Origin of the sequence: Seonamhaeicola sp. (assembly GCF_028281565.1) — a bacterium.
Taxonomy (GTDB): domain Bacteria; phylum Bacteroidota; class Bacteroidia; order Flavobacteriales; family Flavobacteriaceae; genus Seonamhaeicola.
Genome location: NZ_JANQJQ010000044.1, coordinates 1 through 57671, shown reverse-complemented (window position 1 = coordinate 57671; position 57671 = coordinate 1). Strand labels below are relative to the sequence as shown.

Sequence of the window (57671 nt, the reverse complement as noted above, 5' to 3'; positions counted from 1 at the left end):
CGAAATTGTAAGCCTAACAAGAAAAAGAAATTCAAATATCTTATCAATGAATGGGGGTCTGATTTACAAAGTGAACACGAACGTTTTCTTGTTGAAAAACACTTTAAGTGTCCGGTAATTCTGTTTGATTATCCGGCTAATATTAAAGCGTTTTACATGCGTTTAAATGACGATGGAAAAACAGTACGTGCAATGGACATCTTATTTCCAGGCATAGGAGAAATTGTTGGTGGTGCCCAACGTGAAGAGCGTTTGGAAGTTTTAAAAGATAGAATGGCCGCTATAAATATTCCTGAAGAAGAGCTTTGGTGGTATTTGGATCTTCGTAAGTTTGGTACCGCCGTACATTCCGGTTTTGGTTTAGGTTTTGAACGTTTGGTCATGTTTGTTACCGGCATGAGTAATATCAGGGATGTTATTCCCTATCCTAGAACCCCTCAAAACGCCGAATTTTAACATAAAAATTGAAATTTCTTTAGTTTGGTATGACTTTGGCAAGCTCATTGCTTTTTTTATCTTTGATTAACAACTAGCAACCAAATCATGCTCAAACAACATTTACAGTTTAAACTATCGCAAAAACTATCGCCGCAGCAGATTCAATTAATGAAATTGATTCAGTTGCCAACACAGGCTTTTGAGCAACGACTGAAGCAAGAACTTGAGGAAAACCCTGCTCTTGAAGGCGGTAAAGAAAATAAAGACGAATTTGATTCGGAGTTTGACAATAATGACGATTATAACGATAATGAATCCATAAATGCCGAAGACATTAATGTTGATGAGTATTTAAGTGATGACGAAATCCCTGATTATCGTACCCAGACCAATAATTACAGTAGTGATGACGAAGAAAAAACCATGCCCTATGCAGCAGGGACTTCGTTTACACAGTATCTTATAAATCAACTGAATACTTATAGACTAAGTGATGAAGAGCGGGATATTGCCGAATTTTTAGTTGGTAGTGTTGATGAAAGCGGGTATATACGCAGATCATTATCAGACATTATGGATGACCTGGCCTTTACTCAAAATGTCTATACCGAAGAGAACAAAATTGAAGACGTACTAAAAATTGTTCATCAGTTAGACCCTGCAGGTGTTGGAGCCAGAAATTTACAAGAATGCCTTAGCATTCAATTGCACAGGAAAGAAAAAACACCTGATACTGAATTAGCCATAGGTATCATTGATAAAGCCTTTGAGCAATTTACCAAGAAACACTATCAGAAGTTAATCCAAAAATTTGATATTTCTGAAATTCAATTAAAAGATGCCATTTCTGAAATTGAACATCTTAATCCAAAACCCGGTGGTTCTTATTCCGGCAATAACAGGATTGTAGAACATATTGTCCCGGACTTTGCTATTAAAATTGTTGATGGTGAATTAGAATTGACCCTTAACGGCCGAAATGCCCCGGAGCTTCATGTCTCTAGAGAGTATAACAATATGCTTAAAGGATATAAAGACTCGAAAGACAAATCGAAATCTCAAAAAGATGCTGTTATATTCATCAAGCAAAAATTAGATGCTGCCAAATGGTTTATTGAGGCTATAAAGCAACGCCAACAAACGCTTTTTGTGACTATGAGTGCTATTATGCATTACCAAAAAGAGTATTTTTTGACCGGTGATGAACGCAACTTAAAACCTATGATCCTTAAAGATATTGCCGATGAAATTTCCATGGATGTATCTACAGTGTCCCGGGTTGCAAACAGCAAGTATGTTGACACCCCTTACGGAACCAAATTGATAAAGGAATTCTTTTCGGAGTCGATGAAAAATGATCAGGGCGAAGATGTATCTACCAGGGAAATCAAGAAAATTTTAGAGACCGTCATTGAAGAAGAGGATAAGAAAAAACCTTTAACAGACGAAACCCTTGCCGGTATTTTAAAAGAAAAAGGGTATCCTATAGCCCGGAGAACTGTTGCCAAATACAGAGAACAGCTAGACATTCCGGTTGCCAGACTACGTAAAAAGATATAATGGATCATATTTTAAGAAGTATCTCATTTATTTTTCATCCGTTATTGATGCCATTATTGGGGGTGATCTTTTACTTTTCAAAATCACCAAGGTACATTCCAAGGGAAATTATTTGGGCAAAACTGGTGTCTCTCTTTATACTTACTGTCGTACTTCCTATCCTGCTCTATTTCCTTTTAAAAACCCTGGGAAAAGTAAAATCTATTTATCTTCAAACCACTTCGGAACGTATATTGCCGCTATTGCTTAACTGTGTAGTTGTTTTAATTGTGATTCAACGCATTTTAACACCTACACAAATCATTGAGTTATATTATTTCTTTATTGGTATTTTAATCTCTACAATGGCTTGTTTAATACTGGCTATTTTTAAATTTAAGGCAAGTATCCATATGATTGCTGTTTCCGGAGTATTTATGTTTTTTATTGCTCTAAGTATTCATTTTAGTATAAATATTAACGGGACTTTAGCTTTAATGGCCATAATAACAGGCGCTGTTGCAACCTCAAGGCTTCATGTAAATGCACATACTTACAAGGAACTGGTAATGGGTGTTTTTGTTGGCGTAATACCTCAAATAATATTGGTTCCCAATTGGTTATAATATGTAAAACACGAGCCCAATTTTTACGGAGTTCATATCTAACTTTTCATTGGCTATAACTACATTTTCATTAAAAATAGGATTCAACCCATAATACAAATATAAATTCCATGTATTATAACCAACACTTAAGGTTAAACCGTATTGAAACTTATTGAAACCTTCAATATCACTGAACTTAACAGTCCCTAAGTCTCCTTTGTACTTAGTGGTGTGCGTAATCATATATCCAACCTTAAATCCGGTATAAATACGCCAAAAACTATATTCTGTTGCTGTAGAAGTACGCCACCTGAATTCAAAAGGGATTTCAACCAAATGACTGGAAAACTTATTCTTACTATAAGTACCCGAATCAGCCAGAATATCATAAGTGATAACATTATTTTCCTTGTTGATCAGTAAATTTTGATTAAACGAATTAGCTGAATACCCAAGCCCTAATCCAATAGCTACATTTCTTCTTTTATTAATAGGCATGTCTTTGATAAAGCCCAAATGAAAACCTAATGAAAACCCACTTTGCGATATGTCGTCTGGCTTATTCCCTAATAAATTATATGTAACCCCGGCATATATTTGATCTTCCTTATAAAGCGAATCTATTTCTTTTATGTTTTGTTCCTGGGCGCTTCCCTCTAAAAACCCTAGCAGAAGACATACAATAATAAATAAATATCTCATGAATCTGTTCTTTAGCTAACTTACTAACACACAATGTTAGTTAAAATTGTTCGGATGTGATAATAAAAAAAGGCGTTTTGAAATGTCAAAACGCCTTTATATAAAATTAAGAGTAAAAAACTAATTTCTTCCAAACACACTACCCTTCTTTGTAGTGTAATTTATCTTAAGCGCATTTACTTTTCGTAATTCTTGCTTAATATCTCCAATTAATCCCATATTAGCGTCGCTATCAACCTTTAAGGCTGTAGTTAAAAACGGAATTAATTCTTCTCTTTTAGAGGCTCTTTCCGCAGCTATAAATGAAGCGATGTCCTTCACATCTGCAAGTTTATCATTTAATTGAATTCTTGCTTCCGTACCATACTGCTTAAAGTTTTGACTTGGTTTTCCTGCATATATGTACATAACCAAATCTTTTTTATCAAGCTTTTCAACCTGATCTGCAAATGGTAAATTATTCTCTATCATCAAGGTATTTTCCCTCATTACTGTGGCTACCATAAAAAAGAATAATAACATGAATACAATATCCGGTAAAGATGCTGTTGATATAGCCGGTAAAGCACCGCTCTTTTTCTTTTTAAATTTAGACATAAATCTTCTATTAATGTTAAATTACTGTACTTCTGAAAGCTTTTGAGGATAGTCTAATTTAATCTGGTCTATCTTCTCCTTTAGCCTGTCCTTGTTCCCGGGCCAATTAACATCCTTATAATTAGCTTGCATTTCTGTGAATGGAACCCCATATTGAGCCATAGATCTCTTATCTCTCAACACATTATAAGCCGCCACTAACTCATTTTGCACAGCTATATACTGCTTATAACTTGTCTCTCTTTCATTTTTTAAAGAAATAATAGCCTTATCCGGATTATCAGATGATTTTGGATCTTTCCTTCCGTTGCAATAACTGCAAGATCCATCACCACCATTATCTAAAAACTCAATGGCTGCTGCTCTTAAATCTTTCAGTTCCATTAATTCGTCCTCTACCAATAACTGGTCTTTACCATTTAATAACACTGTAAAGATGTTTTTTTGCTTAATAACAACGTCTTCCTCAGATTCTTCCATTGGTGGTAACTTACGGTTGATTCCCGAATCTACCTCAATGGTTGTTGTTACTAAGAAAAATATTAATAGTAAGAACGCGATGTCGGCCATGGAGCCCGCATTTACTTCTGGTGCTGCTCTTTTTGCCATAATATTATTTATTAAATATTTTCTTAACTCCTGAGAAAGCCATGGAAGCTATCGCTAAAATTGCTAACACATAAAATGTATATAACCCAGCTCCTACTTTCTTTGATGTTCCTTCTGTTATATCCTGTCCTTTATCTACAAATGGCTGTAAATCCAAATCCGTTCCGGACGACATAGCATACGATATAAATGCAATTGCTAAAAAGATCCCTACCGACATTAATGTTTTTTTAACATTCCCAGAAAACAATCCTTTAATAACAAATAATAACACTATAGCTACTATCAAAAATAGTACCACATATGCTAAATATATAAATGTATTTACAGTTCCATCGGCTTCACCTGCCTTAATGGCCTCATCACCTGCGCTTAATATCATAAACAGAAATATAGTGGATACAGCTCCAATAATTCCCATAATGATAGTTAATATTTTTTGTGAGTTCATAACCTAAATCTTTTTTATAATTACTTCTTACTTCTAATTAATAAGTCCATTAATGTAATAGAAGCATCCTCCATATCATTAACTATACTGTCAATCTTAGCAATAATGTAATTATAAAAAATCTGAAGTATGATAGCCACAATAAGACCAAATACCGTTGTTAAAAGTGCGATCTTAATACCACCGGCTACAAGCGATGGTTGCATGTCTCCGGCCGCTTCAATTTTATCAAATGCATTAATCATACCAATTACCGTACCCATGAATCCTAACATAGGTGCCAATGCGATAAATAATGAAATCCAGGAAACGTTTTTCTCTAACTGACCCATTTGAACACCTCCATAAGCTACAACAGCTTTTTCGGCAGCTTCAATACCTTCGTCAGTTCTGTCTAATCCTTGATAGAAAATGGATGCGATAGGCCCTTTAGTGTTTCTACAAACTTCTTTAGCTGCTTCAACGCCTCCGGATGATAATGCATCTTCTACATTTTGAGTTAATTTTTTAGTATTTGTAGTAGAAAGGTTTAAAAAGATAATTCTCTCAATAGCAATTGCTAAACCTAGAATTAAACATAACAAAACAATTCCCATAAAGCCTGGGCCTCCTTCAATAAATCTCTTTTTCAATTCCTGATGAAATCCAAGTGTTTCTTCAGCAGGTGCTTCTGCTCCATCGTCTTGAATTGTTGTTGCTACAGTAGTTGCCGTAGTTGTGGTTGCAATTGTAGTTGCGTTAGCAGTTCCAAATACCATCATTCCTGTAATGGCAAGGATAGAAAATAATCTTTTCATGTCTCGATCTTAATTTTATTAGTTAAAGTGTTAAAGATAAAAAAAAAAAGCAATTAATTGTAAAAATAACAGCAGAGAGGAAGGGATTCGAACCCTCGATACCCTTTTGAGGTATACACACTTTCCAGGCGTGCGCCTTCGACCACTCGGCCACCTCTCTAGTTTTTATTTCAGTCGTATTAATTACGGGCGATGAAATAACAAAAAAATCTTCAAACCTTAAAATTTTATAGGGTTAAATTTAGGTCATTTCTCCTCTTAAAGGCATTTCGTATGCTGATTTGAACATTTCTTTAGAAATATTCTGACCCAATAAGTACATTAATTTGCTTACTGCTGCTTCGGTAGTAATATCTTTTCCTGAAATGACACCAATCCTTTTTAAGCTGCTACTGGTTTCATATTGCCCCATCATAACACTTCCGCCGGAGCATTGCGTTATATTGATGATGTGTATCCCTTTTGAAATTTTTTCTTCCAGCAGTTCAATAAACCAAGCTTCCGTTGTACAATTACCTGCTCCGTAAGTTTCCAAAATAACGGCTTTTAAACTTGGGTTATTAAAAATGCTTTCAATAACCGTTTTTGTTATTCCGGGAAACAATTTGATAAGCGCAATATTATGGTCCAGGTTTTTATGGACTTTTAACGGTTTATTTGGATCTGGCTTAAACAAATACCTTTTGTTAACCTTTAAATGGACTCCGGACTCTGCTAAATCTGTGTAATTAGGTGATGCAAATGCCTGGAAATGTTCAGCATTGATCTTGGTGGTCCTGTTTCCTCTATACAATTTATACTCAAAATACAGGCACACTTCTTTTATGACCGGTTCCTTGTCTTTTTGTAAGGAAGCCACCTGAATTGAAGTAATTAAGTTTTCTTTGGCATCTGTTCTTAAATCTCCTATGGGTAATTGCGACCCCGTAAACACCACGGGTTTTGCTAAATTCTCCAACATAAAGCTTAAAGCCGACGCAGTATAACTCATGGTATCGCTGCCATGAAGTACAACAAAACCATCGAAATCATCATAACTGGCTTCTATTAATTCAGCTATTTCAACCCAATAATCAGGGTTCATATTGCTCGAATCTATTGGCTTATTAGACACCGTATCTATGTTACAATCCAATAATTGTAATTCCGGTATCTTATCCAGAAGGGTTTTAAAATCAAATGCTTTTAAAGCACCTGTTTTAAAGTCTCTAATCATACCAATGGTTCCGCCGGTATAAATAAGTAATATGCTAGGCTTTGTACGACTCATAACTTAAATACTAAATACATCTTTGGAGTTTTGAGTGGTAATACTCGCAATTTCCTGAATTGATATTCCATAAATTTCCGATAGTTTTTCTAATACCTTCAAAATATAAACACTTTCGTTTCGCTTCCCTCGATATGGAACCGGAGCTAAATATGGTGAATCTGTTTCCAATACTATATGCTTAAGGTCAATCTCATTTAAAAACTTGTCAATTTTACCATTTTTAAAAGTTGCCACACCGCCAATCCCTAATTTCATGTTATAGGATATAGCTTGATGCGCCTGCTCTAAAGTTCCGGTAAAACAATGGAAAATCCCAAATAAATCATCATGTTTAACCGCTTCTAAAACTTCAAAAATTTCGTTAAATGATTCTCTGCAATGAATCACAATGGGCAATTGGTATTGTTTAGCTAACTCTATTTGATATTTAAAGGCTTCTTGCTGAATTCCTAAAGTGGTTTTATCCCAATACAAATCTATACCGATTTCTCCCACCGCATAAAAATGGCGTTTTGCCAACATGTCCTCAACATGCTGAAGTTCATCTTTATAATTATCTTTTACGTGTGTTGGGTGAAGTCCCATCATTAAGAACACATTATCCGGAAAATCTTTTTCTAATTGAAACATAGACTCTGTATAGGTTGAGTCTATGGCCGGTATAAAAAATCTGGATACATTTTGCTGAATAGCCCGCTCTATCATATGGTTCCTGTCATCATCAAAAGCTTCACTATATAGATGTGTATGGGTATCTGTAATAATCAAAAGTTAAGGCCTTAATAATTTTTTGTAAAAGTAATCGTTTTTACATGATTATATTTCCTTTGTAAAAACTAAATTTTATTTTCAAAAAGTTATAAAATTTGGTTTTACTTTGTTAGTTTATAATTTAGTTTCATTCGGTTTTGTGAATTTCCAAATGAAAAAATTAATATACTTTTGTTTAAAATTAAGTTTGATGGAGACGCTTCAAGAATATTTACTGGAAAAAGGTTACACAAAAATAAAATTACACCTTACCAAAACCAATCATTTTGAAATTAAGGCTACCATAAATGGAAAACGGGGATTATTCATTTTAGACACCGGGGCATCAAGCTCCTGTGTTGGTTTTGAAGCGGTTGAAACCTTTAAACTAAAAGCTGAGGATTCTGTTATAAAAGCAGCGGGTGCCGGAGCCATTGATATGGAAACTAAAATGTCTAAAAAAAACAAAGTGAAAATAGGGAAATGGCGTCATGATAAAGTGGTTTTGGTACTGTTTAATTTAACACATGTAAACACCGCTTTGATCAATCATAACTCAAAACCTGTTGACGGTATAATTGGTGCGGACATACTAAAAAAAGGTAAAGCTATTATAGATTATCAAAAGAAATATCTATATTTAAAAATATAAACCAATAGCTAAACTATTCTATCTCCCTAAAATAAATGAATACTTCTATTGTTATTGCCGATGATCATCCATTGATGCTCAGAGGCTTGACTGATTTTTTAACTTCTAAAAATTTCAATATTGTTGGAAGCGCTACAGATGGAAATGCTGCGTACAATCTAATTGTAAAATTAAAGCCTGAGATAGCCATTCTTGATATTAGAATGCCCCACAAAACAGGGTTGGAAATTGCCGAAGAATGCAAAAAAAACAATTTATCTACAAAGATTATCCTCATCACATTTGATAAAGAAGAAGAGTTATTTGAAAAAGCAAAAGCATTCAATGTATTCGGTTACATATTAAAGGAGTTTGCTGTTGAAGAAATTGAAACCTGCATTGAGAATGTAGTAAATAACAAACCTTATTTTAGTGAAGAAATAGCTTCATTTTTGAACTCCAGTCCTATTGACAGTCATTTAGACGCTATTGAGCTTTTAACGAAATCTGAATTAAAAATAGTTAAGCTAATTTCTGAAAATAAGACCAGCAATGATATAGCCGAAGAACTATCAATATCGGTAAGAACCGTTGATAAACACAGGAGTAATATTGTTGCTAAATTAGGGTTGGACAACAAGCCTACATCACTTTCTATTTGGGCAAATCTTAACAAAGCTCATTTATAAAAATACGTAGAAGTGCGTATTTTTTATATCGTGCTTATCCTATATCTTTACAGTGCTATTAATTAGTTCTTAGGGAGAATTAAGAAAGCTCTGGCATCATTGTGATCCGGAGCTTTCGCTTTTTATAACACTGTTCTCAATCAAAAATTACGTAGAAGTGCTTATTTTTTTTTAAACCCAGGTAACCTAATTTTACATAAGCTATTATAATTCTTTTTGAGAGATAGAATTATTTAACAAACTCTGCACCGTTCCGGTGCAGAGTTCCCCTTCAAATCTTACCTTAATAATACGATATATACCATGGAAAGAGAAAATAGTATTCTGGATAAATGCTGCATAGTTGGATTAACTATACTGGTTATTATCATAATTTCTATGAACCTTATTAATTTGTTTTTAGTTTAGATTAAAAATGGTAGAAAAAAGGGATGCCGTAATAGCATCCCTTTTTCTATTTATTTATTAAAATTATTGAATCTATAACTCAAGTGCTTTTTTAACATCATTATTCATCAAAAGCTCTATCGGATTTTCCAGCGCTTCTTTAACGGCTACTAAAAATCCAACGCTTTCCTTACCGTCGATAATTCTGTGGTCATAGGATAATGCCACGTACATAATAGGACGAATTTCTACTTTACCATCAATGGCCACAGGACGTTCTACAATGTTATGCATTCCTAAAATTCCGCTTTGAGGAGGGTTAATAATTGGCGTAGATAACATACTTCCAAACACACCTCCGTTGGAAATAGTAAAAGTACCGCCTGTCATTTCATCAACCGTGATTTGTCCGTCACGAGCTCTTATGGCCAGACGTTTTACTTCAGACTCGACCCCTCTAAAACTTAAATTTTCAGCATTACGCATTACAGGCACCATTAATCCTTTTGGTCCCGAAACCGCAATACTGATATCACAGAAGTCGTAGCTGATCATGTCTTTACCATCAATCATGGAATTTACAGCAGGATACATTTTTAATGCACGTACCACAGCCAGAGTAAAGAAGCTCATAAACCCTAAACCAACACCGTGTTTGGACTTAAAGGTTTCTTTATATTCACTTCTTAAAGCAAAAATTGGCGACATATCAACCTCATTAAAAGTGGTTAACATAGCCGTAGTATTTTTAGCCTCCACCAAACGTTCAGCTACTTTACGGCGTAACATAGACATTTTACTTCTGGATGAGCCTCTGTTACCTCCGGTTGGTGTTCCCATTGAAGGCACAGCTTTTATAGCATCTTCTTTAGTAACCCTGCCATCTTTACCGGTACCGTTAATTGAAGCTGCTTCAATACCCTTCTCTGCTAAAATCTTTTTAGCAGCAGGGCTTGCTGTACCCGTGGCATAAGTTGCCGCTTGTGGCGTTGGTGCACTGGCAACAACCTCAGCTTTTGGCGCTTCTTCTTTAACAGCTTCCTTAGCAGGAGCATCACCTTCCGGTTTTTCAGCGCTGGTATCTATAAGACATACTACCGCTCCAACTGCAACAGCATCCCCTTCTTCAGCTTTTAAGGTAATAGTACCACTGGTTTCGGCTGGAAGCTCAAGCGTTGCTTTATCACTATCAACCTCTGCTATAGCCTGGTCTTTTTCAACATAATCGCCATCTTCAACTAACCATGTAGCTATTTCCACTTCGGTAATAGACTCTCCCGGTGATGGTACTTTCATTTCTAAAATCATCTCTGAATAATTTTAATTGTATTCTAAATTTGTTCTTATTTAATCTTTAATATTGAAAACGTCATTAATAACCCGACGTTGTCTTGCTTTATCCCTTGCACTTGACCCCGGAGCAGGCACCGAATTGTAAGGTCTTGCACAAACTTCCAGTTTCACTAAATTCATACGTTGCGCCATATAACCCCAGGCACCCATATTCATTGGTTCTTCCTGTGCCCAAACATAGCTTTCAACATTTGGATAACGGTTAATAACATCCTGAATCTTATCTAAATGCAACGGGAACAACTGCTCTATTCTTACCAGTGCAATATCATCTCTATCAAGCGCTTCTTTTTCAGCTAATAGATCATAGTAGAATTTACCCGTACAGAACACTAACTTTTTAACGTTATCAGGTTTGGCAGTATCATCTATTACTTCCTGGAATTTTCCATTGGCCAACTCCTTAATTGAAGACACCGCCTTTGGATGTCTTAACAGGCTTTTTGGAGTAAATACGATTAACGGCTTTCTGAAATCGCGCTTCATCTGTCTACGCAATAAATGGAAGAAGTTAGCCGGTGTGGTGCAATCTGCAACGATCATATTATCGTTTGCACACAACTGTAAATAACGCTCCATTCTTGCCGACGAATGCTCAGATCCCTGGCCTTCATACCCATGGGGCAACAATACTACCACACCATTTTGGGCTTTCCATTTATCCTCTGCCGCTGATAAATATTGATCAAATATAATTTGAGCGCCATTACTAAAATCTCCAAACTGTGCTTCCCAAATAGTTAAGGTATTTGGATTTGCCATGGCATAACCGTAATCAAACCCCAAAACACCATATTCTGATAAAAACGAATTGTATATATACATTTCGCCCTTGTTATTCGGATTGGTATTTAACAGGTTGATGCGCTCCTCGGATATCTCATCTCGTAGAATGGCATGACGATGACTAAATGTCCCACGCTCTACATCCTGACCTGAAATCCTTACATTAAACCCTTCTTCCAGTAAACTGCCGTAAGCCAGGGTTTCAGCCATTCCCCAATCTAAAGTGTCGGTCTCAAAAACCATTTTCTCACGACCTTGTAAAATACGTTCTGCTTTTCTCAAAAACTTAACACCATCAGGGACTGTCGAAATGATCTTTGAAATAGCCTTTAAATTAGCTTCCGGGTATTGCGTATCTATACTCTCAAGCATAGCATCCAGGCCCTTGCGTTCAAAATTCGTCCAACGTTCCTGCATAAACTCCCTTACTTTAGAAGCATCTGCTTCTTTGGCCTTTTCATACTCCCTTTCTAGCGTATTCCTGAACTCACTCACTATACCATCAGAATAGGTTTTATCTATCGCACCTTCAGCTATTAGCTTATCGGAATATATTTTAAAAGGGTTTGGGTGTTTGGAAATATACTTATAAAGTTTAGGTTGTGTAAACCTGGGTTCATCCCCTTCGTTATGACCATATTTTCTATATCCCAACAAATCAATGTACACGTCTTTTTTGAAACGCATTCTATAATCTAAGGCCATTTCTATAGCATGCACAACCGCTTCGGCGTCATCTGCATTAACATGCATAACCGGTGACAAAGTAACCTTTGCCACATCCGTACTGTAAGTACTGGATCGGGCATCTAAATAGTTTGTTGTAAATCCAATTTGATTGTTTACAACAATATGAACCGTTCCGCCGGTTTTATAACCATTCAACGTACTCATTTGAGCTACTTCATAGGCAATTCCCTGACCGGCAATAGCAGCATCGCCATGTACTATAATTGGTAGAATTTTAGAATCATCCCCATCATAGTCATCATCAATTTTTGCCCTGGTAATGCCTTCTACAACAGGCCCTACAGTTTCCAGGTGTGATGGATTTGGCACCAAATTCATCTTAATGGTCTTACCGTTTTGGTAAGTTTTATCTAAAGTCAACCCTAAATGATATTTAACATCACCGTCAATATCCTGGTCTTCAAAATCTTTCCCTTCAAACTCACTGAACAATTCATGCAGTGGCTTTCTGAAAATATTCACCAAAGTACTTAAACGCCCCCGGTGTGCCATGCCTAAAACACATTCTTTTACATCATATTTTTCAACGGCATTATAAAGCACATTACTTATGGCTGGAATTAAAGATTCGCCACCTTCTAACGAGAAACGTTTTTGTCCAACATATTTGGTCTGTAAAAAGTTTTCAAAATTTACGGCCTGATTTAATTTTGAAAGAATGTACTTTTTAGTATCTGTAGAATATGATGGATGATTATCATTGACGTTCAATTTATCCTGCCACCATTTAATAACTTCCGGATTCCGCAGGTACATATATTCCACACCTATAGAATCACAATAAATTAACTCAAGGTGTTTTATAATTTCACGCAAAGTTTGCGTTTCTAAACCTAAAATTTCTCCTGCATTAAAAACGGTATCTAAATCGTTTTCGGAAAGACCGAAATTTTTTAACTCTAACGTTGGCGTATAAGTACGCCTCTCTCTCACAGGGTTGGTTTTTGTAAATAGATGCCCTCGCATTCTATACCCGTCAATCAGTTTTACAACCTGAAACTCTTTTTGAAGATGCTCCGGCATTTGCGTTGAAACGCCTTCCACAATTTCACCATCCAGCCCATAGCTTTCACTACCAAAATCATATCCCTGGAAAAAGGCTCTCCAACTAGGCTCTACACTATCCGGATTTTGCAAATATTGCTCGTATAGATCAGCAAAATACGCTGTGTGCGCTGCATTTAAAAAGGAAAATTTATCCATTATTTTTTTATCCTATCACTTCTTGAAAAAACATTCTTCAAAAATACAACTTTTATAAAAATTAGATGTTTCTCATCAAAGAATTATAGCCCGTCTCTCCACTTTTAGTAAATACTTTTTTTTAAATGTTAATTTTTTAATGATTTTTAAATATTTGAAGCTATTTTTCTTAATCATTGAATACTGAAAGTTCTATAATTAGCAATTTTATCAAATTTTAACATTTGAAATAACTTTGGTATACCAAAATTTCAAAAAGACATGATTTGATTAAAGCGGAAGAAAGGCATGACCCGCTTCAACATCCTGAGCAAGTTCTTTAATGGTCCGGTCCTTTAGATTACTCAAAATGTCATTTCGCGAAGTATTTAATATATGATGGAGCGGACAAGGTTTTTCTTCATTGCATTTCTCTAAACTCAACATACAAGCATTTAGTTTTTCTTCTCCATCTATGGCATAAATAATATCTATTACAGAATTATTCATGTTTTGATCATCTAAATAAAAGCCTCCTTTAGGGCCTCTAACTGAAGATACCAAGTGCTCTTTAACTAACTGTTGAAGTAATTTGGCTAAATAGGCCTGGGGAACGTTTATCGGATCTGAAATATCCTTAACCATAACCTTCTTTTCACTATCAGAATGTATAGCTAAAAATAGCACGGCCTTAATAGCATATTTAGAAGAGTGTGAGAGCATATTCTAAGAATGAATGAAATAACAAATATAAAAAAGACTATCGTATCTTAAATATGATTTTTATCATATTATTTGGTGCTTTTACTACATAGTTTTGTTATCCTACAAAATCCGCACATATGAAAACAACACTAAAACTAATGACCATCTTATTTGCTGCAATATTAATGAATTGTGGTGGTAAAGAAGAAAAAAAGAAAGAAGGTTTCAGCTACGAGAAAAAAGAAACCACAACTAAAACAGAAGTAAAGAAAGATGAGTCCCTTCCGCCTTCCAAACAAATAGACTTAAGCAATAAGGGCATTGGCCCCATAAAATCCCTAAAGCTGGATGACAAGATAGACCAGGAAATGGTTGCTCATGGTGCCGAGGTATTTAAAAAATTATGTACGGCCTGTCATAGAGTAGATAAAAAATTCATTGGCCCTTCTCCTGCGGGTATCATGGAACGCCGTACTCCGGAATGGGTAATGAACATGATTCTAAATCCGGTGGAAATGACTCAAAAAGACCCCCTGGCTAAAGCCCTTTTAATTGAATTTAATGGTGCTCCAATGGCAAATCAAAATCTGTCTGAAGAAGATTCCAGAGCCATTCTTGAATACTTTAGAACCTTAAAATAACTCCAAAACAATGAAAACTATCAAGCATATTCTTATATCTGCACTGTGTCTACTTGCTTTTGCAGCCTGTAAGAATGAAAACAAAGAAGCCTCAACGACCTCTACAGTTTCCGATACTGAAGCAACTAACGCCAAAACCGGTCAAGCTTTTATTCAAGATGATGAAGCTACCCCCAACTGCTTGCAAATAGCTATTGGATCTCCGGACCATAAAACCCTTGTTGCAGCTGTTCAGGCCGCCCAGGTAGAAAATGCCTTGGTTAATGTTGGCCCTTTGACAGTTTTTGCTCCAACCGATGCCGCTTTTGATGCCCTGCCGGAAGGCACTGTGGAAAACCTGGTGAAACCCGAAAACAAAGCCACACTTGCCGATATTTTAAAATATCATGTAACTCCGGGTAATCTGAATACTTCTATTTTAACCAAACTCCCAAAACTTGGACAAGCGAATAATAAATATGTTCAGGTTGAAGTAATTGATGGCAAACCTGTTATTGGTGGCGCTAACATTATTGCCAGCGTAAAAGCCGGTAACGGTATAGTACATGTAATTGATAAGGTTTTATTGCCTCCCAGCGAATAACACTAACTAAAAACTATAAAACAATGAAAAATATATTGAAATCTTTTGTTGCACTTTTAAGTGTTCTTGTTGCATTTACAAGTTGTAATGATACCTCAAAAAAGAATGCCGGGGCATTATCCGGTAGTGCTGCGGAAAAAGTATATGTAAATCCCGGTGAACATGACGAGTTTTACGCTTTCATTTCCGGAGGGTTTAGCGGACAGCTTTCTGTTTACGGATTACCATCCGGTCGTTTATTCAAAGTAATCCCGGTATTCTCACAAGATGCTGAAAAAGCCTGGGGTTATAATGAAGAAACAAAACCTATGTTAAATACGTCTCACGGGTTTATTCCCTGGGATGATTCACATCACCCGGATATTTCACAAACCAATGGTGTAATTGATGGACGTTATGTGTTTATTAATGGTAATAATACTCCCAGAATTGCTAAAATAGACCTTTCTGTTTTTGAAACTACTGAGATTATTGAAATACCCAATAGTGCCGGTAACCACAGTTCTGCTTTCGTTACGGAAAACACAGAATATGTAGTAGCCGGAACGCGTTTTTCTGTTCCCGTTCCTCAAAAGGATATGCCCATTAAAGATTACAAAGGAAACTTTAAAGGCGCTTTAACTTTTATTGCTGTAGAGCCTGAGCATGGCCATATGGATATTAAGTTCCAATTGATCATGCCCGGTTTTGATTATGACCTGTCACATCCCGGTAGAGGAAAATCACATGGCTGGTTCTTCTTTAGCACCTATAACACAGAAGAAGCGAGTACGCTCATGGAGGTTAACGCATCACAAAACGATAAAGACTTTATCGCGGCGGTAAACTGGAAGAAAATAGAAGAATACGTTAATAATGGCGGTGGTACCATGATGCCTGCCAATTATGCACACAACGTTTATGATGAGTCCACACATTCTGCTACTTCTACCATGAAGAAAGAAGTGCTTACAGTAAACCCATTAGATGTTCCGGGTGCTGTATTTCTAATGCCAACACCAAAATCACCTCATGGTTGTGACGTAGATCCTTCCGGAGAGTACATTGTTGGAAGCGGTAAATTATCAGCTAATTTGACCGTGCACTCCTTTACAAAAATGTTAAGCGCTATTGAAAATAAAGAATTTGCAGGGGACGCCTATGGCATTCCAATTATAAATTTTGAATCATCGCTTGCGGGCGTTGTTGAACAACCCGGTTTAGGCCCATTACATACCGAGTTTGATGGTAAAGGTAATGCCTATACCACTTTCTTTATTTCTTCCGAAGTGGTTAAATGGAAATTAGGAACCTGGGAAGTGGTGGACAGACAACCTTGTTTCTACTCGGTTGGTCACTTAATGATTCCCGGCGGGAATTCTCAAAAACCATTTGGCAAATATGTAGTGGCCATGAATAAAATTACCAAAGACCGTTATTTACCAACAGGTCCTGAGGTGACGCAATCGGCTCAACTATATGACATTTCAGGAGATAAGATGGAATTGTTATTAGACTTCCCTACGGTAGGTGAACCTCACTACGCTGCCGGATGTCCAGCTGATTTAATAAAGCCCCGTTCTAAAAAATTATTCAAATTAGAAGACAATAATCATCCATACGCAACTAAAACAGAGGCAGATGCTAAAGTGGTTCGTGACGGAAAAACAGTTCATGTTTACATGACAACTATACGTAGTCACTTCGCTCCGGATAATATTGAAGGTATTAAAGTTGGCGACAAAGTATACTTCCATATTACAAACCTGGAGCAAGATTATGATGTGCCTCATGGTGTAAGTATGATTGGGGCTAACACATCTGAATTACTTATCATGCCCGGACAAACCGAAACCTTTGTTTGGGAACCAAAACAAGTTGGTGTATGGCCTTTCTATTGTACGGATTTCTGTTCGGCATTACACCAGGAAATGCAAGGTTACGTTCGTGTATCACCGGCTAACTCAAACACACCATTACGATGGTCACTTGGTGAAGATATCGAATGATATGACTTAGGAAAATTTTGTTTTAGTGTTTATTTTCCTAAAATAAGGCGAGGGTTATTCATTTCGCTCTCGCCTTTCTTTTTAAAACACTGGATTCAATTAGATAATCAGTTACAGCGATGAAACGGTCAAATATCATAATGCTTATTGCTTCTATACTACCCTTAGGTTTGTTTTTATTCCCCCTTTGGAAAATAACGTTAGAAGCACCTCAATACCCTACACCACTGGGTATGTATATTCATATCAATGATTTCTCTGATGCGAATCCGCACGACATCAAGAACATTAATATCATGAATCATTATGTAGGCATGAAATATATTCCGGAAGCCATCCCCGAATTTAAAATTTTTCCGGCCGGCATCATCATCACAACCCTCTTAGGATTAATTATAGCATTTAGAGGTAACTACAAATGGTTCTTATTCTGGTTTATTTTAATGATTGTTTTGAGTGCTGCCGGACTCTATGATTTTTATCTCTGGGAACACGATTACGGTCATGACCTGGACCCTAAAGCCATTATGAAGTTTACCAACCCCGATGGTTCTATCATGGGCTTTCAACCGCCATTATTCGGTAGTAAAGACATCCTGAATTTTACCGCACACTCTTACCCCCAAACCGGTGCCCTGTTTTTAGCACTGGGTATTGCAGCCTCATTCATAGCCTATTTAAAAGGAAAGAAAAACCATAAAAAAGCAGCTTCTATGTAAACACGCCTTCCAACTCAAAACACTAAAATCATGCAAACACTAAAACACTATCCAATACTATTATTGCTACTGATTCTGGTCAGTTGTAATGTATCTCCCAAACCCATTGACTATGGAAATGATGGTTGTCACTTCTGTAAAATGACCATTGTGGATAAAATTCACGCTGCAGAAATTGTTACCAAAAAGGGAAAAGTATACAAGTTTGACGCTACCGAATGCATGATTAATTTTATGGAGGAATTTGAAACCTCGGAAATCGAGCTCTACTTATCTAATAACTATCTGGAACCGGAAGCTTTAATAGATGCTACCAGAGCAACCTTCTTAATCAGTAAAAATATCCCGAGCCCTATGGGTGCTTTTTTATCAGCTTTTAAAACAAAAGCTGAGGCCTCTAAGATTCAGGCAGAAAAAGACGGCAAACTCTATAATTGGGAAGAATTACTAGCGCATTTTAATAACTAACAAAAATGAAAAAAACGTTTGTTTTTTTATTAGCCATGTTCATGGCATACCTGAATTATGCTCAAAATATTGAGGTATGTAACACGTGCCCTATTAGTACACTAAAAGCGGCTATTAATCTGGCAAATGATTTTGATACCATTACCGTAAGAAAAGGCACTTATAAAGAACACGATGTTTTAATAAATAAACCCCTGACTATAGTTGGTGAAAACTATCCTGTTATTGATGGCGAACTAAAAGGCGAAATTATTACCATTACCTCAGATAACGTTACAGTGGATGGTCTTTTTATAATAAATGTTGGAACAAGTTATACCGAAGATTATGCGGCCATCAGAGTTAGAAAGAGCAAACACTTCATCATTAAAAACCTTGTGCTGGAAAAGTTGTTCTTTGGCATTTACATAGAAAAATCCAATTACGGAAAAGTGTTCCATAACAAGATCATTGGCGACGCTGTTGCGGAATACAACTCAGGAAATGGTATTCAACTGTGGTACAGTAATCATGTTGATGTTGAACATAATTATGTGCAGGATGTTAGAGACGGTATCTATCTGGAATTTGCGGATCATTGTTTGATAAAAAATAACGTCAGCTCCAATAACTTACGCTATGGACTGCATTTTATGTTTTCAAATGACGATATTTATGAAGATAATACCTTTGAAAATAACGGCGCCGGTGTGGCGGTCATGTTTTCAAAAAAAATAAAAATGTTCAATAATATTTTCAGAGAAAACTGGGGTACGGCATCCTACGGCATGTTGTTAAAAGAAATCAATGATGCCGAAATTATTGGGAATACCTTTAATGAAAATACCATCGGTATTAATATTGAAGGCTCTAACCGGATCCTTTATAAAAACAACGACTTTATCAATAATGGCTGGGCCATTAAAGTAAGAGGCGCTTGCTATACCAATAGCTTTTTAGAAAATAATTTTTTATACAATTCATTTGATATTGCTTATAATAGCAAAGTAAACGACAATGTTTTTGACAAAAACTATTGGAGCAGTTACACAGGGTACGATTTAAATAAAGATGGTATTGGCGATGTCCCCTACAGGCCGGTAAAGTTGTTTTCGTATGTAGTAAACCGCACTCCGGAAACTATTATTTTATTGCGAAGTTTGTTTATTGATATTATCGATTTTTCTGAAAAGGTATCCCCGGTTTTCACACCGGATAATCTTTTAGACCATAACCCTTTAACCAAAAGAGTGACATGGTAAACGTTCAAAATCTACATAAAAAGTTTAACAAAAATGTGGTGCTTGGTGGTGTTGATTTAACTATTAACGAAGGCGGTATTTTTGCCATTTTGGGACCTAACGGATCCGGAAAAACAACGCTTATCAAGGCCATTCTGGGTATGGTTATACCCAATGAAGGCGACATCACTGTGCTTGGAGAAAACATTAAAAAAAGTGCCGACTACCGACATAAAATCGATTATTTACCTCAAATAGCCAACTTTCCAAACAACCTAAGAGTAAAGGAGTTAATCAAAATGATCAAAGATTTAAGAGGAAAGACTAATGAAGATAAACGCTTAATAGACCTTTTTGGATTAGACCCTTTTTTAAACAAAAAATTGGGGACACTTTCAGGAGGCACTAAGCAAAAAGTAAATATCGTTTTAACCTTTATGTTTGACAGCCCCTTAATCATTTTAGATGAACCGACCACAGGCCTGGATCCTATTTCGCTTTTACATTTAAAGGAGCTTATTGCGAAAGAAAAGGTTAACGGAAAAACCATAATCATCACCTCTCACATTATGAGTTTTGTTGAGGAAGTTGCGGATGAAATTGTGTTTTTATTGGAAGGTAAGATCTATTTTAAAGGTAGCATTTCAGAACTAAAAACCAAGACCGATCAACCGGATTTTGAACATGCCATTGCGTCCATATTAACTAATAACCATGCTTAAGATTTTAAAATATAGCTTTTTCGATTTAATGCGTAGCCGTTGGAGTTATGTTTACTTTGCATTCTATTTATTATTGGGTATAGTCCTGCTCTTTCTCAACCACGACCTTTCTAAAGCCGTCATAACTCTAATGAATGTGATCATTGTTTTAGTCCCCTTGATAGGTACCATTTTCGGGGTCATGTATTATTACAATTCTAAAGAGTTTACAGAATTATTACTGGCACAACCCTTAAAACGTTCTTCTATTTTTCTTGGGCAATATCTGGGTGTGTCTTTATCGCTTTCTATGAGCTTAATTTTGGGATTAGGGATTCCTTTCATCCTCTACGGTTTATTTAAATCATCCGTTATTTGGGATTTTTCATTGTTATTAATAACAGGCACTTTTCTCACTTTTATATTTACAGCCCTGGCCTTTAACATTGCCCTGTCTAATGAAAATAAGATTAAAGGGTTTGGCTATGCCATTCTGTTATGGTTATTCTTAGCCATTATTTATGATGGTATGTTCTTAATGTCACTAATCATTTTTGAAGATTATCCGCTCGATAAATTATCATTAGCGGGCACCATGTTAAACCCCATAGACCTGTCCAGGACATTGATTCTTTTAAAGTTGGATATTTCTGCACTGCTAGGCTATACCGGTGCTATTTTCAAGAAATTCTTTGGTACCAACCTGGGACTCATCATTTCATTTTTTACGCTATCACTTTGGGTAATTTTACCGGTAACCAGAATTGTATTTAAGTCGAAGAAAAAAGATTTTTAATTCGTGTTTAAAAATGTGACTAACATCATATTTTTTTAAATAAAAAATGCATTAATTTGCGCCATGATTAAGGCTTTGACATATAAAATCACGGCTTTCGCTTTAATACTATTGTTAATGGCAAACAATATTAACTGTATAGTAACTATAGGAAACTTTATTATAAATCAAGATTTTATTGCCAAAACCCTATGTATTCAAAAAGATGACCAACAGGGATGCCATGGTAAGTGTCATTTAAAAAAACAATTGGCCGAAAACAGTTCAGATTCAAAAGAGAAGCTTCCACTTCAAAACAGCGAGAGGACCTCACTGGATATCTTTTATATTTTAGCCGTTGAACACTTAATCCTAAATTGTACAGAATTTGAGCTACCTCGAATTATTCAAATACATAATCCTTCGAAAATCACGAAAACTTCATTTGAAGTAGAAACGCCTCCCCCAATATTTAGTTAATTTTTCTTCTTAAAACCTTCATAGGTTATTTATGTCTACTTTCTTAAAAAATATGAGAAAGGAAGGCTTATACGCATTATTAATTAAGATTAACTAATAACAAAATGAAACTAAAATATATTTTTCAAATACTGTTTATCTCAGTATTAACCTTGTCTTGTTCTACGGATGACGAAGATGCACCAATAAATGAAATTGAAAATCTTGTAAAAATTCAAGATTTTGTCAACAACAACCACACCATTGAGTTATACAATGAAACAGGTACGTTTAAAACCGGCTACAATAAAGTTACTTTAAGAGTAAAAAACAATGCAGATGGTGAGTTTATAGAGAACGCTAATATCTCATGGATGCCCGTGATGCAAATGCCCTCAATGCAGCATTCCTGCCCAAAGTCTGCTATTACAAAAATATCCGGAAAGAGCACATTATATGAAGCTAATGTGTTATACCAAATGACCAATCAAGATGGATCTGGTTGGTCCATAACATTTGAATATAACATTAACGGAACAGATTATAATGTAACAGATACCATTACCGTTACTCAAAGCGAACATCAAAACATTACAAGTTTTATGGGTAGTGATAATGTTAGGTACATTGTTGCTCTTATAGCGCCTAAAGAACCCATTATTGGCATTAACGATTTAATGGTTGGCCTATACAAAATGGAGAACATGATGTCTTTCCCCGAAGTGATAGATTATTCTATTATGCTGGACCCAAGAATGCCCGGGATGGGAAATCATAGCTCACCAAATAATACAGATTTAAGTTATGACAATTCAGATAAGATGTATCATGCAGATTTATCTTTGACCATGACCGGATACTGGGTTCTAAACTTAAAACTCATGAATAACACAGATACCCTTCTTAAAGGCGAAGATGTAACTGAACAAAACGAAAGGAGCTCCTTATATTTAGAGCTGGAGTTTTAATTAAACTTTAAAAATATGAAGCTGTTTTTAAGCTCTAAAACAGCTTCATATTTCATATAAGCTATGAAAAGGTTTATTTTGTTTTGTTTTAGTCTGTTGTTTTATGGCATTGGTTTTTCGCAAGATGGGCTCCCTAAAGTAAAAAAAGACACTACCAAATTAAAGGAGGTTATTGTTGTTGCTCAACGTAAACTTAGTAATTATCGTCAAGAAAAAACCCTATCCAGCATTGATGCATACTTAGAAAAATCCAATAAAATTACCATGATCAAACGTGGTAACTACGCTTGGGAACCATCATTAAATAATATGGTGACAGACAGGCTGAATGTAACCATAGATGGTATGCAAATCTTTGGAGCTTGTACAGATAAAATGGACCCTATAACTTCATATGTTGATGTGTCCAATTTAGAGCAAGTAAGCATTCAATCTGGACAAGAAGGCGTTGAAAATGGCCATTGTGTTGGTGGCAGCATTGATTTACAGGTTTCGCCGTCAAAATTTAACGACAACGGTTTAAAAACAAGTTTAGATGCTGGTTACGAAACCAATGGGAACTACAGAATTACCGGTTTAGACTTTGAATATTCCGGAAAGAAATTCTATTTCGATTCCGATGCTATTTTCCGTAAATCTGATAATTACGACGCAGGAGGCGCAAATGAAATATTGTATTCCCAATTTCAAAAGTACAACCTATCGTTACAAACAGGCTACAAACTATCTAGCGGTCAAACCTTAGAAACCAACATTATTTATGATAAAGCCACAGATGTTGGTTACCCTGCATTACCTATGGATGTTTCTTTGGCCGAAGCCCTAATAACTTCCATTACCCATAGCTATAAAAGCGATTCTACAACGATTAAATCATTAGAATCAAAGCTTTACTTCAACACCATAACCCATATTATGGATGATAGCAAACGTCCTGATGTACCTATACGAATGGACATGCCAGGGTGGAGTGACACTTATGGTTTTTACAGCAAAGCCACATTAAGAGAAAACAAACATAATCTACTACTAAATCTTAATGGATATTATAACAGGTCATTAGCTGAAATGACCATGTACCCTAACGACCCCAATCAGCCAGATATGTTCATGTACACATGGCCAGATATTAGAACCCTTTATACCGGCCTCTACGTTAAAGATAACATCGAATTAAATAAAAGAGAATCTGTTAGTGCCTCAGTAAGACTAGGATACCATCAAAACAAAATAGCTAAGCAAACGGGATTGGAAAGCTTACAAATTTTTCATCCGGACATTAAGGATACAAAAAGCAGAGTTTTAATGAGTTTTTCCGGGAATTACACATTCGCTAAAGAAAGTTACAACGCCTCTTTTGGCATAGGTTATGGAGAACGAGCGCCATCTGTTAGTGAGGGTTATGGTTTCTTTTTATTCAATAGTTTTGATAATTATGACTATATAGGAAATCCAAACTTGAAAAATGAAAAAGCTATTGAACTAAACGCAAAAACTAACTTTAAATTTAAAAAACTAAAACTTGGTTTGGAGTCTTCTTTCTTTTACTTATCAAACTATATTATTGGTGAAATTGACGCCTCGGTAAGTTCCATGACTATTGGCGCCAATGGTGTAAGATTGTACACTGCTTTAGATAATGCTTCCATTTTCGATATTTATTTAAACACCGGATTTGAATTCTCAGATAAAGTAGTATTCAACAGTTCTATTGGATATAATTATGGCAAAGGCAGTAATGACCAAAATTTACCACTAATTAGCCCTTTTTCCTATTTAGCTGAAGTTAGCTATAACGCTCAAAAATTTAATGCTGCTTTACAACTAGAGGGCAATGGAAATCAAAGTAAATACAGTAGCTTTTATGGTGAAAACGAAACACCGGCATATGCTATTTTGAATCTCAACTTAGGAAACATTTTTTACATAAACTCCAATAAATTGGTGGTTAAATATGGTATTGAAAATATACTGGACACTAAATATTCAACCTATGCCGATTGGAACAATATTTACCGTCAGGGAAGAAATTTTTATATAAACACCTCTTTTGTGATTTTCTAAATTCCACCTTTATATTACAACCAAACCCTAACAAATGTCATGTTTTATGGCTTTTTCAATCCATACTTTTGAATTATTATAAAAAAGACAAAAATATCCTTTATTAAAATTTTACTATGAACTCAATAGAAAATAAAACGGTTGCCGAAGTGGTTGCCGAAAACATTAAAACCGCTCATGTATTTAAAAAATATGGTATAGATTTTTGCTGTGGTGGCGGCATAACCATAGAAAAGGCCTGTGAAAAAAAGCAATTGGATTATGAAACGCTTAAAAACGAACTTTTACAAGTTGATAAGGCTCCCAAAGCCTATGATTATAACTCCTGGAAGCTTGACTTTTTAATAGATCATATTATCAATGTGCATCACACGTATGTTGAAGCATCTATCCCTTTAATTCTTCAATACGCAAACAGAGTGGCTGAGGTACATGGGCACCATTACACTGAGGTGATTAAAATCAATCAACTATTTACAGAAGTAGCTAATGAACTGGCAGCGCATTTGAAGAAAGAAGAACTTGTGTTATTTCCGTACATTAAAAAATTGCTGAAGCTAAAAGCTGAAGGTGCTAATCTTAAAACACCTCCTTTTGGAAGCGTCAATAATCCTATTCAAATGATGGAAGAAGAGCATGAATCTGCAGGGGATGTTTTCAAAACCATTGCGCAGCTTACCAATAATTACACACCTCCTGAAGGGGCCTGTAATACCTTTAGGGCACTTTATGCCAAATTAGAAGAATTTGAACAGGACTTACATCAGCATATACATTTAGAGAATAATATTTTACACCAGAAAGCCAAACAACTGGAACTAAGTTTCCTATAAAAACCTAGCTATACAGAGGTGTTGTTTTAACCCGGTTAATAGCAATTGCGAAACCAGACTTTCTGCCATTCGCGCCTTAAGATTAAAAATGACACCTCATCGGCTAGTTTTACCAGATCATCACCATCAAGTGATTTTACTTCTTTTTCTGAAACATCAACTATATAAAGCAGGTTTAAATAATCTGTGAACTTTTCCTGAATAAGTTTATAAATAGTTTCATGAAGCAAAAGTTTTAGGCTTGAAGGCAAAATATCTTCATGAAAATCCAGATCTATATTAGCCAACAAAAAATCTTTATTAAGTTGGCGGATCAGCTTTTTATATAGATCCAACTGATTGGCTTCAATAATTAAATCGTCAAAAGTTACTGGAAGTTGCATTATACGGTTCTACGCATTAAGGTACGACCAAAATCTTTTAAAAGTTGCTTTCTGTCTTCAGAAATATGTAAGGTCTCTAAAATCGAAAACGCTTTATTGGTATAATCCTCAACAGCTTGCTTAGTGGCTTTCGCTGCACCGGATGACTTAAACAATTCTTTAACCACAAATACTTTTTCGTCTGTTTTATCAGTATCAATATTAAAAAGATGTATTAAGCGTTCCTGCTCTTTTTCAGAAGAAAACTCTAAGGCTTTTAGGTACAAATAGGTTTTTTTGTTCTCAATAATATCACCGCCTACTTGTTTACCAAAGGTCTCAGGATCACCAAAAGCATCCAGATAATCATCTTGCAATTGGAATGCAATGCCCAGGTTTCTACCAAATTCATAAATGGCATTTTGGTCTTTTTCTGAAGCTTTGGCAACTATAGCACCCATTTTCATAGCAGCACCCACCAAAACCGAGGTTTTATATTCAATCATCTTTAAATACTCGGGGATAGTAACATCATTACGGGTTTCAAAATCAACATCGTATTGCTGCCCTTCACAAACTTCAAGTGCCGTTTTACTGAATAACGCTGTTAATGCTTTAAAAGTTTCGGGCTCATAATTTTCGAATACCTGATATGCCATGATCAGCATAGCATCCCCCGATAAAATCCCCGTATTGGTATCCCATTTCTCATGCACCGTTTCCTTCCCCCGACGTAAAGGCGCGTCATCCATAATATCATCATGCACCAAAGTAAAGTTGTGAAATACCTCTACACCCAGAGCTGCATTAAGCGCATCTCTGTAATGACCTCCAAAAACATCAGCAGTCATTAGCGTTAAAACCGGTCGTAAACGTTTCCCCCCCAAATTCAAAATATACTGAATAGGATCATACAAACCCTTAGGTTCTTTTACTATGGAATACGCCTTTAAAAAAGTTAAAAATTCTTGCTGGTATTTTTCTATAGAAAGCATCAAACAAAAATAAATCAATTCAATTTATAAAAAAGCAATAAAGTAAACTAAGTGTTAAAAAAACGTAAAACTTTGGAAACTTTTTTTGTTTTTAAAGTTTCCAAAGTATATTTGCAGCCTGAAAATGAGAAAACAAATTATAAATAAAGCAGCAGAATTATTTTTAAACTTTGGGTTTAAAAGTGTAACAATGGATGATATAGCTAATGAAATGGCCATATCAAAAAAAACCATTTATGTGCATTTTGCCAACAAAACCAAATTGGTTGAGGCAGTAACTTTTACAATTTTTGAAAACGTCTGTGAAGGTATAGATGGCATTTGTAATACTTCGGCCAACCCCATTGAAGAGTTATACGATATCAAAATGTTTGTGCTGCACTATTTGAAAAACGAAAAAACATCACCACAATTTCAATTAAAAAAATACTATCCTAATATCTATAGTCAATTACGGGTTAAACAGTTTGACAAAATGTACGGTTCGGTAAAAGACAGTCTACAAAATGGTGTTGACACCGGATTATTTAGAAAGGCTATTGACGTAGATTTCATATCCAGGATGTATTTTAACGGTATGACCGGTATTAAGGATCAAACTATTTTCCCTTTGGAAATTTATGACATGGAGTACTTAATTGAAAGTTATTTAGAATATCACCTGAGAGCCATTGTTACCGATAAAGGCCTTGAAATATTGAACAAATTCATAAAATCAAATCAATCATAAAAATGAAGAACAAACTAATTTTATTTTTTAGTTTACTAAGCGGTCTTACGCTTTTTTCACAAGAAATAAGCCATAGCTTTTCTTTACAAAAAGCCATAGAATATGCTCTGGAAAACAACAGAAATATCAAGAATGCCGATTTAAGTATTCTTGCGGCTAAACAACAAGTTTGGGAAACCACAGCAAGAGGTTTGCCTCAAATTAGCGGTAATGTAGATTACACTTTTAATGTGGTAAGGCCCATTGAACCGGAACCGGATGATCCTTTTTCGTTCTTTTTCCCAAAACATCAGCTTACCCCAAGCGTTACGCTCAATCAATTAATTTTTGATGGTGGCTATATAGTAGGTTTACAATCTAATAAGGTATTCTTAGAAATTTCGCAGAATGCCAAAGACAAAACCGTAAACACTATTGAAACCAATGTTATAAATGCCTATAACAATGCCTTGTTAACTAAAGAAAGTATTGAAATTACCAAAAATAACATCAGGGTATTATCTGATAATCTGGAAGAAACCAAAAAGATATTTGAAAATGGATTGACCGAAGAAGAAGATGTGGAGCAATTGCAATTAACACTTTCCGGTCTGCAAAACAACCTCAGAAGCTTAGAAACACTTTCTGATATTTCTAAAGGTTATTTAAAGATTTTATTAGGTATAGACCAAAATGAAACTATTGAATTAACGGACTCACTGGAATCTCTCATAGTTGAGAACATTTCCTTGAATTTGATAAGCAACAGCCATCCTGTAAGCAACAATATTGACTACAAAATTGCTGCCAATGATGCCGAAAGTAAAAGACTGGAATATAAATTGGAAAAGTCGGAACAACTACCAAAAATTAACGCTTTTGTTAGTTCTAATTACCTGGGCATTTCAGAATCGTTTGCCACGTTTACAAAGCCGGAACAACCCTGGTTTTTCTCAACCGCCACAGGGCTTAAAATTACCTTTCCAATTTTTAGCTCTTTTGGAAAAAAAGCTAAAAGACAAAGGGCTAAGATAGAATGGGATAAGGCGAAGAACAATTTAATAGATACCGAAAATCAGTTATCCATTGAGTTTAAAAACGCTAAAAACGAATATCAATTGGCTATTGATACCTATGATAACAAACAAAAGAATTTGGCACTGGCCGAAAAAATAGAAAGGAAAAACACAATTAAATATAAAGAAGGTATAGCCAGTAGTTTTGACTTAAGACAAGCGCAAACCCAATTATACAGTAGTCAACAAGAATACCTGCAGTCTATTATTGATGTGATCAACAAAAAAGCAGCACTAAAAAACTTATTAAATATTAAAAATTAACCCATCATGAAACATCCCAACTCAAATTTTATTAAAACAAATGTAAAATTATTTGGATGTTACATAGGTCCTTTGAAAAAACAATAAACACCGTCATTATGAAATATATTTATTTAACCGTAATAAGCGCCATAATACTAACATCTTGTGGTGGAGATAAGAATAAATCTGTTGAAGATATCATTTCTTCTAATGATATCTCAGCGATCAGAAAAAAGAAATCGGAACTGGAAATAACACATAAGGAACTGGGTTCTGAGATCAAGCAATTGGAAGATAAGATCAAGGAGTTAGACCCTCAGCAAAAAATTCCACTGGTTACAACATTTAAAGCCGAAGAGCAGGTGTTCTCTCACTTTGTTGAATTGCAAGGGAACGTAAGCACCAAACAAAACGTAGTTATTAATGCCGAATATGGAGGCATCTTAACCAAAGTTTATGTTAAAGAAGGACAACTGGTAAGAAAAGGGCAATTATTAGCTAGAATTGATGATGGTGGATTAAGTCAACAGTTAACCCAGCTAGAAATACAAACCGGATTAGCTAAAACTACCTATGAACGTCAGGAGCGCTTATGGGATCAAAAAATTGGCAGTGAGCTACAGTATTTACAAGCCAAAGCCACTTATGAAGCCCAGCTTCAGGCTACCAAACAATTGAAACAGCAAATTGCGAAGACGGCCGTTACGGCACCTTTTACGGGAACCATAGATGATATCATTACAGACCAGGGTACGGTTGTTGCCCCGGGGCAATCGGCGCTTTTCAGAATAGTGAACTTAAAAGACATGTATATAGAAACCGATGTTCCGGAACGCTATATCTCAAGTATCACATCGGGCAAGGATGTGAAGGTGGAGTTTCCTATTCTTGGAAAATCAATAGACACTAAAATTCGTCAGGCAGGAAACTTTATAAATCCGGCCAACAGAACCTTCAAAATTCAGGTACCTATTTCAAATCAGAATGGAGATATTAAGCCTAATTTGACAGCTAAACTTAAGATAAACGATTACACAAGTAACAACGCGATTTTAATTCCGCTAAGCATCATTTCAGAAAATGCCGATGGGGATCAATATGTGTACACCATTGCCGATAAAAATGGCGATAAGGCCAAAGTAAAACGTGTTATTATCACCCCTGGAAAAACCCAGGGCGACCACATTGAAGTGTTATCCGGTTTAAGCAACAACATGGAGATCATTGAAGAAGGCGCCAGAAGCGTAAAGGACGGACAGGAAGTTAAGATTCTTGATTTAGATGCTGCGTAATTAAAAAGACTAAAATCTAATGAGCAAAAAGAAAAACAATAAAAAAGTAGATAAGGAATTTGGCCTGTCGTCATGGGCCATTGGCAACAAAACAACCATGTATGTTTTAATTGCCGTTATCCTTATGCTGGGTGCCAGTGCGTATTTTGGAATGCCCAGAGAGAACTTCCCTGAAATTAAGGAAACTAAAATCTATATAAGTTCGGTGTATCCGGGAAACACGGCCGAAGATATTGAGAAACTTATCACCGACCCTATTGAGGACCGTCTTAAAACAGTGAGTAATGTAGTTGAAATTACCTCAACTTCACAGGAAGATTACTCCATTGTTGTGGTTGAATTTGATGAAAATATCACGGTAGAATCCGCAAAACAAAAAGTAAAAGACGAAGTTGATTCTGAAACTGCCAGTGAGGACTGGCCAACATTTAACGGGGCGAAAGTAGAACCCAATGTGTTCGATTTAAGTATGTCTGAAGAAATGCCAATTCTGAATATCAACATCTCCGGAGACTATCCTGTTGACAAATTAAAAGAATACGGCGAGTACCTTGAAGATGAAATTGAGGGTCTTTTAGAAATCAAACAAGTTGATATCCGAGGAGCTCAGGATAAAGAAGTGGAAGTGGCTGTAGACATTTATAAAATGATGGCTGCCCAGGTAAGCTTTGATGATGTTATAAACACCATTAGCAGGGAGAATATGACCATGTCTGCCGGGAATTTGATTGCCAGCGGGCAACGTAGAACCATTAGAGTTATAGGCGAAATTGAAACACCCGCCGAACTGGAAAATTTTGTTGTTAAATCTGAAAATGACAATTCTATTTACCTGAAAGACATTGCCAAAGTATATTTTAAAGAAGAAGACAAAACCACTTATGCACGTGAATTTGGACACCCGGTAGTAATGCTGGATGTTAAAAAACGGGCCGGTAAAAATATGGTAGCGGCAGCAGAACAGGTACAGGATATTGTTGATAAAGCCGTTGAGGATGTTTTTCCTCCTGATTTACAGATTAGTATCTCAAACGACCAGTCTTCAAAAACCATTGGGCAGGTTGACGATTTAGTAAACAATATCATCTTTGGTATCATACTGGTAGTAACTGTATTAATGTTCTTTTTAGGGTTTAAGAATGCCTTATTTGTTGGGTTTGCCATCCCGATGTCTATGTTCATGTCTCTTATGATATTGAGTTTTATGGGCTTCACAATGAATACCATGATCTTATTCGGACTCATTATGGGACTTGGAATGCTGGTAGATAATGGTATTGTGCTGGTGGAGAACGTGTACCGTCTCATGAGTGAAGAAGGCCTGACCCGAATTCAGGCTGCCAAAAAAGGCATTGGTGAAATTGCCTTCCCAATTATTATTTCTACTGCAACTACGGTAGCGGCGTTTATTCCTTTAGGCATGTGGCCGGGCGTTATGGGTGAGTTTATGATATACTTTCCAAAAACCTTAGGAGTCGTTCTTGGTTCGTCTTTATTTGTTGCTATCTTTTTTAATTCGGTACTGGTATCCCGCTATATGACTACCGAAGACAAAGAAATGCCACTAAAAAACATTATCAGACTATCTATTATTGTAGGCGGTATAGGCTTATTGATATTATTGGCCGGAGGAAGTACCCGTGGTTTAGGTTCTGTGATGATGTTTACCGTAGTATTACTATGGATATACAGGTTATTCCTTAGAAATTGGGCTAACGGGTTTCAAAATCATATCCTTCCAAAATGGGAAGCTTTTTATGAAAGAATGCTTCGCGGTGCTTTTAAAGGACGCTGGCCAATCGTAATTTCAGTAGGTACGTTTGCTCTACTTATTTTAGCCTTTATGGGATTTGGAATGTCGGTTGGAAGTCAACGAACCAAGGTGGAGTTCTTCCCCGATAATACACCAAACCAAATCATTGTATATGTAGAATATCCTGAAGGAACAGATATTAAGAAAACCAATGTCATCACCAAAGAAATTGAAAAGCAGGTTTATGATATCATAAACGGTTCTGAATATATGGATGGTGATTTTAATTTCTTAACCGAAAGTGCTGTTTCCCAAGTTGGTGAAGGTGCCGGAAATCCGCAAACCGATGGTGGTTCGCAGGCCGAAATGCCGCATAGAAGCAAAATTACGGCTACCATGCGAGAATATAAATTTCGCGAAGGTGCCGATAGTAATGACCTTCTTAAACAAGTTCAGGAAAATTTAAAGGACATTTATCCTGGTGTGGCTATTTCCGTGGAAAAAGACCCTATTGGACCTCCGGTTGGCTATCCTATTAATATTGAGTTAGAAGGCGATGATTATGGTGAATTAATTGCCACTGCCGAAAAGATGCGCGACTTTATCAACTCCAAAAACATTCAGGGTATTGATGAGTTAAAGATAGATGTAAACAAATCGAAACCCTCCATGCAGGTCATTGTTGACAGGAAAAAAGCAGGTGAACTTGGTGTGAATGCCGGTCAGGTTGGTCAACAATTACGTAATTCTATTTTCGGGGCTAAAGCCGGGATCTATAAAGAAGACGGTGAAGATTACGATATTTATGTTCGTTTCAATGAAGCCAACAGATACAATACCAGTGCGCTTTTTAACCAAAAGATCACGTTCAGGGATATGGCATCCGGCCAAATTAAAGAGATCCCTGTTTCTGCTGTTGCGAACCAAAGCAATACATCCGGATACAGTGCTATCAAACACAGGGATGTTAAACGGGTTGTTACATTATATTCAGCATTAGCTCCCGGATTTACTGACGCTGCGGCCATTGTGTCTCAAATTCAGAATGAAATGGAAACCTTCGATGAAAAACCGGCGACAGTTAAAGTAGATTATACAGGCCAAATTGAAGAGCAGGCAAAACAAATGAGCTTTTTAATGGGAGCGTTTTTTGCAGGATTAGGGCTTATATTCTTCCTGTTAATATTCCAGTTCAATTCGGTGTCAAAACCTGCTATCATTATGTTAGCGATCTTCCTGAGTTTAATTGGTGTGTTTGGCGGATTAATCATCACCGGAAAACCTTTCGTAATTATGATGACCATGATGGGTATTATTTCCCTTGCCGGTATTGTGGTAAACAACGGTGTGGTACTTCTGGATTACACGCAACTGTTAATTGACAGGAGAAAAGTAAAATTAAACCTGGAAGACGACACATATTTGCAAACAGATGATCTCATAGAAGCCATTGTTAAAGGTGGTAAAGCACGTTTACGTCCGGTATTGTTAACGGCCATAACCACTATTTTAGGTTTGATCCCACTGGCAACCGGTTTAAATATCAACTTCTTTACGCTCTTTAGCGATTTTAATCCGAACGTTTATGTGGGTGGTGATAACGTAATTTTCTGGGGGCCATTGGCATGGACCGTTATTTACGGGCTTATTATAGCGACCTTCTTAACCCTAATTGTGGTACCCATACTATTCTATTTGGTGACTAAGCTGAAAATGCGATTATTTAAAGACAGAACCGTTCAATCTGAAGTCGTGGTTGAACAACAAGTGTTTAGTATGGATAAAAGATTGGAAGAGGTTTAATTTTAGTGACTAATTTAATTAATAGAAAAGAGCCACAAAATGTGGCTCTTTTTATTTTGACAAAGTCATTCTGTCCCGATAGCTATCGGGATTCAGAATCTCATACAAATAACACCATAATATTCTAACAAATTCAATCGTAAAATAGTAACTTAATCACTAAATTTGCACTTCAATTTTTACAAACATGTACAGAAGTCATAATTGTGGTGAATTAAGGGCTGCAAATATAAATGAAGAAGTTACCCTGGCCGGATGGGTACAAAAATCTCGTGATAAAGGATTTATTGTTTGGGTAGATTTACGAGATCGTTACGGCATTACCCAATTGGTTTTTGATGAAGAACGCACCTCAAAAGATATGATGATCCAGGCTCAAAACCTTGGGCGCGAGTTTGTAATTCAGGTTAAAGGAACTGTTATAGAACGTGCTTCTAAAAACCCGAACATTCCAACCGGTGATATTGAGCTTTTGGTATCTGAATTGAACCTTCTTAATGAAGCCATTTTACCACCCTTCACTATAGAAGATGACACCGATGGTGGCGAAGAATTGCGCATGAAGTATCGTTATTTGGATATTCGCCGTAATCCCGTAAGAGAAAGTCTGATCTTCAGGCATAAGGTAACCCAGGAAGTCCGAAACTATCTGTCAGGCGAAGGGTTCATTGAAGTTGAAACGCCTTATTTAATTAAATCAACACCTGAAGGCGCCCGTGATTTTGTTGTGCCTTCCAGGATGAATAAAGGGGAGTTTTATGCCCTACCCCAATCCCCACAAACCTTTAAGCAATTGCTTATGGTAGGCGGAATGGACAAATATTTTCAGATCGTAAAATGTTTTAGAGACGAGGATTTACGTGCTGACAGACAACCGGAGTTTACGCAGATAGACTGTGAAATGGCGTTTATTGAACAGGAAGATATTTTAAATGCTTTTGAAGGATTAACACGTCATTTATTAAAAGAAGTGAACGGTGTTGAAGTTGATAAATTCCCAAGATTACTTTATGACGACGCGATTCGTTTGTACGGAAATGACAAACCTGACATTCGTTTCGGAATGGCGTTTGGCGAGTTAAACGACGTGGCTCAACATAAAGATTTTAACGTCTTTAACAAGGCTGAATTGGTTGTTGGTATTGCGGTTCCGGGAGGAAACAGCTATACTCGTAAAGAAATTGACAAATTGATCGATTGGGTGAAGCGTCCGCAAATAGGTGCTTTGGGAATGGTATACTGCCGTTGTAACGACGATGGTTCGTTTAAATCCTCGGTAGATAAATTTTACGATCAGGACGATTTAGCTCAATGGGCGAAAGTGACTGGTGCTAAAGCGGGTGATTTAATCTGTGTACTTTCCGGAGATACCGATAAAGTAAGAACACAATTAAGCGCCTTACGTATGGAATTGGCAGAACGTTTAGGCTTACGTAAACCGGATGAATTTGCCCCTCTTTGGATATTGGATTTTCCATTGTTGGAATGGGACGAAGAAACAGAACGTTATCATGCGATGCACCATCCGTTCACTTCGCCAAAACCGGGACAAATTGATTTATTAAAAACCGATCCGGGTGCCGTTAAGGCCAATGCTTACGACCTGGTATTGAATGGTAATGAAATTGGCGGTGGTTCCATAAGAATTCACGATAAGCAAACACAAGCCTTAATGTTTGATTATTTAGGATTTACCGAAGAAGAAGCGAAGGCCCAATTCGGGTTCCTAATGGATGCGTTCCAATACGGTGCGCCACCACATGGAGGATTAGCCTTTGGATTGGACAGATTGGTAGCCATTTTAGGAGGACAGGAAACTATAAGAGATTTTATTGCGTTCCCAAAAAATAACTCAGGACGCGATGTCATGATTGATGCACCAGCGCCAATTGATGATGAACAATTAGAAGAATTAAGTTTGAAACTTAACTTAAAATCATAATCTTTAAAATCCTGCCCTGTGCGGGATTTTTTATTAATTTTAATTGAAGATCCGATTTGTACTATAAGTATGTATTTTGTCATTCCGAATTTATTTCGGAATCTCATAATTCGAATAGCCAAAGTTTTAAAAAAAGAACCTGAAACAAGTTCAGGTTGACAAATAAACCTTGTTTATGGTAAATTGTGGACAATCAAAATTTTAAAAATGCCTTTAAAAGCTAAAAGTCTTTTACGTAAATTTTTAATCTGGAAATACAAGCATATTTCTCAACGTCAATTTATTTACATGCTTAGCATTCTGGTTGGTTTTCTGGCAGGAATCGGCACTGTTGTCCTTAAAAACCTTACTTATTATATTGGGCATTTATTCAACTTATATATTTTTAAAGATTTCCAAAGTACCCTGTACTTTGTGCTACCGATTATTGGGCTTTTACTGGTTTATATTATTAAACAAACCTGGCTCAAAAAGCATATTGGCCACGGTATTTCAACCACCTTACATGCCATCTCAAAACTTAACGGGATCATTCCAAGATATAATATTTACGCGGCACTAATTACGGCACCTTTAACAGCCGGTTTTGGTGGATCTGTTGGATTGCAAGGACCGGCAGTAAGTGTAGGGTCTGCTTTAGGATCTAACGCAGCACGTCTCTTTCATATGAATACAAAAACACGTATGCTTTTAATAGGTTGTGCTGCTGCAGGAGCCATGGCCTCCATGTTTAAAGCACCCATTGCTGCTATTGTATTTGCCATTGAGATCTTTAGTTTGGATATTGCTTTCGCTTCATTAGTACCGTTACTTTTAGCATCGGTTTCAGCCGTTGTTACTTCTTATTTCTTTTTAGGGACTGACGTTTTACTTCGTTTTGAATTAATAGACAAATTTGAAATTAATGATATTGCCTTTTACGTTGTTTTAGGTTTGGTTACAGGCCATATGTCTGTTTACTTTTCAAAAGTATTTTTCAGCATTACTAACTTTTTCAAATCTTTTGAAAGTAGGGCTAAACGGCTTTTAATAGGTGGCTTAGCCATAGGCACTATGCTTTATATGATTCCGCCACTTTACGGTGAGGGTTATGGTATTATGAATAACCTGCTAAAAGGAGACCATATAGCTGCCATTGGAAATACACCTTTCAATTTTGATCTGGACAATATCTGGATCGTTATCGCACTTCTTTTCGGTATTACGCTATTCAAAGCTATTGCCATGACAACTACGTTTGGAGCCGGTGGGGTTGGTGGTGTTTTTATCCCAACATTGGTTATGGGTAGTGCCCTGGGTAATGCCTTTGCTAAAGTGATAAACAATATTGGATTTGGTTTCCAGGTTTCAGAATCTAACTTCACCCTTATTGGAATGACCGGTTTGATGGCAGGTGTTTTACATGCACCGTTAACAGCCATTTTCTTAATTGCGGAAATAACAGGCGGTTATGAATTGTTTGTGCCTCTAATGTTGGTGTCTGCTATTTCGTTTGCTATTACCAAATACTATGTTTCCCATTCCGTGTATACTTTGAAACTGGCAAAACGTGGCGAATTAATCACCCATAATAAAGATCAAAATGTACTGATGATGCTGGAAATTGACAAAGTGATTGAAACCAACTTTGTAATTCTTACTCCGGATATGACCTTAGGTGATATTTTAAAAAATGCCGTAGCAAAATCTTCCAGAAATCACTTCCCCGTGGTGAATGAAGCACACGAATTCTTAGGTGTGATCCGTTTAGATGATATCAGACATATGATGTTCAATACGGATCTCTATGACAAAGTGTATGCCGATAGTTTAATGCATGCCGATGCCGGTATCATTAATTATGAAGAGGACTCCATGAATGATATTATGATGACATTCAAAACCAGTGGTGCATGGAATTTGCCCGTTATTAAAAATGGCAAATATTACGGTTACATATCGAAATCAAAACTGCTTACGGCTTATCGTCGACAATTAATTAATGTAACACAGTAAGCTATGAAGTACATCATCCTCATATTATTTTTAGCATCTGCAGGCTTAATTATTGCCGGATTTGCTTCCAATGCAGAAAATGCGCAAAAACTTATTGGCTTTGGGGTAGTCGGTTTGTTCGTGGTGGTTTTTCCTTTGTTTTCTTATTACCGTTGGAAGGACAAAAACTTAAAAGATTACATGCTGACCAAAGAGAATTTGGATAAGATGCGGGAGTCTCAGAAGGAGAAAAAGCACTAATATTACATGTTCTAATATCTTACCCCCTGAAACACAATTTGAGAGCACTTCGACTGCGCTCAGTGTGACACCTTAATAATTAGAGACCCTGAAATAAACTCAGGGTGACACTTCATAGTGTCAATTCAAGTTTCGCTTTATTATAAAAAAGCGTTTTAATAAATCGCTGGCTTCATCAGCTAGAACACCGCCCTCCATGACGGTTTTAGGATGCAGCTTGGTTTTTAAATTAATACAACCGCGTTCTAAGTCTCTGGCTCCATAAACAATTTTTGAGATTTGGCTCCAGTACAAGGCGCCGGCACACATCTGGCAAGGTTCTAAAGTCACATACAGCGTGCATTTTTGAAGATACTTCCCGCCTAAAAAATTAGCGGCTGCGGTAATGGCCTGCATTTCGGCATGCGCTGTGACATCATTTAAGGTTTCGGTTAAATTATGTCCGCGGGCAATGATCTTATCATCAATGACTATAACCGCCCCTACAGGAATTTCGCCTTTATCAAAAGCTATTTCTGCTTCCTGTAAAGCCTTCCGCATAAAATAAGCATCGTCAAAAATGTTGTCCATAGAAGCAAAAGTACACGATTTCAAATGATTCCAAATGTTTCGGCAAGAAGTTTGATGAAAAATTAGAAATCACTACCATCATGAAAAAATACTATTCTATTAAAATTCCGGAGCCCTGTCATGAAGATTGGCGAACTATGACACCAAAAGAAAAAGGGCGCTATTGTGATTCCTGTGCCAAAACAGTTATTGACTTCACCAAAATGAGCACATTTGAAATCCAGGATTTCATTCATCAAAATAAAGGAACTCGTATTTGTGGTCATTTTAAACAAACGCAATTAGATAGTGTTAATATTCACATCCCTTCACAGGTTCTGGAAAAACAACATAGCTTTCACAAACTGTTTTTACTCGTTTTGTTAATTGCCATGGGGACAAGTTTGATGAACTGTTCTGGCAAAAATGGCAACAAACAAAAAATAGATAGTATTGAAGTAATAGACTCCATTGATAAAAAAACCATTGACGTTTTAGGAAATTTACCTAAGGTTGAACAAATAGATTCCTTGCTGAAAAAAGATTGCAACCCTATTTCTAAAAAGGATGAAATTATTGAAGTTCCAATTGATGGTGAATTAGTTATTGAAACTGTTGGAGATATTGATTATAAAGAAAACCCTACCAGTAAAATTGACTCAATCACAACTATAGAACCACCCACAGTTGAAGGTGAAGTAGTTATAGGGTTTATTGTAGCTGATCCTCCTGAGTTTAAAGACACTCCTAAAAATTTATCTGTTCAGAAGAAGAAAGACTATTTTCAGGAGCGTGTTTCTAAGTTTGTTTCTGAAAACTTTAATAAAAACGTCTGTCTGGAATTAGATGGGAAACAAAAAATAATCACACAATTCAAAATTGACACAACTGGTCAAGTTGTTGAGATTAAAGCCAGAGCACCGCATCCCGCCCTGGAAAAAGAAGCAAAAAGGGTCATTAATCTTTTGCCACTGTTTATTCCTGCTAAACAAAGAGGTAAACCAACAAAAATGGTTTATAGTTTACCAATTGTTTTTCAAGCAGAAGAATAATAAAACTTGTACTTTTGCCAAGTGCAAAAACAATTATTAACACATATTAATTCACCAAAAGATCTGCGTCTTTTAAAGCAGGAAGAACTCCCTGAGCTTGCCAAAGAACTTCGCCATTTTATAATCAACATCGTAGCTACTAAAGAAGGGCATTTAGGGGCCAGTTTGGGCGTGGTTGAATTGACCATTGCATTACATTATGTATTTAACACCCCTGAAGATCTATTGGTTTGGGATGTTGGCCATCAGGCGTACGGGCATAAAATTTTAACCGGGCGAAAAAATATATTTGACACCAACAGGCAATTAGGCGGTATTAGCGGCTTCCCGAAGCGGGAAGAAAGTGATTATGATACGTTTGGTGTCGGCCATTCTTCAACGTCTATTTCAGCAACCTTGGGAATGGCCATTGCTTCAAAACTAAAGGGTGAAAACAAGCATCACATAGCCGTCATTGGAGATGCCTCCATAGCCAGCGGGATGGCCTTTGAGGGGTTGAACCATGCTGGAGTCACTGAAGTAAACCTATTGGTCATTTTAAACGACAACGCCATTGGTATCGACCCAAGTGTTGGGGCTTTGAAGCAATATTTAACCAACGTCAAAAAAGGCACTCAAAAACGCAATAATATTATTGAGGCTCTGAATTTTGACTATTCAGGCCCTATTGATGGTCATGATATTAATACCATCATTTCGGAATTGGAACGATTGAAAACTGTTAAGGGTCCAAAACTGTTGCATGTTATAACCACCAAAGGCAAAGGATTAAAACAGGCCGAAAAAGACCAGGTTAAATACCATGCTCCGGGAAAGTTCAATGCTGAAACTGGGGACTTATTACCAAAAACTACTTCCAGTGAACCACCCAAATACCAGGATGTTTTTGGACACACCATTGTTGAGCTGGCTAAACAAAATAAAAAGATTGTGGGTATTACACCCGCTATGCCTACCGGAAGTTCTTTAAAATTTATGATGGAAGAAATTCCCGAACGCGCCTTCGATGTTGGTATAGCCGAACAACATGCCGTTACTTTAGCTGCCGGTATGGCCACCCGGGGGTTGATCCCTTTTTGTAACATCTACTCTACCTTTTTGCAGCGAGCTTATGACCAGGTGATCCACGATGTGGCGTTACAAAAACTACCGGTTATTTTTTGTTTGGACCGGTCCGGGTTGGTAGGAGAAGATGGCGCTACACATCACGGTGTTTTTGATTTGGCTTATTTACGGTGTATCCCCAACCTTATTATTTTTGCTCCTCGAAACGAAATGGAGTTGCGTAACATCATGTACACCGCTCAGCTAGGTTTGGAGCACCCTATAGCTATTCGTTACCCCAGAGGCAGAGGTATTACATTGGATTGGAAACAGCCGTTTGAAACTATTGAAACAGGTCAAGGCATTCAGTTAAAACAAGGCGAAAACACAGCCGTACTTAGCATTGGGGCTATTGCAAAAAATGTCACTGAAGCTATTAAAGATATAGCCGTTTCTCATTACGATATGCGCTTTATAAAACCTTTGGATGAAAGCTTACTTCACAAAATATTCAAAACATATAATACTGTTGTTACTGTTGAAGATGGCACTGTTAAAGGAGGGTTTGGAAGTGCTGTTTTAGAATTTGCTTCAGAACATCATTATAAAAACACTATTAAAGTACTTGGTGTACCGGATCATTTCGTAGAACACGGTAAAGTTGGAGAGCTCCAAAAACTGGTTGGCTTAGATTCAGAAAGTATCAAAACGACCATCCTGTCAACATCCTAAAAAGTCACACCTTCAATAGTTTTAAAGTTTAAAATAGCCTTGCTGTCAGACAACAATGATACATAATGACAAACGGCTAATAACCGGTCATATAAATGGTCGCTTGAAAAATTAATGGTCTTGGGTAATCGTTTTAAAATAAGTCTATCATAATTTGAAGCGGTTCCGTTAAAATTATTATTTACGGCACCAGTATATATACCCAGCAATTTATTGATGATCTGATATCCTGAAATCTCTTTATCAATGACCTCTTCAGACTGATAAATATTCTCAACACTGATCTTTATAATATCCTTTATTTGGGCTTCATATTTACTTTTATCCAACAGGGCACAATCAAAAGTACCATCTAAAATGGCTTCTTCATACTTCATGAAGATATCTACCGCTTCGTCAATAAGTGTTCCAATAGCCAAAGCGCGTAAATAGCCAATCCTATCCTGTTTATTAGACAACGCATAATAATTTTCAGGTATAATTTTATCCCTGATTATTTTAGATAAATACTCTAATGCAAACTCTTCTTGTATAAGCCCCAGATTAATCCCATCTTCAAAGTCGATAATCGTGTAACAAATATCATCAGCGGCCTCTACTAAAAAAGCCAATGGATGTCTTGAAAAACTAAGGTAACTTTCACTTCGCTTTAACAAACCTAAATCTTGCGCCACGTTTTCAAACGTCTCTTTGTCCGATTGAAAAAACCCATATTTTTTATCGGCAATATGGCTGGTAGGTTTTTTGGGCAATGATTCCTTTGGGTATTTCATAAAAGTTCCCAAAGTAGCATAGCTTAATCGGAGTTTGTTTTCAGTAATAATCCTAAACCCGTTGGCATTTCCTTCAAAATCACATAGATCCTGGTATTCTTTATCTGTTAGGTGCTCTTTATATGTTAAACCATCACCCGTTTTAAAAAACTCACCAATGGCTTTTTCCCCTGAGTGTCCAAACGGTGGGTTTCCAATGTCATGCGCCAAAGCTGCCGCAGCTACTATAGCTCCAAAATCATTTACCTGATACCCGTGAACTTCTCTAAGATGCGGATATTTTTCTAAAATTTTTTGTCCGACCTTACGTCCTAAAGAACGTCCTACAACGCTCACCTCTAAACTGTGTGTCAGGCGGGTATGAACAAAATCGGTTTGCGACAAAGGAATCACCTGCGTTTTATCTTGCAGGCTTCTAAACTGTGATGAAAAGATGATCCTGTCATAGTCAACCTCAAACCCAACACGGGTTTCATCTTGTTCTTTACGTAATCTTTTATTAGTATCGCCAAAGCGTTTTAAGGAAAGTAATTGCTCCCAGTTCATAGTATTCATTTAAAGCCTCGGCAAGATAACCAAATTCAATAAAAATAAAACCCAAAATCTCTTAACATTAAGGTAACGTAAAAATGAAATACCATTAACAATTACGTAACACTAAAAACTGAATAAAGTCGGTAATTTGCAGCACTTGATTTCCATTGAACTAATGAAACACTTTTTAGCTTTATTTTTTCTTTTATTTGTCTCGGTTTCCTTTGCTCAAAACACAGGCTTAATTGTTGGTAAAGTACTAGATAAAGAACTAGGCAATACGCCTTTAGCATTTGCTAATGTTTCAGTTAAAGGAACATCTATTAATGCTACTTCCGATGTCTCAGGCATGTTTCTTTTTGAAAACCTAAAAGACGGCAGTTACACGTTGGTTTGTAATTTTCCGGGTTATGAAACTAAAGAGATTAATGTAAAGGTTGATTCTGTAAATCCTACGGAAATTAAATTGTCATTAAACGCATTTACCCTGGCTCAGATCGAAACCGCCTCTGTTGAAAGTCCGTCTGAAGAGAAAGTGCTTAAACAAACGACTTCACTTAATTAGTATTAGCTAATTTTTACTTTCTAAAACCCTAAATGAAACTTTTAGGGCCTTAATATGATATGTTATGATTTGGCGTTAAAAGTTAAAGTTGTAAGTCTTGAAATACAAATACTTTAAATGTTAACAAATTGTTTCTAAAGCCCCGAAAAGCCCTTCTTTTCATAACATTAGCATAACTCTTTTATTACCGTTCTTTAATCTATAGGTAACACGGTATTTACATTATGTGCATTTCTTTGCAGCATAAAACTGATTAAAAAAATTATCTAAAATTTAAACACGATGAAAAAAATATTTTTAACTCTTTTAATAGCATCTACTTTAGTATTTACAGGATGTTTTAAAGATGATGACACACCTATAATTATAGAAGAAGTAACTATAATTAATGAAGGAGGAGGAACTAATACTCCTGGAGGAACGCAAATTGTTCCGGTTACTGGTGCTCTTACCACTGATGTAACGTGGACAAACGATAAAATATATGAATTAAACCAAAAGGTTGTTGTAGAAAGCGGTGTTACATTAACCATCAACCCGGGTACTATTATTAAAGGTACCAGAGGTACAGGTTCTTTGGCTTCTGCTTTAATCATAGCAAGAGGTGGAAAAATAAACGCAGTAGGTACTGCCGAAAGCCCTATTATCTTTACGTCTGAAGATGACAACATTGACGTAGGTGAAACTGCCGGTACAAACTTAGATGAAAATAACAGAGGGCTTTGGGGTGGTTTAATCATTCTTGGTAATGCCCCTTGTTCTTTAAAAGGGGATTTAACTGAAATTCAAATTGAAGGCATTCCTGCAGATGATACGTTTGGCCTGTATGGCGGAACTGTTGCTGATGATGATTCTGGTGTTTTAAAATATGTTTCTATCCGTCACGGAGGTGCTCTAATTGGAGAAGGAAACGAAATTAACGGACTAACTTTAGGAGGTGTAGGTAACAAAACTGTTATTGACAATGTTGAAGTTGTTGCCAATGTTGATGATGGTATCGAGTTCTTCGGTGGTACTGTAAACGCTTCTAACCTATTAGTATGGGCGCAAGGTGATGACGGATTAGATATCGACCAGGCTTACTCCGGAACTATTGACAATGCTGTAGTAGTGTTAGGTGATGTTTCTGACCACGCCTTGGAAATTGATGGTAGAGAAGGAACTGCTACCGGATCTTTTACTTTAACTAACGTCACTTTAATTGGTAATGAAAATACTTCTAAAGGGGAGTATGCTGATTATAGAAGTAAAGCTACAGGTACCACTTCTAATGTGTTCGCTAAAGGCTTTAAAGCCAGTTCTGATGTTGAGTTAGATAACAACGGCGTATCTCAAAACTTCTTAGATGGTAACATTGTTTTTTCTAACTGGCAAGTAGTTGGGTTTGACAATAATATATTTGTTGAAAAAGTAGGTTGCGTTCAAAATTGCGATGATTCTGATGAGAGTAACGATGTAGATGAGGATAAAATTATCCTTAACCCATCTTTTACTGAAAGAGCTGCCGACTGGACGACTCAAGTTACAGAAGGTTCTCAAACTGTTGGAGCTAATACGGCTAACTTAAGCTGGACCTATGCCAATGAAGCAGGTGGTTTAGGATTCTAAAAACACTTTGTAATAAATGTAAAATACTACTGTTCGCTAATATGTGAGCAGTAGTTTTCAAATTATATTATGAAATGAGAACAAACAAGTTTAATTTTTTGAATTACAACCTAAATAATTAAAGTTTTTGTGCGAAAGCGAAGCGGTTGATCAAAGCATTAAATTTTTATTTGTTTGATATTGAAAAATAAAAATTTCAAAATTGATGAAAAATATTTATATAGTTTTTATACTATTTGTTTTAGGTTCTTTTTTTAGCACCGTCAATGCTCAAACCGGTATTTTGGCCGGAAATGTTCTTGATGGTGAATACAACAATGAACCCATGGCGTTTGCCAATATATTAATTAAAAGAACTACTAGCGGTACCACGTCTGATTTTGACGGTAAGTATCAATTAGAGTTAGATGCGGGTACTTACACTGTAGTCTTCTCTTTTGTTGGTTACGAAACCAAAGAAATCAGTGACGTAGTAATTAAAGCCGGACAGGTTACGGATTTAGACGTTACATTGTCTTCAAACTCATTAGATGAGGTTGTAATTACTACCAGTATTAAGAGGAACACTGAGAGTGCAGTATTAGACATTCAAAAGAAGTCTGTTACCCTTTTAGATGGGTTATCGGCTCAAAGTATTAAATCCAGTGGAGCAGGGAACTTGGCAAGTGCTGTAAAAAGTGTGCCTGGTGTTTCTGTAGAAGGAGGAAAATATGTCTATGTTAGAGGTTTAGGTGACCGTTATACCAAATCAACTTTAAATGGTGTTGATATTCCCGGTTTAGATCCGGACAGAAACACTATTCAAATGGATATCTTCCCTACTAATATATTGGATAACATTATAGTAGTTAAATCTGCTGCTGCAGAATACCCTGCTGACTTTACAGGGGGTGTGGTTGATATTGTAACTAAAGATTTCCCAACAAAATTTGAGGCTTCAGTTTCAATAGGTACCGGATATAATCCGGATATGCACGGTAAAGATAACTTCCTTATTGGATCGGGTAGTGATACGGATTTCTGGGGGTATGACGATGGCACCAGAAATGTGCCGATTAACAGATATCAACCTATTCCCGGAACCTTTGATAACAGAAACCTTTTAAACTCACTTACAGGAAGATTTGATCCGGAATTAAGGGCGCAGGAAGAAACCAGTAACCCCAATTTCGACTTTGGTTTTACAATGGGAGATCAATTTGAAGTTGGTGATAACAAACTTGGTTATATGGCCTTGTTTTCATATAAAAACAGTACGACGTTCTATGAAAACCGTGTAGACGGTGCCTTCTCAATTGACGCACTTGACAAATCAAACAATAACTTATTAGCCGATAGAATTTCTGAAGGTAGAGAAGGTATTAATAATGTGTTGGTAAACGGTTTAGCGGGATTAACGTTTAAAACGCAAAAATCTAAATACAAAGTTAACTTTTTGCACATTCAAAATGGTGAGTCTGCCGGTGGTTTCTTTGATCAGGTAGTTGCCGGTGGTGGTTCCGGTTCCGGTGCCGGTTTAGAGCCCATTACTAAAGACGCCATTACATACACAGAACGTTCTGTATCTAACCTTTTAATTAACGGTAATCATAAATTTGGAGCTGATAATGAATGGAGTTTCGACTGGAAATTATCCCCTACATTCTCTAAAGTGCATGATAAAGACCATAAGATCACGCCTTTACAGGAAACAGATGAGGGTGAGTTTGATATCAGTCCTTCTTTTGCAACCTTCCCAATCCGTATTTGGAGGTTCTTACAGGAAGAAAACTGGGCTTCAAAATTCGATTTCAGTAAGAAATATGAATTAGGTGGCAGACCGGCTAAAGTAAAATTTGGTGGTGGCTATACTTATAAGTTCAGAGATTTTAGTATTGACGATTGGACCTTTCAAAACAATGAAACCGTTGCTGACGGAAATCCGAATAATTTCTTAGCTCCCGAAAATCTTTGGAGTAGAGATAACGCTAATGGTACTAACTTAGTTTCAACCGATCAATTCAATGCCGGCGATGCCTATGAAGGTGAACAAAATATTGGTGCTACTTATGTTTCCAATGAATTTAATGTAACTGAAAAACTTAAAACCATTTTAGGTTTAAGAGCAGAATCATTTACATCATATTATACCGGAAGAAATAATAGTACTAATACGGATTACTTACGTAACGAAGTAATAAACGAGCTCGATTTATTCCCATCGGCAAATTTAATTTATGCTGTAACAGATGAGTCCAATATCAGAACGTCATACTATAGAACCACAGCACGTCCGTCATTTAAGGAGGCTTCTTTCTCCAGAATTTATGATCCAATTACCGACAGATTATTTATTGGTAACATAAATTTAGTGCCTACTTACGTCAATAACTTTGACTTGAGGTTTGAGCGTTTTGGTGAAGCAGGACAAATGTTTGCCATAAGTGGTTTTTATAAGCAATTTAAAGACCCTATTGAAAAGGCATTCTTTGCTCAGGCTTCTACACAGTTAACGGTTGACAATTTAGGAGACGCTGATGTTTATGGAGCTGAAATTGAATTCAGACAAAACTTAGGCTTTTTAACTGAAGGCTTGAGAAACTTAAAATTCTCACTTAATGCTTCGTATACTAAATCTGAATTAACTATGTCTGACGGTGAGTTTGATTCCAGGGTTGCAAACGCCAGGGATGGAGAAACCATTGAAAGAACAAGAGACATGCAGGGACAGGCACCTTTCCTGATCAATACAAGTTTAAATTATACGAACCCTGAAATAGGTTTACAAACCGGTTTATTCTTCAATATGCAGGGAAGAACTTTAGAAGTTGTAGGTTTAGGAGGTATTCCCGATGTATTCACCAAGCCATTTGAAAGCTTGAACTTTACTTTAAATAAAGCGCTTGGAGAAAACAAAAGATCTTCAATAGATATTAAAGTCAGTAACATTTTAGGTGCTGAAAGAGAAAGTGTTTTTGAGTCGTTCAGAACTCAGGACAGAGTATTTTCTTTAAGACAACCTGGAACAGAATTCTCTCTAGGATACTCTTATAAATTCTAATAGCATTTAAATTTTAGATAAAAAAAAGCTCCCGATTTGGGAGCTTTTTTACTATTCAATTAATCAAACTTGATTATGATCCTTCATTATTTGCTTTAACGACTTTGGTAATTTTGGAATCTACGTAGTCCACTTCATTTGCTTCGCCATTCACCCAAAATGTCCATTTACCTACCTTTTTTCCGTTTTCGTAATTCCCTACAGCTATTCTGTTACCTTCGGCGTCATAACTGGTCCAGACACCATGTAATTTGCCTTCCTGGTTAAAAGTTCCTTGCTGTTGTACGGTGCCATTAGCATAAAAGTAGGTGGTCTCAATCAGATCGCCCTTTTTTTCATGTTTTACTGTATTATTATCTTGAGCAAAAACTGATGTTCCAATAAATAGAACTGCTAAAATGAGGATATATTTTTTCATAATATGTGGGGGTTTTTAATTAATAATTCTATAACAAATATAAATAATATTTTACATTCAAGCAACATTTACATAACATTAATTTAACATTAAATTTATAAATAATTGATTTTCATTTGTTTATGATTTAACAAATGATTAATATTCGAATAACATAAGCAATAATTGAATAACGCAACTCATAGTTGTATATCCATTATTAAAAACATGAAAGAACATAACATTTTCGTAACATTAGGTTTAATTAAAAATAAGACATTTGCTCTTTAAAATTTACCTTTTCTTTTAGATGGACAATCTTTATACTTTTATGATTATTGCTCTGGCCGTTCTGGCTATTGCAGATCTGGTTGTCGGTGTGAGTAATGATGCCGTAAACTTCCTTAACTCAGCTATCGGCTCTAAAGCAGTTTCGTTTAGAACCTTAATGATTGTTGCAAGTATAGGTGTTGCTTTTGGAGCTATGTCATCCAGCGGTATGATGGAAATTGCCAGGAAAGGCATCTTTGTCCCGGGCGAATTTGTATTTGATGAGATCATGATCATTTTCATGGCAGTTATGATCACCGATATCCTGCTACTTGATTTCTTTAATACCTTAGGGTTGCCAACCTCTACCACGGTGTCTATAGTTTTTGAACTTTTAGGAGCTTCAGTATGTATGGCTGTTATCAAAATTACTATGAGTAATGACCTGTCTTTATTAGACATCGGTAATTATATTAATAATGAGAAAGCGATAGAAATTATACTGGGTATATTGCTCTCGGTTGTAGTCGCCTTTTCTGTAGGCGCTATTATTCAATATATTTCGCGTCTTTTACTATCATTCAATTTTAATGATAAACCTAAGCTTTATGGTGCCATTTTCAGTGGTTTTGCGGTAACATCCATCATGTACTTCATTCTTATAAAAGGGATAAAGAATGCCACTTTTATGAGTGATGACATAAAAAGTTTAATATCAGGCAATACCGAAATGGTTCTGGCTGCCGGATTTGCAGTTTTTACCATGGCCTCTTTAATGTTAATGACTTTACTGAAGACCAACATATATAAGATTATTATTGTTATTGGAACGTTTGCCCTGGCTGTCGCTTTTGCAGGCAATGATCTGGTAAACTTTATCGGTCCTACAACCGGAGCTTACCAGGCTTATCTGGATTTCAATCAGGCCCATGACACCCTCGGTATAACGGCCTCTCAGTTTACGATGGAAAGTCTTGGAAATAAAATTCAGACGCCTACTTACATTTTATTAGCTGCCGGTTTGATAATGGTTTTAACCTTATGGTTCTCCAGTAAAGCTAAAGCGGTAGTAAAAACATCGGTAGACTTATCACGTCAGGATGAAGTTAAAGAGCGTTTTGAACCCAACTTTTTATCCAGAAGCATCGTTAGAATGACCATTGCCGCGTCAGAAAGCGTAAACAACTTATTACCCGGTTCGGCAAAGCGTGTCATTGCCAGGCAATTTAAAGAGCCTGTTATGTCTGCAGCCATTAAAAAGGAAGATATGCCTGCTTTCGATATGGTTAGAGCCGCGGTAAACCTTATGGTTGCAAGTGTTCTTATATCATTAGCCACCTCCATGAAATTACCTTTATCTACCACGTATGTAACCTTTATGGTAGCTATGGGTACGTCTTTAGCTGACAGAGCCTGGGGAAGCGAAAGTGCTGTATACAGGGTTGCCGGAGTACTTAACGTTATTGGCGGATGGTTTTTTACCGCTATAAGTGCTTTTGTGGCTGCTGCTATCATGGCATTAATTTTATACAGTGGCAGAGGCTATGCCTTAGTGGCACTCATTGCTTTTGCTTTACTTGTTTTAGTCAGAAACTATTTGAGCCACAGAAAAAAGACAAAAGAACTTAAGGCCGAAGACACTTTACAAAAAGCTGAAAGCAGCTCTACCCAAGGCGTTATTGTTGAAAGTGCCAGTAACATAGCCAACGTTGTAAAACGGGGTAACAGAATTTATACCAATGCCGTAAATGGTCTGGCCACCCACAATCTTAAAATGCTTAAGAAAAATAAAAGCCAGGTAGAAAGACTCACAGATGAGATTGAAGAATTAAAAGACAATATTTTCTATTTCATTAAGAACCTGGACGAACCAAGTGTTGAAGCCAGTAATTTCTATCTGAGTATTTTAAGGTACCTGCAAGATATGGCACAATCACTGGCTTATATATCAAACTCAAGTTACAAACATGTAAACAACAATCATAAAAAGCTAAAATTCAGCCAGATAAAAGAGCTTAAAGACATTGATGATGCTTTTGAGGTATTGTTCAGCGATACCAAAAATGCTTTCAATTCGGGTTCTTTTAATGAAATTGGTGCTGTATTGCATAAAAAACATGATGTTTTCAATCTTTTAACTGAAAAAATACAGAAACAGGTTGAACGTACCAGAACGGAAGAATCCAGTCCTAAAAACACAACCTTATACTTTGGTATCTTATTGGAAACAAAAGACCTGTTAACGGCCACCATGAATCTGTTGGAAGAATATTATAATTCTCATGACGACTCTATTGAGCCGGCAACTGTTGTTTCGACAATAGAAGAAGAAGAGTAATTACAAAAACATATAATTAAAGAGGCTGTCTAAAAGTATGAAAATCTGTCATTCTGAATTTATTTCAGAATCTTAAAGCACTGATTTTTAACACACGTTTAGAATCTGAAACTAGTTCAGATTGACAAAGATGTGACTTTTTAGACAGCCTCTTTTTGTTTTGTATCTTAGACAAAAAGAAACATTTTGAAAACTTTACATTTAATATTAGCTGTTTTATTCATCACCGGGCAATTGTTTTCTCAAAATTTGACAGGCCCTCAGCTTCTCGATAAGGCTGTTACATACCATGACCCTGATGGTCATTGGGCCACATTTAAGGGTACCCTGAAAGTTACCATGGAAACCCCTGATAAATTGTCCAGGCATAGTGATATTCGAATAGATCTCCCTAATGAGTTTTTTCAGGTAACCGCCACAAGAGATACGATTACAACAACTCTCATTGTGGATAAGGGTAATTGTTCATTTGCCTTAAATAATTCTGAAGATATTTCAGAAGAAGACATCAAAAAGCATGGCCTTAATTGTGAAAGTGCTAATCTTTATAAAGACTACTACACCTACCTTTACGGCTTACCCATGAAGTTAAAGGACCCCGGAACGGTCATTGACCCCAAAGTTGAAAAGAAAACCTTCAAGGGAAAAGACTATTTGATCTTAAAAGTAACTTATGATGACAGTGTAGGAAGCGATATCTGGTATTTCTATTTTAATCCCGAAACCTATGCTATGGAAGTGTATCAGTTCTTTAGAACAGATGAAAACGGCCATCAAAAAAATGATTCCGGCGAGTATATTCTTTTAACCGAAGAAAAAGTAATTAATGGAATTAAAATGCCTAAAAACAGGGCCTGGTATTACAATAAAGACAATACCCTCTTAGGAACAGATGTTTTAAACTAACTACTCGCCAATATCTTCGTTCCAAAGTTCCGGATTGGAGGCTATAAAAGAAGTCATTAGATCAATACAATCCTGATTATTAACTACTTCAACTTGTACACCTCTTGATTTCAATAAGGCTTCTTCTCCCAGAAATGTTTGGTTTTCGCCAATAATCACTTTGGGTATTCCATACAATAAAATAGCCCCGGAACACATAGAACAAGGGGATAAGGTAGTATATAAAGTACAGGCTTTATAAACCGAAGCGGACTGTCGGCCGGCATTTTCAAAGGCATCCATTTCACCATGTAAAACCACACTTCCGTTCTGGATTCTCCTATTATGGCCCCTTCCAATAATCTTATCGTTATGTACTATGACGGAACCTATGGGAATCCCTCCTTCACGCAATCCTTTTTTGGCTTCAATAATAGCTTCTTTTAAAAATTTGTCCATTCTGAATTAATCTTCCTGAGAAACACCTATCAGGTCTAATTCATTTTCAGCCTTTACCTTGGCCTTAAACTTGGCAGTGTCAACAACATAAGTGTCTGATATGGAATCATGCCAACCACGCCCTTCAGAACCTAAAAAGGAAAAGGCCTCAAATGGTATAAATCTACTAAAGGTTCTTATTAAAACATCCTTAGTAGTTGGTTTACTTCCATCTTCTAAAACTACCATTGTTTTGCTAATTAGTTTTCCCAATGTTTTCTGAGTTAAAACTTCAAAAACAGTAAAATAGGACCCTACTATTATTATCCCGAAAATTAAGTTCCCAAGAGGCCCCATAGTAGCTATATAATCTAAAATGCCTGTTATACCAATCAATTCCAAAATCCCGAAAAGTATACCAACTATAAATGACAATACATAATAAGCTATAACATCAATAATCATGTTTACAAATCTCTTTTCCTTGCTGGCGTAAATGTCCGGGGTTACAATGAAGTTTTGTGGGTTCATTTTTATTCTATTTATTAAGTTCACTAAATATAGTATTTTATTTACAAAAAGACGTCTTCAAAATGACCTCCTTTAATTTAAATTTGAAATTCTCGTTATAGAAAGCGTAAATAGCTTTCTCTGTTAAAAAGAATTCACATGCTTCGTAATCTATAATCTACTTCATTACGTAAATGATGTAAACCTAAATTAATATTATGAAGAAAATTTCAATTTTATTATTAGTTGCTCTCACTTTTTCTTGCGTTTCAAAGAAGAAATATCTGGCTTTAGAACATGAAAATGGTCAGATTAAAAGTGAATTGACTAAAACCAGAGTAGAAAAAGAAGATTTAGAAGCTAAATTTGCTAAGATCCAAGCCAGAGTTACAGAGTACAACACTAAAATTTCGTCTTTAAAAGAAGATGTTGACGTGCTAACCGAAAAAAGTAATTCTAAATTCGAAACACTTAAAAATGGGGCTGTAATCTCTAATAATGCCAAGATTAAAATGCGCGCTACATTGGCAAATGTAGATCCTTCCAGGTTAAGTCAGGCAAAAACACTTAAAGACTCTATGAACCTGGCCGTAGCATATAACTTAGAGAAAGCTATTAACACCAATGATATTGATGAAGACGAAGATATTGCCGTAGACATTAATGAAACGGTTGTAATGATCTCTATTTCAGACAAAATGTTATTTAACAGCGGAAGCCACATAGTAAGCTCTAAAGCAGATAAAATTTTAACCAAATTGGCGGATGTTATAAATTCCGAACCAAGTTTAGATGTCATGGTAGAGGGCCATACGGATTCCAGAGGTATAAACACTGATAAGATTGCTGATAACTGGGACCTAAGTGTTCTAAGAGCCACTTCTGTAGTTAGAAGGTTACAACATAAATTTGACGTAGCACCTGAAAAGTTAATAGCATCCGGTAGAAGTAGCTACCAGCCGCTTACCGATAATGAAACATGGCAAAACAGGGCCAGAAACAGAAGAACACGTATTGTCATCCTTCCAAATATTGACAAGTTTTTCGCTTTAATGGCTGAAAAAGATACAGCCGTTGCCGAGAATAAGATATTAGATTAAAACAAGATTGACTTTATAAAAAAAAGCATCTCTGAGGAGATGCTTTTTTCGTTTAAATTTGGGGCTCCCCCGTAAAAGGGGAAGCAAACCCGATTTCTTAAGAGCCACACATCAGGCAGTCATCACCTTCACCGGCTTTTGCCTGAGCAATAAGTGCTTTCATTTCTTCGGCAGACATAGGCTCTACATCTACCTCAGGTGTAGGCGTATTTTGTTTAGCAAATTTAGCAGCATTTTGTGCGGCTAATTTCTTTTTCTTTGCTTCTTCCTGTTGTACGGCAACATCGTCAACTTCAACGGTTTCGGCTACCGGTTCTTCTTTTTTGGTAGTCTGAAGTGTAAACTTGATAGCATCAACAGCACTCTTGGTACGTAAGTAATACATTCCTGTTTTCAGACCACTTTTCCAGGCATAGAAATGCATGGAGGTTAATTTCGCCATCGTGGCACCTTCCATAAATAAGTTAAGCGATTGCGATTGATCTATAAAATAGCCGCGTTGACGGGACATATCGATGATGTCCTTCATACTTAACTCCCAAACCGTTTTATAAAGGTCTTTAATATCCTGTGGAATGATATCGATATTTTGAATAGAACCATTGGCCCGCATTATATCTTGCTTAAGCCCTTCGTTCCAAAGACCTAATTCTACTAAATCTTCCAATAAATGCTTGTTCACCACTATAAACTCACCCGATAAGACACGACGCGTATAAATGTTAGATGTATAAGGCTCAAAACACTCATTATTACCTAAAATTTGAGAGGTAGATGCTGTTGGCATAGGTGCCACTAACAACGAATTACGCACACCGTTTTTCAACACCTGCTTACGAAGTTTTTCCCAATCCCAATTACCACTTAAATCACTGTCTTTTAATCCCCATAGGTTATGTTGGAATTCGCCTTTACTTATTGGAGACCCTTTATAGGTTTGGTAAGGACCATCTGTTTTAGCTTCTTCCATACTGGCCGTAACCGCAGCATAGTAAAGTGTTTCAAAAATATCCTGGTTTAATTGTTTAGCTTCATCACTTGTAAACGGTAAACGCAATTGAATGAACGTATCTGCTAATCCCTGAACGCCCAATCCAATAGGACGATGGCGCATGTTAGAATTTTCAGCCTCCGGCACCGGATAGTAATTTCTATCAATGACCCTATTTAAGTTTTTGGTGACACGTTTTGTGATACGGAACAGTTCTTTATGATCAAACTGACCGTTCTTCACGAACATTGGTAAAGCAATAGATGCTAAATTACAAACTGCCACCTCATCTGGTGAAGTATATTCTAAGATCTCAGTACACAAGTTTGAAGAACGGATCGTTCCTAAATTCTGTTGATTCGATTTACGGTTAGCCGAATCTTTATACAACATATACGGTGTACCGGTTTCAATTTGAGATTCTAATATTTTCTCCCAGAGTTCACGTGCTTTAATGGTTTTGCGTCCCTGCCCTTCTGCTTCGTACTTTGAATATAATTTTTCAAATTCCTCACTGTGTGTTTCAGGTAATCCGGGGCACTCATTTGGACACATTAACGTCCATTCTCCATCTTCCTGAACGCGTTTCATGAATAAATCCGGGATCCACATAGCGTAGAATAAATCGCGGGCCCGCATTTCTTCTTTACCGTGATTCTTTTTCAGGTCTAAAAATTCAAAAATATCAGCATGCCAGGGCTCTAGATACACCGCAAAACTACCTTTACGCTTACCGCCTCCCTGATCTACGTAACGCGCCGTATCATTAAATACACGTAACATGGGCACAATACCATTACTGGTTCCGTTAGTCCCGGCAATATAACTGCCTGTCGCACGAATATTATGCATAGCCAAACCAATACCCCCGGCAGACTGCGATATTTTAGCAGTTTGCTTTAACGTATCGTAAATACCGTCAATACTGTCTTCTTTCATAGTTAACAGGAAACAAGACGACATCTGTGGTTTTGGCGTTCCGGAATTGAACAACGTTGGGGTTGCATGTGTAAAGTACTTTTTAGACATCAACTCATAGGTTTCAATAGCAGCGTCAATATCATCTAAATGGATCCCTACGGAAACACGCATTAGCATGTGTTGCGGACGCTCAGCTATTTTACCGTTAAGCTTCAACAGGTAAGAACGCTCTAAGGTTTTAAAACCGAAGTAATCATATCCAAAATCCCGGTTGTATATAATGGTGGAGTCGAGACGGTCTTTGTGCTCCATAATTACATTATAGACCTCATCGGATAATAAAGGCGCATCTTTATCGGTTCTTGGGTTAACGTATGTATACAGATCCTGCATCACTTCACTAAATGTCTTTTTAGTGTTTTTATGCAAATTAGACACGGAAATTCTCGCTGCCAAACGTGCATAGTCCGGGTGTGCCGTAGTCATAGTCGCTGCAATTTCCGCTGCCAAATTATCCAGTTCACTGGTGGTTACACCGTCATATAAACCTTCAATGACACGCATGGTAACTTTTAACGGATCTACCAATTCGTTTAGTCCGTAACATAATTTTCTCACTCTTGCGGTGATCTTGTCGAACATGACCTGTTCTTTTCTACCGTCTCTTTTGATTACATACATTTGTTTTACTGTTTTTTAGGCTTTCTGAATGGCTTCAGAAAAATGGTTAGCTAGTTATTCTAAAAAAATTTTCTAAGGGTTAGTTAGAAAAAGTTTAGTTGGGTTTGATAAAAAATAGTTTAGCTTATTTCCCGATGACGGAAAATAATATGGATCCGGAAGAACCCTTTTTTAGGATTTACAGCAAACTAAAAGTCTGCATCAAAACTAAATTTGTCCTGTTCTTCTTCTTTATTTAAAACACCTGCTTTTTGATATTCGGACACACGTTTTTCAAAGAAATTGGTTTTTCCCTGAAGAGAGATCATGTCCATAAAATCAAACGGATTGGTAGTGTTGTATACTTTGTCACAGCCTAATTCACTTAATAGCCTGTCTGTTACAAACTCTAAATACTGAGTCATTAGTTTGGCATTCATACCAATTAAACTAACCGGTAAAGACTCTGTTATAAATTCACGCTCTATATCAAGCGCATCTATCAATATTTCAGTTATTCTGGTTTTAGGCACCTTATTTACCAAATGATTTTGATGTAAGTGTACTGCAAAATCACAATGTACCCCTTCATCTCTGGAGATCAACTCATTTGAAAATGTTAACCCCGGCATTAAACCACGTTTCTTTAACCAGAAAATAGAGCAGAAAGCACCTGAGAAAAATATCCCTTCTACTGCTGCAAAAGCAATTAAACGCTCCGCAAAACTTGGGGATTCAATCCATTTTAATGCCCAGTCTGCTTTCTTTTTAATCGCCGGGAAATTTTCTATGGCCTTGAATAAAATATCTTTTTCCTTTTCGTCTTTTACATAAGTATCAATTAAAAGCGAATAAGTTTCACTGTGGATGTTTTCCATCATAATTTGGAAACCGTAAAAGAATTTTGCCTCACTATATTGTACTTCATTTACAAAGTTTTCCGCCAAATTCTCGTTTACAATACCGTCGCTGGCAGCAAAAAAGGCTAAAATGTGTTTGATGAAGTAACGCTCATCGTCTGTAAGTTTGGTCGACCAATCTGTTAAGTCCTGATGAAGGTCAATTTCTTCTGCAGTCCAGAAACTCGCCTCAGATTTTTTATACCATTCCCAAATATCATGATGTTGAATTGGAAAAATAACAAAACGATCTTTGTTTTCTTGAAGAATGGGTTCTACTGCCTGA

At 36.5% G+C, this 57671-nt stretch carries 51 protein-coding genes and 1 tRNA gene (1 of these 52 running past the window's edge); 32 read left to right on the top strand and 20 right to left on the bottom strand.

Annotation, left to right across the window (positions count from 1 at the left end):
- The 3 genes from asnS to Q0983_RS19180 all read left to right on the top strand — a co-directional run.
- A protein-coding gene (asnS, locus tag Q0983_RS19190) for an asparagine--tRNA ligase (RefSeq protein WP_299556688.1) crosses the window boundary here: on the top strand, window positions 1–456 show its final stretch. 978 nt of this gene lie to the left of the window's left edge; 456 of the gene's 1434 nt are visible here — the last part of the coding sequence; its start codon lies beyond the left edge, outside the window; it ends in the stop codon at window positions 454–456.
- An 87-nt stretch (window positions 457–543) separates the two neighbouring features.
- Window positions 544–1998, top strand: coding sequence for an RNA polymerase factor sigma-54 (gene rpoN, locus Q0983_RS19185; protein ID WP_299556686.1), 1455 nt, complete (start codon window positions 544–546; stop codon window positions 1996–1998).
- Window positions 1998–2603 carry a hypothetical protein gene (locus Q0983_RS19180; RefSeq protein WP_299556684.1) on the top strand — a complete coding sequence of 202 codons (606 nt, stop codon included), beginning with the start codon at window positions 1998–2000 and terminating at the stop codon, window positions 2601–2603. The genes rpoN and Q0983_RS19180 overlap by 1 nt, the downstream gene beginning before the upstream one ends.
- On the opposite strand, the gene Q0983_RS19175 is transcribed toward Q0983_RS19180, so the two are convergent.
- From Q0983_RS19175 to Q0983_RS19140, 8 genes are all read right to left on the bottom strand, one after another.
- Complete coding sequence (locus Q0983_RS19175) at window positions 2598–3287, bottom strand: porin family protein (protein ID WP_299556682.1); 690 nt, start codon at window positions 3285–3287, stop codon at window positions 2598–2600. The genes Q0983_RS19180 and Q0983_RS19175 overlap by 6 nt on opposite strands.
- Before the next feature lie 120 nt (window positions 3288–3407).
- Window positions 3408–3884 carry a biopolymer transporter ExbD gene (locus Q0983_RS19170; protein ID WP_299556680.1) on the bottom strand — a complete coding sequence of 159 codons (477 nt, stop codon included), beginning with the start codon at window positions 3882–3884 and terminating at the stop codon, window positions 3408–3410.
- A 21-nt stretch (window positions 3885–3905) separates the two neighbouring features.
- On the bottom strand, window positions 3906–4493 hold the full coding sequence (locus Q0983_RS19165) for a biopolymer transporter ExbD (RefSeq protein WP_299556678.1): 588 nt from the start codon (window positions 4491–4493) through the stop codon (window positions 3906–3908).
- 4 nt (window positions 4494–4497) lie between these two features.
- A complete protein-coding gene (locus Q0983_RS19160; RefSeq protein WP_299556676.1) occupies window positions 4498–4944 on the bottom strand; it encodes a hypothetical protein in 447 nt (148 codons plus the stop codon).
- A gap of 20 nt (window positions 4945–4964) precedes the next feature.
- On the bottom strand, window positions 4965–5741 hold the full coding sequence (locus Q0983_RS19155) for a MotA/TolQ/ExbB proton channel family protein (RefSeq protein WP_299556674.1): 777 nt from the start codon (window positions 5739–5741) through the stop codon (window positions 4965–4967).
- A gap of 72 nt (window positions 5742–5813) precedes the next feature.
- A tRNA-Ser gene (locus Q0983_RS19150) sits at window positions 5814–5901 on the bottom strand.
- A gap of 81 nt (window positions 5902–5982) precedes the next feature.
- Entirely contained in the window at window positions 5983–7011 is a 1029-nt protein-coding gene (locus Q0983_RS19145; RefSeq protein WP_299556673.1) for an asparaginase, read from the bottom strand.
- A 3-nt stretch (window positions 7012–7014) separates the two neighbouring features.
- A complete protein-coding gene (locus tag Q0983_RS19140) occupies window positions 7015–7782 on the bottom strand; it encodes a TatD family hydrolase (protein WP_299556671.1) in 768 nt (255 codons plus the stop codon).
- Between the two features lie 193 nt (window positions 7783–7975).
- On the opposite strand from Q0983_RS19140, the gene Q0983_RS19135 reads away from it, so the two are divergent.
- Both Q0983_RS19135 and Q0983_RS19130 read left to right on the top strand, forming a co-directional pair.
- Entirely contained in the window at window positions 7976–8416 is a 441-nt protein-coding gene (locus Q0983_RS19135) for a retropepsin-like aspartic protease (protein ID WP_299556669.1), read from the top strand.
- 35 nt (window positions 8417–8451) lie between these two features.
- Window positions 8452–9084, top strand: a complete 633-nt coding sequence (locus Q0983_RS19130; protein WP_299556667.1) for a response regulator transcription factor — start codon at window positions 8452–8454, stop codon at window positions 9082–9084.
- Between the two features lie 480 nt (window positions 9085–9564).
- Here Q0983_RS19130 and odhB read toward each other — a convergent pair whose 3' ends face one another.
- The 3 genes from odhB to Q0983_RS19115 form a co-directional block, all read right to left on the bottom strand.
- A complete protein-coding gene (gene odhB, locus Q0983_RS19125) occupies window positions 9565–10779 on the bottom strand; it encodes a 2-oxoglutarate dehydrogenase complex dihydrolipoyllysine-residue succinyltransferase (protein ID WP_299556665.1) in 1215 nt (404 codons plus the stop codon).
- A 39-nt stretch (window positions 10780–10818) separates the two neighbouring features.
- On the bottom strand, window positions 10819–13563 hold the full coding sequence (locus Q0983_RS19120) for a 2-oxoglutarate dehydrogenase E1 component (RefSeq protein WP_299556663.1): 2745 nt from the start codon (window positions 13561–13563) through the stop codon (window positions 10819–10821).
- Between the two features lie 270 nt (window positions 13564–13833).
- A complete protein-coding gene (locus Q0983_RS19115; RefSeq protein WP_299556661.1) occupies window positions 13834–14265 on the bottom strand; it encodes an Rrf2 family transcriptional regulator in 432 nt (143 codons plus the stop codon).
- A 119-nt stretch (window positions 14266–14384) separates the two neighbouring features.
- Between Q0983_RS19115 and Q0983_RS19110 the strand changes: the two genes are divergently transcribed.
- The 12 genes from Q0983_RS19110 to ric all read left to right on the top strand — a co-directional run bounded on the left by Q0983_RS19110 (window position 14385) and on the right by ric (window position 25666).
- Window positions 14385–14888 (top strand): cytochrome c, encoded by a 504-nt coding sequence (locus Q0983_RS19110; protein ID WP_299556659.1) that lies wholly within the window; start codon window positions 14385–14387, stop codon window positions 14886–14888.
- A 10-nt stretch (window positions 14889–14898) separates the two neighbouring features.
- Complete coding sequence (locus tag Q0983_RS19105; RefSeq protein WP_299556657.1) at window positions 14899–15471, top strand: fasciclin domain-containing protein; 573 nt, start codon at window positions 14899–14901, stop codon at window positions 15469–15471.
- Between the two features lie 23 nt (window positions 15472–15494).
- On the top strand, window positions 15495–17459 hold the full coding sequence (nosZ, locus tag Q0983_RS19100) for a Sec-dependent nitrous-oxide reductase (RefSeq protein WP_299556655.1): 1965 nt from the start codon (window positions 15495–15497) through the stop codon (window positions 17457–17459).
- A gap of 119 nt (window positions 17460–17578) precedes the next feature.
- Window positions 17579–18178, top strand: a complete 600-nt coding sequence (locus Q0983_RS19095; RefSeq protein WP_299556653.1) for a hypothetical protein — start codon at window positions 17579–17581, stop codon at window positions 18176–18178.
- A 30-nt stretch (window positions 18179–18208) separates the two neighbouring features.
- Window positions 18209–18646, top strand: a complete 438-nt coding sequence (locus Q0983_RS19090; RefSeq protein ID WP_299556651.1) for a nitrous oxide reductase accessory protein NosL — start codon at window positions 18209–18211, stop codon at window positions 18644–18646.
- A gap of 5 nt (window positions 18647–18651) precedes the next feature.
- A complete protein-coding gene (locus tag Q0983_RS19085) occupies window positions 18652–19887 on the top strand; it encodes a nitrous oxide reductase family maturation protein NosD (RefSeq protein ID WP_299556649.1) in 1236 nt (411 codons plus the stop codon).
- The gene (locus Q0983_RS19080) at window positions 19881–20588 is read left to right on the top strand and encodes an ABC transporter ATP-binding protein (RefSeq protein WP_299556647.1); all 708 of its coding nucleotides are present in this window, start codon (window positions 19881–19883) and stop codon (window positions 20586–20588) included. The genes Q0983_RS19085 and Q0983_RS19080 overlap by 7 nt, the downstream gene beginning before the upstream one ends.
- Window positions 20581–21363: an ABC transporter permease gene (locus tag Q0983_RS19075; protein WP_299556645.1), complete on the top strand. Its 783-nt coding sequence runs from the start codon at window positions 20581–20583 to the stop codon at window positions 21361–21363. Before Q0983_RS19080 ends, Q0983_RS19075 begins: the two co-directional genes overlap by 8 nt.
- A gap of 117 nt (window positions 21364–21480) precedes the next feature.
- Window positions 21481–21822, top strand: a complete 342-nt coding sequence (locus Q0983_RS19070; RefSeq protein WP_299556643.1) for a hypothetical protein — start codon at window positions 21481–21483, stop codon at window positions 21820–21822.
- A 104-nt stretch (window positions 21823–21926) separates the two neighbouring features.
- Window positions 21927–22769 carry a hypothetical protein gene (locus tag Q0983_RS19065; protein WP_299556641.1) on the top strand — a complete coding sequence of 281 codons (843 nt, stop codon included), beginning with the start codon at window positions 21927–21929 and terminating at the stop codon, window positions 22767–22769.
- Between the two features lie 63 nt (window positions 22770–22832).
- Window positions 22833–24833, top strand: coding sequence for a TonB-dependent receptor (locus Q0983_RS19060; protein ID WP_299556639.1), 2001 nt, complete (start codon window positions 22833–22835; stop codon window positions 24831–24833).
- A gap of 116 nt (window positions 24834–24949) precedes the next feature.
- Complete coding sequence (ric, locus tag Q0983_RS19055; RefSeq protein ID WP_299556637.1) at window positions 24950–25666, top strand: iron-sulfur cluster repair di-iron protein; 717 nt, start codon at window positions 24950–24952, stop codon at window positions 25664–25666.
- Between the two features lie 35 nt (window positions 25667–25701).
- Here ric and Q0983_RS19050 read toward each other — a convergent pair whose 3' ends face one another.
- Window positions 25702–26049: a hypothetical protein gene (locus Q0983_RS19050; protein WP_299556635.1), complete on the bottom strand. Its 348-nt coding sequence runs from the start codon at window positions 26047–26049 to the stop codon at window positions 25702–25704.
- A complete protein-coding gene (locus Q0983_RS19045) occupies window positions 26049–27023 on the bottom strand; it encodes a polyprenyl synthetase family protein (RefSeq protein WP_299556633.1) in 975 nt (324 codons plus the stop codon). Before Q0983_RS19045 ends, Q0983_RS19050 begins: the two co-directional genes overlap by 1 nt.
- 124 nt (window positions 27024–27147) lie before the next feature.
- Here Q0983_RS19045 and Q0983_RS19040 point away from each other — a divergent pair, with 124 nt between their 5' ends.
- From Q0983_RS19040 to Q0983_RS19010, 7 genes are all read left to right on the top strand, one after another.
- Window positions 27148–27753, top strand: coding sequence for a TetR/AcrR family transcriptional regulator (locus Q0983_RS19040; protein ID WP_299556631.1), 606 nt, complete (start codon window positions 27148–27150; stop codon window positions 27751–27753).
- A gap of 2 nt (window positions 27754–27755) precedes the next feature.
- A complete protein-coding gene (locus Q0983_RS19035) occupies window positions 27756–29072 on the top strand; it encodes a TolC family protein (RefSeq protein WP_299556629.1) in 1317 nt (438 codons plus the stop codon).
- A 98-nt stretch (window positions 29073–29170) separates the two neighbouring features.
- Complete coding sequence (locus Q0983_RS19030; RefSeq protein ID WP_299556627.1) at window positions 29171–30346, top strand: efflux RND transporter periplasmic adaptor subunit; 1176 nt, start codon at window positions 29171–29173, stop codon at window positions 30344–30346.
- 19 nt (window positions 30347–30365) lie between these two features.
- Window positions 30366–33902, top strand: a complete 3537-nt coding sequence (locus tag Q0983_RS19025; RefSeq protein ID WP_299556625.1) for an efflux RND transporter permease subunit — start codon at window positions 30366–30368, stop codon at window positions 33900–33902.
- A gap of 187 nt (window positions 33903–34089) precedes the next feature.
- Entirely contained in the window at window positions 34090–35844 is a 1755-nt protein-coding gene (aspS, locus tag Q0983_RS19020) for an aspartate--tRNA ligase (protein ID WP_299556623.1), read from the top strand.
- A gap of 207 nt (window positions 35845–36051) precedes the next feature.
- Window positions 36052–37839 carry a chloride channel protein gene (locus Q0983_RS19015; RefSeq protein WP_299556621.1) on the top strand — a complete coding sequence of 596 codons (1788 nt, stop codon included), beginning with the start codon at window positions 36052–36054 and terminating at the stop codon, window positions 37837–37839.
- Window positions 37840–37842: 3 nt separating this feature from the next.
- Window positions 37843–38079, top strand: a complete 237-nt coding sequence (locus tag Q0983_RS19010) for a hypothetical protein (RefSeq protein WP_299556619.1) — start codon at window positions 37843–37845, stop codon at window positions 38077–38079.
- Window positions 38080–38199: 120 nt separating this feature from the next.
- On the opposite strand, the gene Q0983_RS19005 is transcribed toward Q0983_RS19010, so the two are convergent.
- The gene (locus Q0983_RS19005) at window positions 38200–38649 is read right to left on the bottom strand and encodes a nucleoside deaminase (protein WP_299556617.1); all 450 of its coding nucleotides are present in this window, start codon (window positions 38647–38649) and stop codon (window positions 38200–38202) included.
- A gap of 80 nt (window positions 38650–38729) precedes the next feature.
- Between Q0983_RS19005 and Q0983_RS19000 the strand changes: the two genes are divergently transcribed.
- On the top strand, window positions 38730–39680 hold the full coding sequence (locus tag Q0983_RS19000; protein ID WP_299556615.1) for an energy transducer TonB: 951 nt from the start codon (window positions 38730–38732) through the stop codon (window positions 39678–39680).
- A gap of 21 nt (window positions 39681–39701) precedes the next feature.
- Window positions 39702–41456, top strand: coding sequence for a 1-deoxy-D-xylulose-5-phosphate synthase (dxs, locus tag Q0983_RS18995; RefSeq protein ID WP_299556613.1), 1755 nt, complete (start codon window positions 39702–39704; stop codon window positions 41454–41456).
- Here the strand turns inward: dxs and dgt are convergent.
- Window positions 41453–42775 (bottom strand): dGTP triphosphohydrolase, encoded by a 1323-nt coding sequence (gene dgt, locus Q0983_RS18990; RefSeq protein ID WP_299556611.1) that lies wholly within the window; start codon window positions 42773–42775, stop codon window positions 41453–41455. The two genes, dxs and dgt, sit on opposite strands and share 4 nt — an antisense overlap.
- 163 nt (window positions 42776–42938) lie before the next feature.
- Between dgt and Q0983_RS18985 the strand changes: the two genes are divergently transcribed.
- From Q0983_RS18985 to Q0983_RS18975, 3 genes are all read left to right on the top strand, one after another.
- Window positions 42939–43328, top strand: a complete 390-nt coding sequence (locus Q0983_RS18985; protein WP_299556609.1) for a carboxypeptidase-like regulatory domain-containing protein — start codon at window positions 42939–42941, stop codon at window positions 43326–43328.
- A 282-nt stretch (window positions 43329–43610) separates the two neighbouring features.
- Window positions 43611–44936, top strand: coding sequence for a hypothetical protein (locus tag Q0983_RS18980; protein ID WP_299556607.1), 1326 nt, complete (start codon window positions 43611–43613; stop codon window positions 44934–44936).
- Between the two features lie 205 nt (window positions 44937–45141).
- Window positions 45142–47976: a TonB-dependent receptor gene (locus Q0983_RS18975; RefSeq protein WP_299556605.1), complete on the top strand. Its 2835-nt coding sequence runs from the start codon at window positions 45142–45144 to the stop codon at window positions 47974–47976.
- Between the two features lie 73 nt (window positions 47977–48049).
- On the opposite strand, the gene Q0983_RS18970 is transcribed toward Q0983_RS18975, so the two are convergent.
- The gene (locus Q0983_RS18970; protein ID WP_299556603.1) at window positions 48050–48394 is read right to left on the bottom strand and encodes a nicotinic acid mononucleotide adenyltransferase; all 345 of its coding nucleotides are present in this window, start codon (window positions 48392–48394) and stop codon (window positions 48050–48052) included.
- A gap of 289 nt (window positions 48395–48683) precedes the next feature.
- On the opposite strand from Q0983_RS18970, the gene Q0983_RS18965 reads away from it, so the two are divergent.
- Both Q0983_RS18965 and Q0983_RS18960 read left to right on the top strand, forming a co-directional pair.
- Complete coding sequence (locus Q0983_RS18965) at window positions 48684–50981, top strand: inorganic phosphate transporter (RefSeq protein WP_299556601.1); 2298 nt, start codon at window positions 48684–48686, stop codon at window positions 50979–50981.
- Window positions 50982–51167: 186 nt separating this feature from the next.
- Window positions 51168–51887: a DUF6503 family protein gene (locus tag Q0983_RS18960; protein ID WP_299556599.1), complete on the top strand. Its 720-nt coding sequence runs from the start codon at window positions 51168–51170 to the stop codon at window positions 51885–51887.
- On the opposite strand, the gene Q0983_RS18955 is transcribed toward Q0983_RS18960, so the two are convergent.
- Window positions 51888–52325, bottom strand: coding sequence for a nucleoside deaminase (locus Q0983_RS18955; protein ID WP_299556597.1), 438 nt, complete (start codon window positions 52323–52325; stop codon window positions 51888–51890). It abuts the gene before it with no gap.
- A gap of 6 nt (window positions 52326–52331) precedes the next feature.
- The gene (locus Q0983_RS18950; RefSeq protein ID WP_299556595.1) at window positions 52332–52835 is read right to left on the bottom strand and encodes an RDD family protein; all 504 of its coding nucleotides are present in this window, start codon (window positions 52833–52835) and stop codon (window positions 52332–52334) included.
- Window positions 52836–53032: 197 nt separating this feature from the next.
- Here Q0983_RS18950 and Q0983_RS18945 point away from each other — a divergent pair, with 197 nt between their 5' ends.
- Window positions 53033–53914: an OmpA family protein gene (locus Q0983_RS18945; protein ID WP_299556593.1), complete on the top strand. Its 882-nt coding sequence runs from the start codon at window positions 53033–53035 to the stop codon at window positions 53912–53914.
- A 97-nt stretch (window positions 53915–54011) separates the two neighbouring features.
- Here the strand turns inward: Q0983_RS18945 and Q0983_RS18940 are convergent, their stop codons facing one another.
- Together Q0983_RS18940 and Q0983_RS18935 are read right to left on the bottom strand one after the other, a co-directional pair.
- Window positions 54012–56507 carry a ribonucleoside-diphosphate reductase subunit alpha gene (locus tag Q0983_RS18940; RefSeq protein ID WP_299556591.1) on the bottom strand — a complete coding sequence of 832 codons (2496 nt, stop codon included), beginning with the start codon at window positions 56505–56507 and terminating at the stop codon, window positions 54012–54014.
- 188 nt (window positions 56508–56695) lie between these two features.
- On the bottom strand, window positions 56696–57671 hold a 976-nt coding region (locus Q0983_RS18935; protein WP_299556589.1), incomplete at its 5' end, for a ribonucleotide-diphosphate reductase subunit beta.

Coding starts and splice junctions, on each gene's coding strand:
- Q0983_RS19010 (WP_299556619.1), top strand. CDS start 37,843: ATGAAGTACATCATCCTCATATTATTTTTAGCATCTGCAGGCTTAATT.
- Q0983_RS18945 (WP_299556593.1), top strand. CDS start 53,033: ATGAAGAAAATTTCAATTTTATTATTAGTTGCTCTCACTTTTTCTTGC.
- Q0983_RS19130 (WP_299556667.1), top strand. CDS start 8,452: ATGAATACTTCTATTGTTATTGCCGATGATCATCCATTGATGCTCAGA.
- dgt (WP_299556611.1), bottom strand. CDS start 42,775: ATGAACTGGGAGCAATTACTTTCCTTAAAACGCTTTGGCGATACTAAT.
- Q0983_RS19120 (WP_299556663.1), bottom strand. CDS start 13,563: ATGGATAAATTTTCCTTTTTAAATGCAGCGCACACAGCGTATTTTGCT.
- Q0983_RS18955 (WP_299556597.1), bottom strand. CDS start 52,325: ATGGACAAATTTTTAAAAGAAGCTATTATTGAAGCCAAAAAAGGATTG.
- Q0983_RS19105 (WP_299556657.1), top strand. CDS start 14,899: ATGAAAACTATCAAGCATATTCTTATATCTGCACTGTGTCTACTTGCT.
- Q0983_RS19060 (WP_299556639.1), top strand. CDS start 22,833: ATGAAAAGGTTTATTTTGTTTTGTTTTAGTCTGTTGTTTTATGGCATT.
- Q0983_RS19155 (WP_299556674.1), bottom strand. CDS start 5,741: ATGAAAAGATTATTTTCTATCCTTGCCATTACAGGAATGATGGTATTT.
- nosZ (WP_299556655.1), top strand. CDS start 15,495: ATGAAAAATATATTGAAATCTTTTGTTGCACTTTTAAGTGTTCTTGTT.
- Q0983_RS19015 (WP_299556621.1), top strand. CDS start 36,052: ATGCCTTTAAAAGCTAAAAGTCTTTTACGTAAATTTTTAATCTGGAAA.
- Q0983_RS19160 (WP_299556676.1), bottom strand. CDS start 4,944: ATGAACTCACAAAAAATATTAACTATCATTATGGGAATTATTGGAGCT.
- Q0983_RS19075 (WP_299556645.1), top strand. CDS start 20,581: ATGCTTAAGATTTTAAAATATAGCTTTTTCGATTTAATGCGTAGCCGT.
- Q0983_RS19090 (WP_299556651.1), top strand. CDS start 18,209: ATGCAAACACTAAAACACTATCCAATACTATTATTGCTACTGATTCTG.
- Q0983_RS19070 (WP_299556643.1), top strand. CDS start 21,481: ATGGCAAACAATATTAACTGTATAGTAACTATAGGAAACTTTATTATA.
- Q0983_RS19170 (WP_299556680.1), bottom strand. CDS start 3,884: ATGTCTAAATTTAAAAAGAAAAAGAGCGGTGCTTTACCGGCTATATCA.
- Q0983_RS18980 (WP_299556607.1), top strand. CDS start 43,611: ATGAAAAAAATATTTTTAACTCTTTTAATAGCATCTACTTTAGTATTT.
- Q0983_RS19135 (WP_299556669.1), top strand. CDS start 7,976: ATGGAGACGCTTCAAGAATATTTACTGGAAAAAGGTTACACAAAAATA.
- Q0983_RS19025 (WP_299556625.1), top strand. CDS start 30,366: ATGAGCAAAAAGAAAAACAATAAAAAAGTAGATAAGGAATTTGGCCTG.
- Q0983_RS19175 (WP_299556682.1), bottom strand. CDS start 3,287: ATGAGATATTTATTTATTATTGTATGTCTTCTGCTAGGGTTTTTAGAG.
- Q0983_RS19030 (WP_299556627.1), top strand. CDS start 29,171: ATGAAATATATTTATTTAACCGTAATAAGCGCCATAATACTAACATCT.
- Q0983_RS19115 (WP_299556661.1), bottom strand. CDS start 14,265: ATGCTCTCACACTCTTCTAAATATGCTATTAAGGCCGTGCTATTTTTA.
- Q0983_RS18975 (WP_299556605.1), top strand. CDS start 45,142: ATGAAAAATATTTATATAGTTTTTATACTATTTGTTTTAGGTTCTTTT.
- Q0983_RS18940 (WP_299556591.1), bottom strand. CDS start 56,507: ATGTATGTAATCAAAAGAGACGGTAGAAAAGAACAGGTCATGTTCGAC.
- Q0983_RS18965 (WP_299556601.1), top strand. CDS start 48,684: ATGGACAATCTTTATACTTTTATGATTATTGCTCTGGCCGTTCTGGCT.
- rpoN (WP_299556686.1), top strand. CDS start 544: ATGCTCAAACAACATTTACAGTTTAAACTATCGCAAAAACTATCGCCG.
- Q0983_RS18970 (WP_299556603.1), bottom strand. CDS start 48,394: ATGAAAAAATATATCCTCATTTTAGCAGTTCTATTTATTGGAACATCA.
- Q0983_RS19080 (WP_299556647.1), top strand. CDS start 19,881: ATGGTAAACGTTCAAAATCTACATAAAAAGTTTAACAAAAATGTGGTG.
- Q0983_RS19000 (WP_299556615.1), top strand. CDS start 38,730: ATGAAAAAATACTATTCTATTAAAATTCCGGAGCCCTGTCATGAAGAT.
- Q0983_RS19165 (WP_299556678.1), bottom strand. CDS start 4,493: ATGGCAAAAAGAGCAGCACCAGAAGTAAATGCGGGCTCCATGGCCGAC.
- aspS (WP_299556623.1), top strand. CDS start 34,090: ATGTACAGAAGTCATAATTGTGGTGAATTAAGGGCTGCAAATATAAAT.
- Q0983_RS19085 (WP_299556649.1), top strand. CDS start 18,652: ATGAAAAAAACGTTTGTTTTTTTATTAGCCATGTTCATGGCATACCTG.
- Q0983_RS18985 (WP_299556609.1), top strand. CDS start 42,939: ATGAAACACTTTTTAGCTTTATTTTTTCTTTTATTTGTCTCGGTTTCC.
- Q0983_RS19110 (WP_299556659.1), top strand. CDS start 14,385: ATGAAAACAACACTAAAACTAATGACCATCTTATTTGCTGCAATATTA.
- Q0983_RS19050 (WP_299556635.1), bottom strand. CDS start 26,049: ATGCAACTTCCAGTAACTTTTGACGATTTAATTATTGAAGCCAATCAG.
- Q0983_RS19045 (WP_299556633.1), bottom strand. CDS start 27,023: ATGCTTTCTATAGAAAAATACCAGCAAGAATTTTTAACTTTTTTAAAG.
- Q0983_RS19095 (WP_299556653.1), top strand. CDS start 17,579: ATGAAACGGTCAAATATCATAATGCTTATTGCTTCTATACTACCCTTA.
- Q0983_RS19065 (WP_299556641.1), top strand. CDS start 21,927: ATGAAACTAAAATATATTTTTCAAATACTGTTTATCTCAGTATTAACC.
- Q0983_RS19040 (WP_299556631.1), top strand. CDS start 27,148: ATGAGAAAACAAATTATAAATAAAGCAGCAGAATTATTTTTAAACTTT.
- odhB (WP_299556665.1), bottom strand. CDS start 10,779: ATGATTTTAGAAATGAAAGTACCATCACCGGGAGAGTCTATTACCGAA.
- Q0983_RS19005 (WP_299556617.1), bottom strand. CDS start 38,649: ATGGACAACATTTTTGACGATGCTTATTTTATGCGGAAGGCTTTACAG.
- Q0983_RS19180 (WP_299556684.1), top strand. CDS start 1,998: ATGGATCATATTTTAAGAAGTATCTCATTTATTTTTCATCCGTTATTG.
- Q0983_RS19035 (WP_299556629.1), top strand. CDS start 27,756: ATGAAGAACAAACTAATTTTATTTTTTAGTTTACTAAGCGGTCTTACG.
- Q0983_RS19145 (WP_299556673.1), bottom strand. CDS start 7,011: ATGAGTCGTACAAAGCCTAGCATATTACTTATTTATACCGGCGGAACC.
- Q0983_RS18950 (WP_299556595.1), bottom strand. CDS start 52,835: ATGAACCCACAAAACTTCATTGTAACCCCGGACATTTACGCCAGCAAG.
- ric (WP_299556637.1), top strand. CDS start 24,950: ATGAACTCAATAGAAAATAAAACGGTTGCCGAAGTGGTTGCCGAAAAC.